The organism is Ectobacillus soli (genome assembly GCF_042610425.1).
Classification (GTDB): Bacteria; Bacillota; Bacilli; order Bacillales; family Bacillaceae_G; genus Ectobacillus.
In genome coordinates this window covers 1-57671 of sequence record NZ_JBGJZM010000006.1, presented here as the reverse complement: position 1 = coordinate 57671, position 57671 = coordinate 1, and the positions used below count along the sequence as shown (strand labels likewise).

72 protein-coding genes, 1 rRNA gene and 2 other annotated features are annotated in these 57671 nt (G+C 39.2%); of the genes, 2 read left to right on the top strand and 71 right to left on the bottom strand.

All coding sequences use genetic code 11. The features are described from left to right. Positions 1-193: 193 nt before the first annotated feature. Complete coding sequence (locus tag ACAN53_RS17435) at positions 194-409, bottom strand: hypothetical protein (protein WP_379971427.1); 216 nt, start codon at positions 407-409, stop codon at positions 194-196. Positions 410-602: 193 nt separating this feature from the next. On the opposite strand from ACAN53_RS17435, the gene pdaB reads away from it, so the two are divergent. After that, positions 603-1367: a polysaccharide deacetylase family sporulation protein PdaB gene (gene pdaB / locus ACAN53_RS17430; protein WP_379971426.1), complete on the top strand. Its 765-nt coding sequence runs from the start codon at positions 603-605 to the stop codon at positions 1365-1367. Positions 1368-1408: 41 nt separating this feature from the next. Here pdaB and ACAN53_RS17425 read toward each other — a convergent pair whose 3' ends face one another. After that, a complete protein-coding gene (locus tag ACAN53_RS17425; protein WP_379971425.1) occupies positions 1409-2026 on the bottom strand; it encodes a KinB-signaling pathway activation protein in 618 nt (205 codons plus the stop codon). 148 nt (positions 2027-2174) lie between these two features. On the opposite strand from ACAN53_RS17425, the gene gerD reads away from it, so the two are divergent. Continuing rightward, entirely contained in the window at positions 2175-2768 is a 594-nt protein-coding gene (gerD, locus tag ACAN53_RS17420) for a spore germination lipoprotein GerD (protein WP_379971424.1), read from the top strand. A gap of 158 nt (positions 2769-2926) precedes the next feature. Here the strand turns inward: gerD and ACAN53_RS17415 are convergent, their stop codons facing one another. From ACAN53_RS17415 to rrf, 69 genes are all read right to left on the bottom strand, one after another. Beyond that, positions 2927-3991, bottom strand: a complete 1065-nt coding sequence (locus ACAN53_RS17415; protein ID WP_379971423.1) for an Mrp/NBP35 family ATP-binding protein — start codon at positions 3989-3991, stop codon at positions 2927-2929. 122 nt (positions 3992-4113) lie between these two features. Further along, the gene (gene cwlD / locus ACAN53_RS17410) at positions 4114-4827 is read right to left on the bottom strand and encodes an N-acetylmuramoyl-L-alanine amidase CwlD (protein WP_379971422.1); all 714 of its coding nucleotides are present in this window, start codon (positions 4825-4827) and stop codon (positions 4114-4116) included. 62 nt (positions 4828-4889) lie between these two features. Then, a complete protein-coding gene (locus ACAN53_RS17405) occupies positions 4890-5312 on the bottom strand; it encodes a DUF2521 family protein (RefSeq protein ID WP_379971421.1) in 423 nt (140 codons plus the stop codon). Positions 5313-5544: 232 nt separating this feature from the next. Next, positions 5545-5937 (bottom strand): 30S ribosomal protein S9, encoded by a 393-nt coding sequence (rpsI, locus tag ACAN53_RS17400; RefSeq protein WP_379971420.1) that lies wholly within the window; start codon positions 5935-5937, stop codon positions 5545-5547. A gap of 22 nt (positions 5938-5959) precedes the next feature. Next, entirely contained in the window at positions 5960-6397 is a 438-nt protein-coding gene (rplM, locus tag ACAN53_RS17395; RefSeq protein ID WP_379971419.1) for a 50S ribosomal protein L13, read from the bottom strand. Between the two features lie 154 nt (positions 6398-6551). Further along, on the bottom strand, positions 6552-7295 hold the full coding sequence (truA, locus tag ACAN53_RS17390) for a tRNA pseudouridine(38-40) synthase TruA (RefSeq protein WP_379971418.1): 744 nt from the start codon (positions 7293-7295) through the stop codon (positions 6552-6554). Between the two features lie 6 nt (positions 7296-7301). Next, the gene (locus ACAN53_RS17385) at positions 7302-8096 is read right to left on the bottom strand and encodes an energy-coupling factor transporter transmembrane component T family protein (protein WP_379971417.1); all 795 of its coding nucleotides are present in this window, start codon (positions 8094-8096) and stop codon (positions 7302-7304) included. Between the two features lie 2 nt (positions 8097-8098). Continuing rightward, on the bottom strand, positions 8099-8965 hold the full coding sequence (locus ACAN53_RS17380; RefSeq protein ID WP_379971416.1) for an energy-coupling factor ABC transporter ATP-binding protein: 867 nt from the start codon (positions 8963-8965) through the stop codon (positions 8099-8101). Continuing rightward, entirely contained in the window at positions 8941-9783 is an 843-nt protein-coding gene (locus ACAN53_RS17375; RefSeq protein ID WP_379971415.1) for an energy-coupling factor ABC transporter ATP-binding protein, read from the bottom strand. Before ACAN53_RS17375 ends, ACAN53_RS17380 begins: the two co-directional genes overlap by 25 nt. Positions 9784-10036: 253 nt before the next feature. Next, on the bottom strand, positions 10037-10399 hold the full coding sequence (gene rplQ / locus ACAN53_RS17370; RefSeq protein WP_379971414.1) for a 50S ribosomal protein L17: 363 nt from the start codon (positions 10397-10399) through the stop codon (positions 10037-10039). 44 nt (positions 10400-10443) lie between these two features. Next, positions 10444-11388, bottom strand: coding sequence for a DNA-directed RNA polymerase subunit alpha (locus tag ACAN53_RS17365; protein ID WP_379971413.1), 945 nt, complete (start codon positions 11386-11388; stop codon positions 10444-10446). Positions 11389-11567: 179 nt separating this feature from the next. After that, positions 11568-11957 carry a 30S ribosomal protein S11 gene (rpsK, locus tag ACAN53_RS17360; RefSeq protein ID WP_379971412.1) on the bottom strand — a complete coding sequence of 130 codons (390 nt, stop codon included), beginning with the start codon at positions 11955-11957 and terminating at the stop codon, positions 11568-11570. 24 nt (positions 11958-11981) lie between these two features. Continuing rightward, on the bottom strand, positions 11982-12347 hold the full coding sequence (gene rpsM, locus ACAN53_RS17355) for a 30S ribosomal protein S13 (RefSeq protein WP_379971411.1): 366 nt from the start codon (positions 12345-12347) through the stop codon (positions 11982-11984). Positions 12348-12365: 18 nt separating this feature from the next. Further along, positions 12366-12479, bottom strand: a complete 114-nt coding sequence (rpmJ, locus tag ACAN53_RS17350) for a 50S ribosomal protein L36 (RefSeq protein WP_000868344.1) — start codon at positions 12477-12479, stop codon at positions 12366-12368. A 36-nt stretch (positions 12480-12515) separates the two neighbouring features. Beyond that, positions 12516-12734: a translation initiation factor IF-1 gene (gene infA, locus ACAN53_RS17345; protein WP_379971409.1), complete on the bottom strand. Its 219-nt coding sequence runs from the start codon at positions 12732-12734 to the stop codon at positions 12516-12518. A 384-nt stretch (positions 12735-13118) separates the two neighbouring features. Then, on the bottom strand, positions 13119-13769 hold the full coding sequence (locus tag ACAN53_RS17340) for an adenylate kinase (RefSeq protein ID WP_379971408.1): 651 nt from the start codon (positions 13767-13769) through the stop codon (positions 13119-13121). Positions 13770-13824: 55 nt separating this feature from the next. Continuing rightward, positions 13825-15123 (bottom strand): preprotein translocase subunit SecY, encoded by a 1299-nt coding sequence (secY, locus tag ACAN53_RS17335; RefSeq protein WP_379971407.1) that lies wholly within the window; start codon positions 15121-15123, stop codon positions 13825-13827. Further along, entirely contained in the window at positions 15123-15563 is a 441-nt protein-coding gene (gene rplO / locus ACAN53_RS17330; RefSeq protein ID WP_379971406.1) for a 50S ribosomal protein L15, read from the bottom strand. The genes secY and rplO overlap by 1 nt, the downstream gene beginning before the upstream one ends. Positions 15564-15595: 32 nt before the next feature. Next, on the bottom strand, positions 15596-15775 hold the full coding sequence (gene rpmD / locus ACAN53_RS17325; protein ID WP_379971405.1) for a 50S ribosomal protein L30: 180 nt from the start codon (positions 15773-15775) through the stop codon (positions 15596-15598). 19 nt (positions 15776-15794) lie between these two features. Next, complete coding sequence (gene rpsE / locus ACAN53_RS17320) at positions 15795-16295, bottom strand: 30S ribosomal protein S5 (RefSeq protein WP_379971404.1); 501 nt, start codon at positions 16293-16295, stop codon at positions 15795-15797. A 21-nt stretch (positions 16296-16316) separates the two neighbouring features. Then, positions 16317-16679 (bottom strand): 50S ribosomal protein L18, encoded by a 363-nt coding sequence (rplR, locus tag ACAN53_RS17315; RefSeq protein WP_379971403.1) that lies wholly within the window; start codon positions 16677-16679, stop codon positions 16317-16319. Between the two features lie 32 nt (positions 16680-16711). Continuing rightward, a complete protein-coding gene (gene rplF, locus ACAN53_RS17310; RefSeq protein ID WP_379971402.1) occupies positions 16712-17251 on the bottom strand; it encodes a 50S ribosomal protein L6 in 540 nt (179 codons plus the stop codon). A gap of 26 nt (positions 17252-17277) precedes the next feature. Beyond that, positions 17278-17676, bottom strand: coding sequence for a 30S ribosomal protein S8 (gene rpsH, locus ACAN53_RS17305; RefSeq protein ID WP_379971401.1), 399 nt, complete (start codon positions 17674-17676; stop codon positions 17278-17280). A gap of 29 nt (positions 17677-17705) precedes the next feature. Next, on the bottom strand, positions 17706-17891 hold the full coding sequence (gene rpsN, locus ACAN53_RS17300; RefSeq protein ID WP_066072337.1) for a 30S ribosomal protein S14: 186 nt from the start codon (positions 17889-17891) through the stop codon (positions 17706-17708). A 33-nt stretch (positions 17892-17924) separates the two neighbouring features. Further along, on the bottom strand, positions 17925-18464 hold the full coding sequence (gene rplE / locus ACAN53_RS17295; RefSeq protein ID WP_379971400.1) for a 50S ribosomal protein L5: 540 nt from the start codon (positions 18462-18464) through the stop codon (positions 17925-17927). A gap of 29 nt (positions 18465-18493) precedes the next feature. Then, positions 18494-18805: a 50S ribosomal protein L24 gene (gene rplX / locus ACAN53_RS17290; RefSeq protein WP_379971399.1), complete on the bottom strand. Its 312-nt coding sequence runs from the start codon at positions 18803-18805 to the stop codon at positions 18494-18496. A 37-nt stretch (positions 18806-18842) separates the two neighbouring features. Beyond that, positions 18843-19211, bottom strand: coding sequence for a 50S ribosomal protein L14 (gene rplN, locus ACAN53_RS17285; protein WP_379971398.1), 369 nt, complete (start codon positions 19209-19211; stop codon positions 18843-18845). A 44-nt stretch (positions 19212-19255) separates the two neighbouring features. After that, a complete protein-coding gene (gene rpsQ / locus ACAN53_RS17280; RefSeq protein ID WP_379971397.1) occupies positions 19256-19519 on the bottom strand; it encodes a 30S ribosomal protein S17 in 264 nt (87 codons plus the stop codon). Between the two features lie 22 nt (positions 19520-19541). Further along, entirely contained in the window at positions 19542-19742 is a 201-nt protein-coding gene (rpmC, locus tag ACAN53_RS17275; protein WP_379971396.1) for a 50S ribosomal protein L29, read from the bottom strand. Then, complete coding sequence (rplP, locus tag ACAN53_RS17270) at positions 19732-20166, bottom strand: 50S ribosomal protein L16 (protein WP_379971395.1); 435 nt, start codon at positions 20164-20166, stop codon at positions 19732-19734. The genes rpmC and rplP overlap by 11 nt, the downstream gene beginning before the upstream one ends. 2 nt (positions 20167-20168) lie before the next feature. Next, positions 20169-20828, bottom strand: coding sequence for a 30S ribosomal protein S3 (rpsC, locus tag ACAN53_RS17265; protein ID WP_379971394.1), 660 nt, complete (start codon positions 20826-20828; stop codon positions 20169-20171). A 3-nt stretch (positions 20829-20831) separates the two neighbouring features. After that, positions 20832-21173, bottom strand: coding sequence for a 50S ribosomal protein L22 (gene rplV, locus ACAN53_RS17260; RefSeq protein WP_379971393.1), 342 nt, complete (start codon positions 21171-21173; stop codon positions 20832-20834). 17 nt (positions 21174-21190) lie between these two features. Then, on the bottom strand, positions 21191-21469 hold the full coding sequence (gene rpsS, locus ACAN53_RS17255) for a 30S ribosomal protein S19 (RefSeq protein ID WP_379971392.1): 279 nt from the start codon (positions 21467-21469) through the stop codon (positions 21191-21193). Positions 21470-21526: 57 nt separating this feature from the next. After that, positions 21527-22357, bottom strand: a complete 831-nt coding sequence (gene rplB, locus ACAN53_RS17250; protein ID WP_379971391.1) for a 50S ribosomal protein L2 — start codon at positions 22355-22357, stop codon at positions 21527-21529. Between the two features lie 27 nt (positions 22358-22384). Further along, positions 22385-22675 carry a 50S ribosomal protein L23 gene (gene rplW / locus ACAN53_RS17245; protein ID WP_379971390.1) on the bottom strand — a complete coding sequence of 97 codons (291 nt, stop codon included), beginning with the start codon at positions 22673-22675 and terminating at the stop codon, positions 22385-22387. Then, the gene (gene rplD, locus ACAN53_RS17240) at positions 22675-23298 is read right to left on the bottom strand and encodes a 50S ribosomal protein L4 (RefSeq protein WP_379971389.1); all 624 of its coding nucleotides are present in this window, start codon (positions 23296-23298) and stop codon (positions 22675-22677) included. Before rplD ends, rplW begins: the two co-directional genes overlap by 1 nt. Positions 23299-23320: 22 nt before the next feature. Then, the gene (gene rplC, locus ACAN53_RS17235; RefSeq protein ID WP_379971388.1) at positions 23321-23953 is read right to left on the bottom strand and encodes a 50S ribosomal protein L3; all 633 of its coding nucleotides are present in this window, start codon (positions 23951-23953) and stop codon (positions 23321-23323) included. 38 nt (positions 23954-23991) lie between these two features. Beyond that, positions 23992-24300: a 30S ribosomal protein S10 gene (gene rpsJ / locus ACAN53_RS17230; RefSeq protein ID WP_379971387.1), complete on the bottom strand. Its 309-nt coding sequence runs from the start codon at positions 24298-24300 to the stop codon at positions 23992-23994. 395 nt (positions 24301-24695) lie between these two features. Next, positions 24696-25883: an elongation factor Tu gene (gene tuf / locus ACAN53_RS17225; protein WP_379971386.1), complete on the bottom strand. Its 1188-nt coding sequence runs from the start codon at positions 25881-25883 to the stop codon at positions 24696-24698. Between the two features lie 121 nt (positions 25884-26004). After that, complete coding sequence (fusA, locus tag ACAN53_RS17220; RefSeq protein ID WP_379971385.1) at positions 26005-28083, bottom strand: elongation factor G; 2079 nt, start codon at positions 28081-28083, stop codon at positions 26005-26007. Between the two features lie 201 nt (positions 28084-28284). Next, positions 28285-28755: a 30S ribosomal protein S7 gene (gene rpsG, locus ACAN53_RS17215; RefSeq protein ID WP_379971384.1), complete on the bottom strand. Its 471-nt coding sequence runs from the start codon at positions 28753-28755 to the stop codon at positions 28285-28287. 31 nt (positions 28756-28786) lie between these two features. Continuing rightward, positions 28787-29209 (bottom strand): 30S ribosomal protein S12, encoded by a 423-nt coding sequence (gene rpsL / locus ACAN53_RS17210; protein WP_379971383.1) that lies wholly within the window; start codon positions 29207-29209, stop codon positions 28787-28789. Between the two features lie 258 nt (positions 29210-29467). Next, on the bottom strand, positions 29468-33079 hold the full coding sequence (rpoC, locus tag ACAN53_RS17205) for a DNA-directed RNA polymerase subunit beta' (RefSeq protein ID WP_379971382.1): 3612 nt from the start codon (positions 33077-33079) through the stop codon (positions 29468-29470). Positions 33080-33117: 38 nt separating this feature from the next. Beyond that, positions 33118-36651 (bottom strand): DNA-directed RNA polymerase subunit beta, encoded by a 3534-nt coding sequence (gene rpoB / locus ACAN53_RS17200; RefSeq protein ID WP_379971381.1) that lies wholly within the window; start codon positions 36649-36651, stop codon positions 33118-33120. 256 nt (positions 36652-36907) lie between these two features. After that, entirely contained in the window at positions 36908-37507 is a 600-nt protein-coding gene (locus ACAN53_RS17195; protein ID WP_379971380.1) for a class I SAM-dependent methyltransferase, read from the bottom strand. Between the two features lie 118 nt (positions 37508-37625). Continuing rightward, a complete protein-coding gene (gene rplL / locus ACAN53_RS17190; RefSeq protein WP_379971379.1) occupies positions 37626-37988 on the bottom strand; it encodes a 50S ribosomal protein L7/L12 in 363 nt (120 codons plus the stop codon). 64 nt (positions 37989-38052) lie between these two features. Then, positions 38053-38553: a 50S ribosomal protein L10 gene (gene rplJ / locus ACAN53_RS17185; protein WP_379971378.1), complete on the bottom strand. Its 501-nt coding sequence runs from the start codon at positions 38551-38553 to the stop codon at positions 38053-38055. Between the two features lie 37 nt (positions 38554-38590). Then, positions 38591-38732, bottom strand: a sequence feature (ribosomal protein L10 leader region). A 47-nt stretch (positions 38733-38779) separates the two neighbouring features. Further along, on the bottom strand, positions 38780-39472 hold the full coding sequence (gene rplA / locus ACAN53_RS17180) for a 50S ribosomal protein L1 (RefSeq protein WP_379971377.1): 693 nt from the start codon (positions 39470-39472) through the stop codon (positions 38780-38782). Positions 39473-39635: 163 nt separating this feature from the next. Then, on the bottom strand, positions 39636-40061 hold the full coding sequence (gene rplK / locus ACAN53_RS17175) for a 50S ribosomal protein L11 (RefSeq protein WP_379971376.1): 426 nt from the start codon (positions 40059-40061) through the stop codon (positions 39636-39638). 166 nt (positions 40062-40227) lie between these two features. Then, on the bottom strand, positions 40228-40761 hold the full coding sequence (nusG, locus tag ACAN53_RS17170; RefSeq protein ID WP_379971375.1) for a transcription termination/antitermination protein NusG: 534 nt from the start codon (positions 40759-40761) through the stop codon (positions 40228-40230). A gap of 121 nt (positions 40762-40882) precedes the next feature. Beyond that, positions 40883-41062 (bottom strand): preprotein translocase subunit SecE, encoded by a 180-nt coding sequence (secE, locus tag ACAN53_RS17165; RefSeq protein ID WP_379971374.1) that lies wholly within the window; start codon positions 41060-41062, stop codon positions 40883-40885. A 31-nt stretch (positions 41063-41093) separates the two neighbouring features. Next, the gene (gene rpmG, locus ACAN53_RS17160; protein WP_379971373.1) at positions 41094-41240 is read right to left on the bottom strand and encodes a 50S ribosomal protein L33; all 147 of its coding nucleotides are present in this window, start codon (positions 41238-41240) and stop codon (positions 41094-41096) included. 164 nt (positions 41241-41404) lie between these two features. Further along, entirely contained in the window at positions 41405-42073 is a 669-nt protein-coding gene (locus ACAN53_RS17155) for an RNA polymerase factor sigma-70 (protein WP_379971372.1), read from the bottom strand. Between the two features lie 62 nt (positions 42074-42135). Next, positions 42136-42648, bottom strand: coding sequence for an NYN domain-containing protein (locus ACAN53_RS17150; protein ID WP_379971371.1), 513 nt, complete (start codon positions 42646-42648; stop codon positions 42136-42138). 2 nt (positions 42649-42650) lie between these two features. Next, entirely contained in the window at positions 42651-43493 is an 843-nt protein-coding gene (rlmB, locus tag ACAN53_RS17145) for a 23S rRNA (guanosine(2251)-2'-O)-methyltransferase RlmB (protein WP_379971370.1), read from the bottom strand. A 1-nt stretch (position 43494) separates the two neighbouring features. Next, positions 43495-43890, bottom strand: coding sequence for a Mini-ribonuclease 3 (locus ACAN53_RS17140; protein WP_379971369.1), 396 nt, complete (start codon positions 43888-43890; stop codon positions 43495-43497). Positions 43891-43892: 2 nt separating this feature from the next. Continuing rightward, positions 43893-45293, bottom strand: a complete 1401-nt coding sequence (gene cysS, locus ACAN53_RS17135; RefSeq protein WP_379971368.1) for a cysteine--tRNA ligase — start codon at positions 45291-45293, stop codon at positions 43893-43895. Continuing rightward, positions 45274-45939 carry a serine O-acetyltransferase gene (gene cysE / locus ACAN53_RS17130; protein WP_379971367.1) on the bottom strand — a complete coding sequence of 222 codons (666 nt, stop codon included), beginning with the start codon at positions 45937-45939 and terminating at the stop codon, positions 45274-45276. The genes cysS and cysE overlap by 20 nt, the downstream gene beginning before the upstream one ends. A 94-nt stretch (positions 45940-46033) precedes the next feature. Next, positions 46034-46249 (bottom strand) — a binding site (T-box leader). A 36-nt stretch (positions 46250-46285) separates the two neighbouring features. Beyond that, positions 46286-47743 carry a glutamate--tRNA ligase gene (gltX, locus tag ACAN53_RS17125; protein WP_379971366.1) on the bottom strand — a complete coding sequence of 486 codons (1458 nt, stop codon included), beginning with the start codon at positions 47741-47743 and terminating at the stop codon, positions 46286-46288. Positions 47744-47790: 47 nt separating this feature from the next. Next, on the bottom strand, positions 47791-48270 hold the full coding sequence (gene ispF / locus ACAN53_RS17120; protein WP_379971365.1) for a 2-C-methyl-D-erythritol 2,4-cyclodiphosphate synthase: 480 nt from the start codon (positions 48268-48270) through the stop codon (positions 47791-47793). A 12-nt stretch (positions 48271-48282) separates the two neighbouring features. After that, complete coding sequence (ispD, locus tag ACAN53_RS17115) at positions 48283-48966, bottom strand: 2-C-methyl-D-erythritol 4-phosphate cytidylyltransferase (RefSeq protein WP_379971364.1); 684 nt, start codon at positions 48964-48966, stop codon at positions 48283-48285. A 13-nt stretch (positions 48967-48979) separates the two neighbouring features. Beyond that, positions 48980-50077, bottom strand: coding sequence for a PIN/TRAM domain-containing protein (locus ACAN53_RS17110; RefSeq protein WP_379971363.1), 1098 nt, complete (start codon positions 50075-50077; stop codon positions 48980-48982). A 146-nt stretch (positions 50078-50223) separates the two neighbouring features. Continuing rightward, on the bottom strand, positions 50224-51297 hold the full coding sequence (gene disA, locus ACAN53_RS17105) for a DNA integrity scanning diadenylate cyclase DisA (RefSeq protein ID WP_379971362.1): 1074 nt from the start codon (positions 51295-51297) through the stop codon (positions 50224-50226). Then, positions 51297-52676: a DNA repair protein RadA gene (radA, locus tag ACAN53_RS17100; RefSeq protein WP_379971361.1), complete on the bottom strand. Its 1380-nt coding sequence runs from the start codon at positions 52674-52676 to the stop codon at positions 51297-51299. Before radA ends, disA begins: the two co-directional genes overlap by 1 nt. Positions 52677-52817: 141 nt before the next feature. Then, the gene (gene clpC / locus ACAN53_RS17095) at positions 52818-55253 is read right to left on the bottom strand and encodes an ATP-dependent protease ATP-binding subunit ClpC (RefSeq protein ID WP_379971360.1); all 2436 of its coding nucleotides are present in this window, start codon (positions 55251-55253) and stop codon (positions 52818-52820) included. A gap of 13 nt (positions 55254-55266) precedes the next feature. Continuing rightward, on the bottom strand, positions 55267-56298 hold the full coding sequence (locus tag ACAN53_RS17090; protein ID WP_379971428.1) for a protein arginine kinase: 1032 nt from the start codon (positions 56296-56298) through the stop codon (positions 55267-55269). Positions 56299-56344: 46 nt separating this feature from the next. After that, complete coding sequence (locus ACAN53_RS17085) at positions 56345-56890, bottom strand: UvrB/UvrC motif-containing protein (protein ID WP_379971359.1); 546 nt, start codon at positions 56888-56890, stop codon at positions 56345-56347. A gap of 21 nt (positions 56891-56911) precedes the next feature. Beyond that, positions 56912-57373: a CtsR family transcriptional regulator gene (locus ACAN53_RS17080; RefSeq protein ID WP_379971358.1), complete on the bottom strand. Its 462-nt coding sequence runs from the start codon at positions 57371-57373 to the stop codon at positions 56912-56914. Positions 57374-57577: 204 nt separating this feature from the next. Further along, positions 57578-57671 (bottom strand): 5S ribosomal RNA (rrf, locus tag ACAN53_RS17075); the annotation flags it as partial.

Sequence of the window (57671 nt, the reverse complement as noted above, 5' to 3'; positions counted from 1 at the left end):
ATAAAACTGACGTTTCATGTTTTGTTTAGTTTTCAAAGAACTCATTATCGCTTAGCAGCGACTCAAACAATATAACACTTTTAAAAAATGATGTCAATCATTTTTTGTTTTATCATTTTCGCATCGCTTTCATATCAGCGACGGTTAATAATTTAACACATTATTATATGTATAGTCAACACTAATTTTAAAATTAGTGTATTCGTTTTCTCGTATACCGCATACATTCTTCCGGAGATGTAATTCGCATAAACAATTGAAAGACAATCATATAACGTTCTTCCATTGCTCGTTTTACAATATAATCAATACGCTCGTCTTCAAAATCAAACAACATCTCATCCATTTCTCTTTTTAACATATATTCTAATTCTCTCAATTCTTTTTCATTTACGATAAACGCTAGCACACCAACACCTCTTTACCCGAATTATTAGGATAATTATTTCCTAAATTTACTTTTTTATCCTTCCACGGAATATTTCCTACAAAAAATCCATTTTTCCAATCTGTTAGAACGCTAGCTACATTCTTTCGTCATGTTCCTTACACCAATCGCATATATGTAAATGAAATAGAATGGACAAGGGAGAGGATGACCAATGTTTTTCTTCTTTGTAACAAGCAAAGGAAAACTAAAACAAATAATGCTAATTATTGTGCTTTCCCTATTTACTGCATGGATCGTTTTTCTTCAAACATATTCTCAGCAAAGTGTTTTTTCTACTGCAACCGGACCAAAGGCCATTTATAAAGGGGATACTAGCAAAAAACAAGTTGCTCTAACATTTGACATTAGTTGGGGGGATGAAAAAGCAATTCCTATTTTAGACACATTAAAGCAGCAAAATGTGAAAAGTGCGACCTTTTTCTTATCTGCCTCTTGGGCCGAACGTCATCCTGATATTGTAGAACGAATTATGAAGGATGGACATGAAATTGGAAGTATGGGCTACAACTTTAAGGACTACACAACAATGGAGCCTACCTCTATTAGACAGGATCTAGCAAAGGCACACGATGTATTTACGAAGCTAGGAGTGAAACAAATTCATTTACTTCGTCCGCCAGGTGGTAATTTCAATAAAACTACTCTCCAAATAGCACATGAACAAGGAGATACAATCATCCATTGGAGCAACAATTCAGATGATTGGAGAAACGAAGGCGTTGACGCCATTGTTGCAAAAGTAACGAAAAACTTGCATCCTGGGGATATTATTTTGCTACATGCATCAGATTCTGTCCTCCAAACCAATACAGCACTTCCTATTTTGCTACAAAAGCTGCAAGCAGATGGATATTCAAATGTATCTATATCTGAGTTAATCGCAAATACAAAAGCAAAAACCCAGAACATCGAATAGCTATTTCATCATTAAAGCAAAAAAGGTAATGTACAAGGAGACTATCCCTTATACATTACCTTTTCTTTCTGTATAATTCGGTGCAACATAAGCAATTGATACGCATTGCATACTAATAACGGCACAAGCATCATATACATCCAATCACGATCATTTACACGAAGCGCAGGTACCCATTCGACAATAGTAGCTACAATCATAAAAAATAGAGCAGGAATGAAAGCTTGCCTATTTGTTTCTTTACTTTTAACAATCGCAATTACTAAAGCACTGACTAGTAGAAAAAGCGCAAGGAAAACATTCGAAAGAAAGGCTGCGCTATTATTTAATAAGACGAGGGATCGCAAGTATACAAAGTCGCAAAGAACAAACACTATTACTACCACTTGAAAGCCGTTCCATAACCAAATGGAACGAAACATATGTAAACCAAAACGGTGTAATGTTAAATACGCAAAAAAACCCATTTGACTCACAACACTAAAAATAAAACCAACACCTAGAAGCCAAAGAGAAACAATAACAAATTCCTTTATTTGAAAATTCAAAAAAATAATTTCGTACGTATTCCATCGCAAGCAAAGCCCTATTATGATTGTACTTACTCCTCCAAGCAATAACGTTGAAAAGAAAAAGCGAATCCATGTCTTACTGGTCAATAAGTCCACCTCCACCATAATTATACAAATGATTTCTGGTATTAAAATTGTAACAACCTATTTTACAAAAAGCTAGACATGTTTATGCATAATTTTACGCTAATTATTTATATTAAAAAAGAAAACGACGCGAAAGGGGCTCCGGCATATGAAACGGATTCCGTTACTAATATTATCTGCTGCTCTTATCCTTCTAGCTGCATGTGCACAGCAACAGCCCGCTAAAGCAGATCAAGGCTATGATCAGACGAAAAAAATGATTGTAGACATTTTAAAAACAGACGATGGAAAGAAGGCAATACAATCTGCATTGGCAGATGATAAGGTCAAAAATGCCCTTGTATTAGACGAAGCAGTCGTAAAAAAAGCGATTGAGGATGAAATATTATCCGATAAAGGACAGCAGTTTTGGCAGAAGATGTTTAGTGACCCGCAGTTTGCAACATCCTTTGCAAAAAGTATGGAAAAAGAACAAACCAATCTCATGAAAACATTGCTAAAGGATCCAGATTATCAAGCAGGTATCACGGATATTATGAAAAATCCTGAAGTAGAGAAAATTATGCTTAACGTAATGAAAAGCACAGACTATCGTAAGTACGTTCAACAAGTCATCACCGAAGCATCTGATAGTCCACTCTTCCAAACAAAAATGATCGACATTCTGACAAAGGCAATGCAGAAAGGCTCTAGTTCTGGCAGTTCTTCTGGTGGCTCTACTCAAAGTAAAAGCGGACAATAATGTTCAAATCAAACTTACTCTAGGAAAGACTGCTAAAAAAGGTATCCTTCTCTTAATAAGAGAAGGATACCTTTTTTTCTTTGCTGGTCATCAAAGCATTTGTATCCATGCAAGGAGGACACTGCATGACTTTTTCAGTGTCCTCTCCTCAGATGAGATTATTTACTTGGAACAGATGTTGCTTCAATAACATTGCTTGCAATTTGATTATATATTTGTCCAATCTTATGTTTTTCATCATAAACAGACGGTGCAAAGTCTTCCTTATCCCAGTCTGGTTGTTCTAACGGAATTTGGCCGAGTAGCTTCGTTTGTAAATCTTCGGCTAATTTTTGTCCGCCGCCTTTACCAAACACGTATTCTTTCTCTCCCGTTAACTTACTTTCAAAATATGACATGTTTTCAACCACACCGATAATTTTATGCTCTGTACGAAGTGCCATTGCACCTGCACGTGCTGCAACAAAGGCTGCTGTTGGATGAGGAGTTGTGATGATAATTTCGTTACAAACCGGTAGCATAGAATGAATGTCTAATGCTACATCTCCTGTTCCTGGTGGTAAATCTAGAACAAGATAATCAAGATCTCCCCATTCAACCTCTGTAAAGAAGTGATTTAGCATTTTCCCAAGCATCGGTCCACGCCAAATAACAGGAGCATTATCTTCCACGAAGAATCCCATTGAAATGACCTTAACACCTAATCGATCCACTGGGATAATTCGTTCCCCTCGAACGACTGGTCGATTTGTAATTCCCATCATATCTGGAACACTGAAGCCATAAATATCAGCATCAATAATACCGACCTTTTTCCCAAGGCGCGCCAAAGCAATAGCAAGATTCACAGAAACGGTAGATTTCCCTACGCCGCCTTTTCCACTTGCAATTGCCAAAAACTTTGTTTTCGTATCTTTAGCTAATAAAGTACTCGGTTCTTGCTGTTGTGCTGTACCGAAAGCTTGTAATTCTTCTTCAGTAAACTCCGTAAAACGAAGCCCCACTGTTTCTACCCCTAATTCCTTTACCAAATTCACGATTTCTGCCTGTAATTGCATCTGTTCTGCAGTTCCCGTTTTGGCAATCGCAACCTTAACACTAACATGTGCTTTTTCTGGCTTCACGCTTATTTCTCGGATCGCATTCGTATCCTTTAACGTTTTATGTAAAAACGGATCAACCACTTTTTCTAGTACTTGTTCTACTTGTTCCTTCGTTATCATGCGTGATTCCACCACCTATTCAGTATTTAACGTATCGGTCTCTCCACGAGTACGATATTGCGTTTTCATTTTCAGTATACCAATTATTCTAGTCACTGACCATCGAAAACCCTCCCACGTGTTTACTCAGGAGGGTTTCCTTTTTCAGTGAAATACCGAAGAATTCCGCGATAAATGGCAGCCGCCACCTTTTGCTGGTATTTCTCAGAATTCAACAAGTAACGTTCATTCACATTAGATAAAAAGCCAGCCTCTACCAATGCACCCGGTGCCTTTGCATACTTAAGCAAATAAATGTTACTAATTGTTTTTGCACTACGCGTTGTATTCTCCAAACTTGTTCGCAATTCTGCCTGTATAAATTTAGCTACCCGTTCATTTTCAACTAATGAACGCGTGTAGAATGTTTGCGCCCCGGAGGAATTACTAACCGGGATAGCATTTAAATGGATACTTACAAACAAATCGGTTCCAGACTGATTTATTAGCTTGACTCGCTTTTGTAAATCCTCAGTCTTGCGTTTACTATACCCTTTCGTATCCTCATTCGCTAAATCTTCGTCTTCATCTCTCGTTAAAATAACAAGTGCGCCTTGCTCCTGTAAATAGTCTTGTACTTTTTTTGTAATTTCTAATGTTATGTTTTTCTCAATGATTTCATTTCCTCCAACTGCCCCGCCATCAGGTCCTCCATGTCCCGCATCCAATACAATGATTTTCCCCGTTAACGGCAAGTTCCATGACTTCCATGACTTTGTAATTTGAAATTCTTGCCGTAAGAGAAAAATAAAGAAAATACTTGCAATAATCAGGGACATGATTCTAATTTTTCTCATACTTTTCCCTCCTGCACGTCCTATACTTACTTATATGGGACAAGGTGCAGGATTATGAGTAGTTATGATAACCGAAGTTTATATCTTCGTTCTCCTTTGTCAAACCCTTCCTTCCACCAAGACGAAATATACGCTTGGCACAGATCATATAAAGCTTCCTGCTCCGAAATTTCATTCGGAACAATCATAAGAAAATCAAATAGCGAATCCGCTAAACACTGTTCATCATATGCAGAGCGTAGCTTTACATCTAGTAAGGATTCACCCTTATATCCAAATTTACTGTATCTTCCTCCCAGTAAATATGCTTCAATCGCTACCTCCATACAATACTCTTCAAACGCATGATAGCGCGGTATATGTGGAAAAAAAGAGATCCGTACTCGTTTTCGAATAATTGAAAGGGAGAGATCTCGAAGTAATCTTCTCTCAAACGTAAGCTGTTTTTCATTTTGACGTTTGTTAAAGGTAGTAATAACTGTCACGTATCCACCTCCCTATTCCATATTCTTGGCGAGTTTGTATAGAACATTCGAATCAAAATATTCCAATAGAATATTTAATCTGTGGTAGATGGTAAATCACTTTCATAGGAGTAGATAAGACAGGAACTAACATTGATGAAACATAACGAAGAAATTTTGAAATGAGAGCGGTATACAGATGAATTTTCCCAATAAAAATACCCTTTCTCGAAAGAAAGGGTATAAAACAATATTAACGTTTTGAGAATTGAGGTGCGCGACGAGCGCCTTTAAGACCGTATTTCTTACGTTCTTTCATACGTGCGTCACGAGTTAACAATCCAGCACGTTTTAGAGATAAACGGTATTCTGGATCTGCTTTTAATAATGCTCTTGAAATACCGTGACGAATTGCACCAGCTTGACCAGTGTATCCGCCGCCGTTTACGTTTACAAGAACATCATAGTTGCCAAGAGTTTCTGTCACAACTAGAGGTTGTTTTACAACTTCACGTAGTGCAGCAAATGGAATGTAATTTTCAAATTCACGACCGTTGATGATAACGCGTCCTTCACCAGGAACTAAGCGTACGCGTGCAACTGAACTCTTACGACGTCCAGTACCATAATATTGTACCTGTGCCAAAATAAGCCCTCCTTTAATTCTATTATCCGCGAAGTTCGTAAACTTCAGGTTTTTGTGCTTCGTGTTTATGCTCAGTACCAGCATACACTTTTAACTTTTTAATCATTTGGCTACCTAAGCTATTCTTTGGAAGCATGCCTCTTACAGCTCTTTCGATCATTTGTACTGGATAGTTAGTACGCATTTCTAGAGCCGTTCTTTGTTTTAATCCACCTGGATACATGCTGTGACGATAATAAATTTTACCGTTCAATTTGTTTCCTGTTAAATGTACTTTTTCTGCGTTGATAATAATTACGTGATCACCAGTGTCAACGTTTGGTGTAAAAGTTGGTTTGTTTTTTCCGCGCAAAATGGATGCAACTTCAGTTGCTAGACGTCCTAAAGTTTTACCTTCAGCATCTACTAGATACCATTTACGCTCAACTTCGCTAGCTTTTGCCATGAAAGTCGTACGCATATGTGATTCCCTCCTACTTGTTATTTATCGTAACTGCATTCATTGTTTATCTTAAACACGATTAATTTCCGGGGCTAATCGTGGTTTTAGAAACAATACCATATGTTATGATATCGTTAAGAGAAGTCAATGTCAAGCAAATGTTACACCAGGATTAGTTGTTATACGAAACTTGCCATAAATATAATCCGTGACCCGGTGCTGTCTTCCCTGCTAAGCTTCTATCTCGCATTTCTAGAATGTGTGATAGCTGCGTAGGCTCTATTTTCCCTTGTCCTACATCAAGTAAAGTACCTACGATAATTCGGACCATATTATAAAGAAATCCATCTCCGACAAAGCGAAATATGATTTCATCTTCCTCTATTGTCATCTCCAGTGTATAAATGGTTCTCACTTTATCCTCAATCTCTGTTTTTGCTGAACAAAATGAAGTGAAATCATGTGTACCAATAAAATAAGGAATCGCTTCCTCTATTTTATTTATACTAAGCTGATAGGGAACATGATAGGCATAGTGTCTTCGAAACACATCTCTACGGTTAGAAAGGAGAACTCGATAGCGATATTCTTTCCGAATAACCTGAAACCTAGCATGAAAGTCATCGCTCACCTTTTCCACACTCTGAATTGCCACATCCTTTGGAAGCTGCGAATTAAGAGCTGCGACCCAGCGTTCCTCTGTTAAACATAGCGGAGAATCAAAGTGAAACACTTGCCCTCTAGCATGAACCGTAGCATCCGTTCTACCTGATGCATAGATACGAACATTCGTTCCTTTGTGGATATTTTGCAATACTTCCTCTATAACAAGCTGAACCGTCCGCTTGTTGTTTTGAACTTGATACCCATGAAAATAAGTTCCATCATATGTTACTATGCATTTTAGTCGTTCCATTTTTTCTCACCATCGTGTTAAAAGTAAAAGTACCGTAAGAACAAGTAAACTTATAAGTGCAACTGTATCCTTGCCTTTCCAAAGAAGCTGACGAAATTTTGTCCGTCCTTCTCCACCGCGATACCCTCTAGCTTCCATTGCAATTGCTAAGTCCTCAGCACGTCTGAATGCGTTAATAAAAAGGGGAACTAGCAACGATACAACCGCCTTCAAGCGGTCAGAAATGGGTCCTCCTGCGAAATCGGTGCCACGCGAAGCCTGTGCCTTCATAATTTTCTCTGTTTCTTCCATTAAAGTTGGAATAAAGCGAAGGGAAATTGACATCATAAGTGCGATTTCATGAACAGGCAGTCCAAATCGTTTGAATGGACGCAACAATGCTTCCATTCCATCTGTAATTTCAATAGGCGTAGTTGTTAGTGTTAATAATGTAGTGATAATAATGATGATGAAGAACCGCAAGGATATAAAAATCCCTTGCTCCAGACCTTTTTGATATATGGAAACCCAGCCTACTTGGAACAAGACAGATCCTTCTTTTGTTGTAAAAACATGAAGGAGGAAAGTAAACAGAAAAATCCAAAGTACTGGCTTTAATCCGGTGGCTATATAGCGTATCGGTACACGAGATAATACAAGAGGAAGGATTGAGAATACGAGTAATAAACTATATGAAGCTACATTATTCGCTAAGAACACGATAAATACGTATAAGAAAACAATGGTTAGCTTTGCTCTTGGATCAAGCTGATGAACAAGAGATTGCCCTGGAATGTATTTGCCGATAATAAGCTGTTGCATGTTCAGGCTTCTCCTTTTTTCATAATATTTATTACTTCCTCTGCTAGATTGTCCATTGTAAGCGGAGAAGATGCTATTCTAACTCCCAATTTCTCTTCAATTATTTGTTTATATCGCAGTGTAATCGGAAGAGATACACCAATTTGTTCTAGTTGCTCTCCTTGTGAAAACACTTCTTCCGGTGTTCCCTTTAAAAAAACAGTTCCTTTTTCCATAACTACGATTTGATCTGCATAGGCTGCAGCATCCTCCATATTATGAGTAACAAGAACTACAGTAATGCCTTGCTCCTTATGAAGACGATAAAACATCTGCATCAGATCTTTTTGTCCTCTTGGATCTAATCCAGCAGTTGGTTCATCTAGTACAAGCACTTCAGGAGACATCGCGAGAACACCAGCAATCGCCACTCTTCGCATCTGTCCTCCGCTAAGTTCAAATGGGGATTTGGTTAGCAACTCAGTCGATAACCCTACCAATTTCAAAACTTCAGCTGCTTTTTCCTTGGCTTTCTTTTCACCTATACCAAAGTTTTTAGGGCCATAGCATATATCCTTTTCTACGGTTTCCTCAAAGAGCTGATGTTCAGGAAACTGGAAAACTACACCTACTCGTTTTCGAAGAGGTTTTAGTTTCTTTTCTTTTTTCTTTGAAGAAATGATGAAATCCCCTACTTGAACCATTCCATCCGTTGGCTGCAATAGACCATTTAAATGTTGGATGATCGTCGATTTCCCGGATCCAGTATGACCAATCACGGCGTAATATTTTCCGCTTTCAATAGAGATAGTAATGTCATAAATCGCCAATCGTTCAAACGGCGTATTACGTTGATAGCGATGCTCTACTTTTTCGAATGTAATGTCCAAAGCTCGTTCACCAAACTTTCCATTGTTAGATGCATATTCTTTACATCGATTCCATTTCGTTTTAATAAATCCGCAAATTTCACAGAAAAAGGAGCATCTAATCCTAGTTTCTGTAATTCATCTATATGCTGAAATACCTGTTTGGGAGTTCCTTCTTGCACCAAAACACCATTATTTAAAACGAAAATACGATCAGATTGTGCAGCCTCTTCTAGATCATGTGTAATCGATACGACTGTAATTCCCTTCGAACGAACTAAGTTACGAACCGTTTCTACTACCTCCCTGCGACCTTTTGGATCTAGCATGGAAGTTGCTTCATCTAAGATTAGGATAGATGGCTGAAGTGCCAATACACTAGCAATGGCAACACGTTGTTTCTGACCACCTGATAAAGAATGGGGTTCTTGCTCTACGAAATCATTCATACCCACCAATGATAGTGCATATTCCATCCGCTCTATCATTTTTTCACGGGGCATACCGAAATTTTCTAATCCAAATGCTATATCATCCTTTACCGTCGTTCCAACAAACTGATTGTCTGGATTTTGAAATACCATCCCAATTTGCTTTCGCACGTCCCAAATTGTTTCCTCTGTCAGTACAATTTCACCATCAGCAATAATACTACCGGAAGTCGGAAGCAGCAGACCATTTAAGAGCTTTGCTAACGTAGATTTCCCCGAACCATTTTGACCTATGATAGAAATCCATTCACCTTCCGTAATAGAGAGAGAAACGTCCTGCAGGGCATTGGACTCAGCACGTGGATATCGAAAGGATAATCGATCAATGCGAAGCTTTTCACGTTTCAAAATCACGACACCCTCTCGTATTATTTCCTAAGAAATATCAAAAAGCGACAATGAAAAGCGGAGCCGGCTCGCTTTGCTCCGGAGGTCAGAGGTTCTCTGGCCAGAGGAGCAAGCCGGCGAAGCATGACATCACCGAAATACGTAGCCGGCACACACTATTTCCATTTTGATAATAGGAAAGCTGTGTATACAAAAAAAGGGCTGTGACCAGTAACTTAAAAAAGCACTGTCCTGCCCTTTAATTATCTATCAATTAAACAAGTTCAATAATTACCATTGGAGCACCGTCGCCGCGACGAGGACCGATTTTAGCGATACGAGTGTATCCACCTTGACGGTCAGTATAGCGAGGAGCGATGTCTGCAAATAATTTTTGCAATGCATCTTGCTTTGTTTCAGCGTTTGCTACTTCGTTACGAACATAAGAAGCTGCTTGGCGACGGGAATGAAGATCTCCCTGTTTGCCTAAAGTAATCATTTTTTCTACTACTGAACGAAGCTCTTTTGCACGAGTTTCAGTCGTTTGTATACGTTCATTGATGATTAAGTCTGTAGTCAAATCACGTAGCATAGCTTTACGTTGCGCGCTTGTACGGCCTAATTTTCTGTATCCCATTCGTAGTTCCCTCCTTCGTTGGTTTATAACAAAACAAAGAAACCTTAGTCGTCTTTACGTAAACCTAAGCCTAATTCTTCAAGCTTATGCTTTACTTCTTCTAAGGATTTACGTCCTAAGTTGCGAACCTTCATCATATCTTCTTCTGTTTTGTTAGCAAGCTCTTGTACTGTATTGATACCAGCACGTTTTAAGCAGTTATAAGAACGAACAGAAAGATCTAATTCTTCAATTGTCATTTCTAGAACTTTCTCTTTTTGATCTTCTTCTTTTTCGACCATAATTTCAGCATTTTGTGCCTCGTCAGTTAATCCAACGAATATATTCAAATGCTCCGTTATGATTTTAGCTCCTAACGATATTGCTTCTTTCGGTCCGATGCTTCCATCCGTCCAAACATCGAGCGTCAATTTATCGTAATTTGCTACTTGACCAACACGAGTATTTTCAACCGTATACGTAACGCGAGAAATCGGTGTATAGATCGAATCAATAGGAATGACACCTATAGGTTGATCTTCTCCCTTATTTGCATCAGCTGGTGTATAACCACGACCGCGCTTTGCAGTTAGGCGCATGCGAAAATGCGTATCTTTTGCTAACGTTGCAATGTGTAAATCTGGATTTAAGATTTCTACATCACTATCGTGCGTAATATCCGCAGCTGTGACAACACCTTGCCCCTGAACATCAATCTCAAGTGTTTTTTCTTCTTCGGAGTAAATCTTAAGAGCTAATTTCTTAATATTTAAGATAATCATAGTGACATCTTCGACAACGCCCTCGATTGTTGAAAACTCATGTAATACTCCGTCAACTTGGATTGCTGTTACAGCAGCACCAGGGAGTGAGGATAATAAGATACGACGTAGGGAATTACCCAAAGTAGTACCATATCCACGCTCAAGTGGTTCGATAACGAATTTACCGTACTTAGCATCCTCGTTAATTTCAACCGTTTCGATTTTCGGTTTTTCAATTTCGATCATGTATTAAACCCTCCTTCAAAACGTCGAAACCCCGGCTAGACAACTTGATATTGTCTAACCGAAAGTCCCCCTTTGGCAGTTCGCGATTGTGCACAACAAGCGATGTTTCTGTAAACAATTTTCGAAAATATTGTATCATATCCCATTATAGACAAGGAAAGAAAATCTATACAGAAAAACTACACACGGCGACGTTTTGGCGGACGGCATCCGTTATGAGGTACTGGAGTAACGTCGCGAATTGCTGTTACTTCAAGACCTGCAGCTTGAAGCGCACGAATAGCAGCTTCACGACCAGCACCAGGGCCTTTAACAGTTACCTCTAAAGTTTTCAAACCATGTTCCATAGATGTTTTTGCAGCTGTTTCAGCAGCCATTTGCGCTGCAAATGGTGTAGACTTACGAGATCCACGGAATCCAAGTGCACCAGCACTGGACCAAGAAAGTGCGTTACCATGAACGTCTGTAATTGTTACAATTGTGTTATTGAAAGTAGAGCGAATATGCGCAATACCTGCTTCAATATTCTTTCTCACACGACGTTTACGAGTGTTTGTTTTGCGTGCCATTGATGTTCAACCTCCTTTACTTACTTATTTCTTCTTATTCGCTACTGTACGACGAGGACCTTTACGTGTACGTGCATTATTCTTCGTATTTTGACCACGAACTGGTAAACCACGGCGATGGCGTAAACCACGAAAAGAACCAATTTCCATTAGACGTTTAATGTTTAGGGAAACTTCACGACGAAGGTCACCTTCTACTTTAAGACGATCCACGATGTCACGAATCTTACCTAATTCTTCTTCTGTTAAATCACGAACTCGAGTATCAACTGATACGCCTGCTTCTTCCAAAATTTGTTCAGAAGTAGAGCGACCAATACCGTATACATATGTTAAAGAAATTACAACACGCTTGTCACGTGGAACATCTACACCTGCAATACGAGCCATTTAAAACACCTCCTTCAATTAACCTTGTTTTTGCTTGTGCTTAGGATTTTCACAGATAACCATTACTTTACCTCTTCTGCGAATAACTTTACATTTTTCACAGATCGGTTTGACAGATGGTCTTACTTTCATATCTCTAACCTCCTTAAAGATTACGGAGTGCTATAATTATTTAAAACGGTACGTAATACGTCCACGATTTAAGTCATAGGGTGATAATTCTACCGTAACTTTATCTCCTGGTAAAATACGAATAAAATTCATACGGATTTTTCCAGAAACGTGAGCCAGTATGATATGCCCGTTTTCTAGTTCCACTTTAAACATAGCATTTGGTAACGTTTCAACAACCTTGCCTTCAATCTCAATTACATCATCTTTAGCCATTCCATGTTCTCCCTTCTTCAAATCAGTAAGCGTCTAGACTGCCCTGAAATCTCGGAGAGGTAAGCTACTTAGGTTTGTCAAGACTTCGCATCCCCACTTTACGTGGTATGTGACGAGCTTCATGTAAGTGTTGCCCAATCCCAGTTCTGGCATACCCTTATAGATGTAAAACTATTTACGTCTAAATAGTCCTAACCGTGTAAGAAATGCCCGAAAGCTGTTCATAAGATTTTACATGCTCCAAACCAAGATACAACGATTTCTCTATAACATCAAGCAGCTTTTTGAACAGATTCCAAAATCTTTCCGATCCGGTACGTCCATACAGCGACTTCATAACAACTAATCCTACTAACATCATTATAGATGTTAGTTTAAAAGGGATTATACGAGTTTGCTGACAAGCTCACGAATGTCTGCAAATACCGTATCAATCTCTTGTTCACCGTTGATACTTCTTACATAACCAAGCTCTCCATAGAAGTCGAGTAAATACCCAGTTTGTTTCATATTTACTTCTAAACGATTTGCGACTGTTTCTTCATTATCATCAGAGCGTTGATAAAGCTCTCCACCACATTTATCACAAACTCCCTCTGCATGAGGAGGATTGAAGACCAAATGATAAGTAGAGCCACAGCTCTTACAAATTCGTCTACCTGTAAGCCGTTTAAGCAACAGATCAGGATTGACTTGAATATTTAAAACATAGTCAATTTTCTTGCCAAGATCTTGCATAATTTCTTCAAGAGCAGAAGCTTGTGCTACAGTTCTTGGAAAACCATCAAGCAAAAATCCTTTTTTACAATCGTCTTTGCTTAACCGTTCACGAACTATACCAATTGTGACTTCATCTGGAACTAGACCGCCTTTATCCATGAAGGACTTTGCCTGCAATCCAAGTTCAGTTCCATCCTTAATTGCTGCACGAAACATGTCACCTGTAGAAATATGTGGGATCTTATACTCAGCAACAATCCGTTCAGCTTGTGTACCTTTCCCAGCACCAGGTAGCCCCATTAAAATAAGATTCATCTTAATTCCCCCTATAGGCTAATGAGCGTCAAAGGAAGAAAAACTTCCCAATAGCTCATTCTTTAATAAAACCTTTGTAATGGCGCTTTACTAATTGACTTTCAAGCTGTTTCATCGTTTCTAACGCAACCCCAATGACAATCAGTAAACTAGTTCCACCGATTTGTGCAGATGATGGGAGATTGGCTATTTGAATGAATATAACAGGCAAAATTGCAATTGCTGCAAGAAAGATTGCACCTACAAACGTTAACCGGTACAAGGTTTTAGTTAAGTATTGTTCCGTATTCTTACCCGGGCGAATACCAGGAACATACCCACCTTGTTTATTTAGATTTTCAGCCATCTGTTCAGGATTGACTTGAACGAATGCATAGAAATAAGTAAAGGCGATAATTAAAGCAACATATACAATCATTCCCACAGGATGAGAATAGTTAAAGTTTTGAATAATCCATTGCGATACATTACTTTGCGGAAAAAACTGAGCAATTGTTGGTGGTGTGATCAAGAAAGAAACAGCGAAAATAACTGGAATGACACCTGCACTATTTACTTTTAACGGTAAATGCGTGCTTTGTACATTTCCATAAGAGCTACTTCCTGCTGTACTCTTAGCGTACTGAATCGGAATTTTCCGAGTAGCTTGTTGAATGTAGATAACACCAACAATAACTGCTAATACAGCTATTAGGATCAATACGATTTTCAAAACACTTAGAAATAGTTGATCTCCAGCATTTTGAAACTGCTGAATATAAACTTGGTTCACAATATTTGGAATTGCTGCGGCGATACCAGCAAAAATGATAATAGAAATACCATTACCAACGCCATTTGCTGTGATCTGCTCACCAAGCCACATTAAAAATGCCGTTCCTGCTGTTAAAACCGTCGCAATATACAAATAGGTTGCCCAACCTGGATTTACTATCAATTGTCCGTTTGCTAGATTATTAAATCCGATTGACATCGCAATGGCTTGGATAAACGCTAAGACGATAGTTAGGTAACGGGTAAATTGAGTTAACTTACGACGTCCCATCTCACCTTGGTTTTTCCATTCCGTAAACTTCGGAACTACATCCATTTGCAATAGCTGTACAATAATGGATGATGTAATGTATGGCATAATTCCCATCGCGAAGATAGAGAAATTCTTTAAGGCTCCTCCACCAAACGTGTTTAAAATGCCTAGTGCATTTAACGAGTCTTGCGCTTTTAGTACATCCGCGTTGACGTTTGGCACCGGAATAAAAGTCCCGATGCGAAAAACGACCAACATTGCAAGGGTGAACAAAATCTTACGTCTTATCTCAGCAACGCGCATAAAGTTGGAGATTGTGCGAAACATTAAATCACCTCAGTTTTGCCACCAGCAGCTTCAATTGCTTCTACGGCAGTTGAAGAAAACTTGTGAGCTTTAACAGTAAGTTTCTTTTCTAACTTACCACTTGCAAGAATTTTAACACCATTATTTACTTTGCTAATAACTCTCGTTTCAAGCAATAATTCAGGTGTTACTTCTGTACCATCTTCAAAGCGATTTAATGCAGAAAGGTTAACGATTACGAATTCCTTGCGGTTGATATTCGTAAATCCACGTTTTGGTAAACGACGGAACAATGGTGTTTGACCACCTTCGAATCCAAGACGAACGCCTCCACCAGAACGAGCGTTTTGTCCTTTATGACCTTTACCAGCAGTTTTACCGTTACCAGAACCGATACCGCGACCGACACGGTTACGAACTTTACGAGAACCTTCAGCAGGCTTTAATTCATGAAGTTTCATTCTTAAGCACCTCCTTATAGTAAAATTGATTATTAAGCTTCTTTAACCGTTACAAGGTGAGAAACTTTTGTGATCATGCCGCGAATCGCAGGAGATTCTTCTTTGACTACAGTTTGTTGAAGCTTACGTAAGCCAAGAGCTTCTACTGTTGCACGTTGATCTTGCGGACGACCAATTACACTACGAGTGAGGGTGATTTCTAACTTTGCCATTTCATTTCCCTCCTTATTTTTAGCCTAGTAGCTCTTCTACAGATTTGCCACGCAATTTTGCTACTACATCAGCACTTTTTAGATTACTTAAACCACTAATAGTGGCACGAATCATATTTACAGGTGTGTTAGATCCTAAAGATTTAGAAAGAATATCTTGAACACCAGCTAATTCAAGCACTGCACGAACTGGGCCACCAGCGATAACGCCAGTACCTTCTGCGGCAGGTTTCAAGAATACTGATCCAGCTCCGAACTGACCAAGTATTACGTGAGGAATAGTTGTGCCAACAAGTGGTACAGTAATTAAGTTTTTCTTAGCATCTTCGATAGCTTTACGGATAGCATCTGGAACTTCTTGTGCTTTTCCAGTACCGAAACCTACATGGCCGTTCTTATCTCCAACAACAACCAATGCAGCAAAACGAAAACGACGTCCGCCCTTTACAACCTTAGCGACACGGTTAATCGTAACTACGCGTTCTTCAAGTTCTAATTTGCTTGGGTCAATGCGATTCATGTATTTTCCCTCCTTTGACCATTAAAATTGTAATCCAGCTTCGCGTGCAGCATCAGCTAACGCTTTAACACGACCGTGGTATATATATCCGCCGCGATCAAATACTACTTCTTTAATACCTTTTTCAATAGCACGTTTTGCAACTACTTCTCCGACTGTTGTAGCTGCAGTAGTATTGCTAGTACCTTCGAAAGAAAGTTCTTTATCAAGAGTAGATGCACTTGCAATCGTAACACGATTAACATCATCAATTACTTGTGCATAAATGTGTTGATTAGAACGAAATACATTCAAACGTGGACGCTCAGCAGTACCTGTTAGCTTCGTACGTACACGTGCGTGTCTTTTTCTACGAATGGCATTTTTATCAGGCTTCGTGATCATTTATGTCACTCCTTTCCTATCACATAACGAAATTACTTAGCTGTTTTACCTTCTTTACGACGAACAAATTCGCCTTCATAACGAATACCTTTACCTTTGTAAGGTTCAGGAGCACGAACCGCACGAATGTTAGCAGCTACTTCACCAACACGTTGCTTGTCGATACCTTTAATGATGATTTTTGTATTAGCAGGAACTTCGATTTCAATTCCTTCTTCTGGATCAAATTCAACTGGATGAGAGTATCCAACGCTTAGTACCAGTTTTTTACCTTGCTTTTGAGCACGGTATCCAACCCCGATCAATTCAAGACTACGTTGAAAGCCGTTTGTAACACCTTCCACCATGTTCCCGATTAAAGAACGAGTCGTACCGTGAAGAGCGCGATGCGCTTTATCATCAGAAGGACGTTCTACTGCTAGAACGTTATCTTCGATTTTAATAATCATATCAGCATGAAAAACACGAGTAAGTTCACCTTTAGGACCTTTAACTGTTACAGAGTTATGTTCGTCAACTGTAATTGTTACGCCTGCAGGAATTTCAAGAATCTTTTTCCCAATACGAGACATTTGTCACACCTCCGTTCGTTTCAAAATTACCAAACGTATGCTACGATTTCTCCACCTGTTTGTGCTTGACGAGCTTGTTTGTCCGTCATAACACCTTGAGATGTAGAAACAATTGCAATACCTAATCCGTTAAGTACACGTGGTACTTCGTCAGCCTTTGCGTATACGCGAAGACCTGGTTTACTAATACGCTTTAATCCAGTGATTACGCGTTCGCTATTTGGACCGTATTTCAAGAAAATACGAAGAACACCTTGCTTGTTGTCCTCAATGTATTCTACATCGCGAACGAAACCTTCACGTTTCAAGATTTCTGCAATTTCCTTCTTAACATTAGAAGCAGGAACTTCTAATTTATCGTGACGTACCATGTTCGCATTACGGATGCGAGTAAGCATATCTGCAATAGGGTCTGTCATCACCATTTGTGTTACCTCCTTCCCATTTTCGGGTTTTACCAACTTGCTTTTTTAATGCCAGGAATTTGTCCTTTATATGCTAATTCACGGAAACAAATACGGCAAAGTTTGAATTTACGGTATACAGAGTGTGGACGACCACAACGTTCGCAGCGTGTATACTCTTGAACCTTAAACTTTGGAGTACGTTTTTGCTTCGCAATCATTGATTTTTTAGCCACGTTTTCGCCTCCTCTACTTAGCGCTTGCTTCCATTATTTTTGGAAAGGCATACCGAATTGAGTTAACAATTCGCGACCTTCTTCATCAGTATTTGCAGTCGTTACAATAACGATGTCCATACCGCGTACTTTACTTACTTTATCATAATCAATTTCAGGGAAGATCAACTGTTCTCTAATACCTAGAGTATAGTTGCCACGACCATCAAAAGATTTTTTAGAAATACCATGGAAGTCACGTACACGTGGTAATGAAACTGAGATTAATTTATCAAAAAACTCATACATTTTTTCTCCACGTAATGTAACTTTTGCACCAATCGGCATTCCTTCACGAAGGCGAAAACCTGCGATTGATTTCTTTGCACGTGTTATAACTGGTTTTTGGCCAGCGATCATTGTCAATTCTTCAACTGCGTTATCTAACGCTTTTGAATTGGATACTGCATCGCCAACACCCATGTTTATAACGATTTTGTCAAGCTTTGGTACCTGCATTACTGATTTATAACTGAACTTGCTCATTAGAGCAGATGAGATTTCTTTTTGGTACTTTTCTTTAAGGCGATTCAATGAAGGGACCTCCTTTCGAAAAAAATTTATTATTTATCTAATGATTCACCGGATTTAACCGCTACGCGAACCTTTTGACCGTCCACTTCTTTATAACCTACGCGAGTAGGCTCACCAGTTTTTGGATCTAATGGCATTACATTAGATACATGGATTGGCGCTTCCTTAGTTTGAATTCCACCTTGTGGATTCATTTGAGATGGCTTAGAGTGTTTCTTTACGATGTTAACACCCTCAACAATGACACGGTTTTGCTTAGGAAAAGCAGCTAAAATTACGCCTTGTTTTCCTTTGTCTTTACCAGTGATTACTTGTACTTTGTCACCTTTTTTTACATGCATCTTACTTGTGCACCTCCTTAGAAAGGCAATACTTAAATTATAAAACTTCTGGAGCTAGTGAAACAATTTTCATGAAATTGCTTTCGCGCAATTCACGAGCAACTGGTCCGAAGATACGAGTACCACGAGGGCTCTTATCATCTTTAATAATAACTGCTGCATTTTCGTCAAAACGGATGTATGATCCGTCATTACGGCGTGCACCACTTTTTGTACGAACGATAACGGCCTTAACAACTTCACCCTTTTTAACAACGCCACCTGGTGTTGCTTGTTTAACACTAGCGACGATGATATCACCGATGTTAGCAAACTTACGACCAGAACCGCCAAGTACTTTAATTGTTAATAATTCACGTGCACCTGAGTTATCGGCAACTTTCAAACGAGTTTCTTGTTGGATCATGCTATGAAACCTCCCTTCGGATTTCTCATTATCCGAGTCGTCTATTAAATAATTACTGCTTCTTCAACGATTTCTACTAAACGGAAACGCTTTGTTGCTGATAGCGGACGAGTTTCCATAATCTTGACGATATCGCCAATCTTAGCTTGATTTTGCTCGTCATGCGCTTTGTACTTTTTAGAGTATTTCACGCGTTTTCCGTATAAAGTATGAGTCTTGTAAGTTTCAACTAAAACAGTGATCGTTTTGTCCATTTTGTCAGAAACAACACGTCCAGTATAAACTTTGCGTTGGTTGCGTTCGCTCACAAGGCAAACCTCCCCTCAAATTTTATCCGTTAATTCCAATTTCTCTTTGACGAACTACAGTTTTCATACGAGCAATCGCTTTGCGTACTTCACGAATGCGAGCTGTATTTTCTAGTTGACCTGTAGCAAGTTGGAAGCGAAGGTTAAATAATTCTTCCTTTAACGCTTTAACTTTTTGTTCAATCTCGGCAGTGGTTAATTCACGAATTTCATTACTTTTCATTTGCTTCACCACCATTTTCTATACGTTTTACAATTTTCGTTCTGATTGGAAGCTTGTGACTAGCTAAACGTAATGCTTCACGAGCGACTTCTTCAGATACGCCAGCGATTTCAAACATTACCTTACCAGGCTTAACTACTGCTACCCAGCCTTCAGGTGCCCCTTTACCGGAACCCATCCGTACTTCTAATGGCTTTGCAGTGTAAGGCTTAGAAGGGAAAATTTTGATCCAAACTTGACCGCCACGTTTCATGTAACGAACCATTACACGACGAGCAGCTTCTATTTGACGGTTAGTAATCCAGTGTGCTTCAAGTGCTTGAAGACCGAATTCACCGAAATGAACTTCAGTGCCGCCTTTCGCTTTACCTTGCATTCTACCACGATGTTCTTTACGATATTTAACGCGTTTAGGCATCAACATGATTATTTTCCTCCTTCCTCAGAAGCTTTCTTTTTTGTAGGAAGGACTTCTCCACGGTAGATCCATACTTTTACGCCAAGCTTACCATATGTTGTATCTGCTTCTGCAGTAGCATAGTCAATGTCTGCGCGAAGAGTATGAAGTGGAACAGTACCTTCACTATAAGATTCAGAACGAGCAATATCAGCTCCGCCAAGACGACCAGAAACTTGAGTTTTAATACCTTTTGCTCCTGAACGAACCGTACGTTGAATTGCTTGTTTTTGAGCACGACGGAATGATACACGGTTTTCTAATTGACGAGCGATGTTTTCAGCAACTAGCTTTGCATCAAGATCTGCTCTTTTGATTTCTAAAATGTTAATGTGTACTCTCTTGCTAGTTAATTGGTTAAGAGCTTTACGAAGTGCTTCTACTTCCGTACCACCTTTACCAATTACCATACCAGGTTTCGCAGTATGAATAGTTACGTTTATACGATTAGCAGCACGTTCAATTTCAACTTTAGAAACAGCAGCATCCGCTAAACGAGCAGTAATGTATTCGCGAACCTTAATGTCTTCATGCAAAAGATCAGCAAAGTCTTTTTCAGCATACCATCTTGACTCCCAATCGCGAATGATGCCGACGCGAAGACCGACCGGATTAACTTTTTGACCCATCGATTATCCCTCCTTCTTTTCTGATACCACGATTGTAATGTGGCTAGTACGTTTGTTGATTTGGCTTGCACGTCCCATAGCACGTGGACGGAAACGTTTCAAAGTTGGACCTTCATCAACGAAAGTTGCGCTAACAATCAAATTGTTAGGATCCATGTCATAGTTATGTTCTGCGTTTGCAATTGCAGAATTTAAAACTTTTTCTACAACTGGAGATGCAGTTTTTGGTGTATGGCGAAGGATTGCGATCGCTTCCCCTACTTGCTTTCCTCGAATTAAATCTACTACAAGACGAACTTTACGAGGAGCAATACGAACTGTTCTCGCTACTGCTTTAGCTTGCATTTAAGTTCCTCCTCTCTTTATCTTTTCGTTTTCTTATCGTCGGCATCATGGCCTTTGTACATACGTGTAGGCGCAAATTCACCTAATTTATGACCTACCATGTCTTCTGTTACGAAAACAGGCACATGCTTACGTCCGTCATAAACAGCGATTGTGTGACCGATAAATTGTGGGAAAATAGTGGAACGACGTGACCAAGTTTTAACAACTTGTTTACCGGTATTTCCGTCTAATTGTTCGATTTTCTTCATTAAATGATCATCGACAAATGGTCCCTTTTTTAAGCTGCGAGCCATTTTTGTACCTCCCTTCGCAATTGCTGTACGGTTCTAATGAACCGTACTTCAATCCCGTTATTTTTTACGACGACGAACAATGAATTTGTCTGAAGCCTTATTTTTCTTACGAGTTTTGAATCCAAGAGTAGGTTTACCCCATGGACTCATTGGAGATTTACGTCCGATAGGAGCACGACCTTCACCACCACCGTGTGGGTGATCGTTAGGGTTCATTACAGAACCACGAACTGTAGGGCGTTTGCCTAACCAACGAGAACGACCAGCTTTACCGATTTTAATAAGTTCATGTTGTTCGTTTCCAACTTGACCTACTGTAGCACGGCATGTTGATAAAACTAAACGTACTTCACCAGAAGTTAAACGTACTAATACGTATTTTCCTTCTTTACCAAGCACTTGTGCAGATGAACCAGCAGAACGTACTAGTTGGCCACCTTTACCAGGCTTAAGTTCGATGTTGTGAATAATTGTACCTACAGGCATATTAACAAGAGGTAGTGCGTTACCTACTTTAATGTCAGCATCAACGCCAGACATAATTTCCATACCTACTTCTAGGTTTTTTGGAGCAATAATGTAACGTTTTTCTCCGTCAATATAATGAATTAGAGCGATGTTAGCTGAGCGATTTGGATCATACTCAATTGTAGCAACGCGTCCTAGAATTCCATCTTTATCGCGTTTAAAGTCAATCACACGATATTGACGCTTATGTCCGCCACCTTGGTGACGTACAGTAATTCTACCTAAGTTGTTACGTCCTGCTTTATTATATAAAGGTCTTAGTAATGATTTCTCTGGAGTACTAGTAGTAATTTCAGCGAAATCGCTAGCAGTCATATTACGACGACCGTTAGAGGTTGGTTTATACTTCTTAATTGCCATCTCGGTTTCCCTCCTTCTCTATTAGAATTAAACGCCTTCGAAGATTTCGATTTCTTTGCTGTCGGCAGTTAATTTCACGATAGCCTTTCTACGACGGTTTGTTAAACCAGAGTAGCGACCAACTCGTTTAAATTTAGGTTTGTAGTTCATGATGTTAACTTTTTCAACCTTCACGCCGAAGATTTCTTCAATAGCTTGTTTTACTTCCGTTTTGTTCGCTTTCACGTCAACATCGAAAGTGTATTTTTTTTCAGCTGTAACTTCCATAGAACGTTCAGTAATAACTGGGCGCTTAATAATATCACGAGGATCTTTCATTATGCAAGCACCTCCTCTACTTTTTCCACTGCTGCTTTCGTCATGATTAATTTGTCATGATAAAGAACATCTAACACGTTCACGCTATTAGCAGTAATAACTGTAACACCAGGAATGTTGCGAGCAGATAATGCAACCGCTTCGTTACTATCGTCAGTAACGATTAGTGCTTTCTTCTCTACAGACAAGCCTTTAAGTACGGATGACATTTCTTTTGTTTTAGGTGCATCAAATGCTAAGCTATCAAGAACAATAATGTTGTTTTCAAGTACCTTAGTAGACAATGCAGATTTAACAGCTAAGCGGCGAACTTTTTTAGGCAATTTGTATGCGTATGATCTTGGAGTTGGTCCAAATACGATACCACCACCACGCCATTGTGGAGAACGAATTGAACCTTGACGAGCGCGTCCAGTTCCTTTTTGTTTCCATGGTTTACGACCACCACCGCGCACTTCAGAGCGGCCTTTTACTTTATGTGTACCTTGACGAAGTGATGCACGTTGCATAACTAAAGCGTCAAAAAGTACAGATTCATTTGGTTCAATTCCGAAAATAGCTTCTGCTAATTCGATTTCACCAACTTGTGAACCTGCTTGATTAAATAACGTTACTTTTGGCATTGGATGTCCTCCTTTCTATTTTTTATTTTCCAGCCTTAACAGTGCTTGAAATCACTACAAATGACTTCTTAGCGCCTGGTACGTTACCTTTAATTAATAGTAGGTTGCGAGCTGCATCTACTCTTACGATTTCTAGGTTTTGTACAGTAACTTGTACCCCGCCCATGCGTCCAGCAAGTTTTTTACCTTTAAATACACGGTTTGGAGCAACAGGTCCCATTGAACCTGGACGACGATGGTAACGAGAACCATGGGCCATAGGTCCACGTGATTGTCCGTGACGCTTGATAGGTCCTTGGAATCCTTTACCTTTTGATGTACCGATTACATCAACTGCATCGCCTTGCGCAAAAATTTCTACGTTAACCTCTTGACCAACTTCGTACTCTTCAACGTTAGCATCGCGTAATTCGCGAATGAAGCGCTTAGGAGTAGTATTTGCTTTTGCTGTATGTCCTGCTTCAGGTTTGTTAGCAAGCTTTTCACGTTTGTCATCAACGCCTAATTGGATTGCATTGTAGCCATCTGTTGCAGTCGTTTTCTTTTGTAGGACAACGTTGGGAGCAGCTTCAACAACTGTTACTGGAACTAATTCGCCATTTTCAGCAAACACTTGAGTCATACCGATCTTTCTTCCTAAGATTCCTTTGGTCATGAGTCACACCTCCTGCAATAATTTGTGTTTTATTTCATTTATAGCTTTATTTCGATATCTACGCCAGACGGTAGATCTAAACGCATAAGTGAATCTACGGTTTGTGGAGTAGGGTTCACGATGTCGATTAAGCGTTTATGTGTGCGCATTTCAAACTGCTCACGAGAATCTTTGTACTTATGCACAGCACGAAGAATTGTGTATATAGTTTTTTCAGTTGGTAACGGAATCGGACCTGAAACCGTAGCACCAGAACGTTTTGCAGTTTCCACAATTTTCTCTGCTGAACGATCAAGAATACGATGATCGTAAGCTTTTAAACGGATGCGAATCTTTTCTTTTGCCATTATTTTCCCTCCTTCTTCGCCTATTTTTAAAATAGACATTCTCCATGGAAATTTTCCGCACACGCGCCATGGCAAAGCGGCCGGGTGTGTCGGTAACCTTCCACTTCAACGCAGTCAAAGACCAACATTTAAATTATACACTGTATTACCCAAAGATGCAACTATAACATAGGCACTTTTTTGAACACTTTAAACATTATACATGGAGCAAAAAAAATTTTCAACAATATATATAATTTACGATTAATCTTTTCCTATAATCCAGATTTTGATAGCACTATCATACTTTCCTAGATAAGACCGGAAGAAAGATAAATAGCTTCCAAGCTTTTAATTCTTACGCAAAAAGAGCTTAGAACAAATTGTTCTAAGCTCTTTTATATTGTTTTTATAAATTATTCAATGATTTTTGCTACTGAACCAGCGCCTACAGTACGTCCGCCTTCACGGATAGAGAACTTTGTACCTTCTTCAACAGCGATTGGAGCAATAAGTTCAACTGTCATTTCAGTGTTATCGCCAGGCATAACCATTTCAACGCCTTCTGGTAAATGAACGATGCCAGTTACGTCAGTTGTACGGAAATAGAATTGTGGACGATAGTTTGTGAAGAATGGAGTGTGACGTCCACCTTCTTCTTTAGAAAGAACATAAACTTGTGCTGTAAATTTAGAGTGAGCCTTAACAGAACCTGGCTTAGCAAGGATTTGTCCACGTTGGATATCTTCACGAGCTACCCCACGAAGAAGAGCTCCGATGTTGTCACCAGCTTGTGCTTGGTCAAGAAGCTTACGGAACATTTCTACGCCTGTTACAGTAGTAGATTTGTTTTCTTCAGCAAGACCAATGATTTCTACAACATCCCCAACTTTAACAGTTCCACGTTCTACACGACCTGTAGCAACTGTTCCACGACCAGTGATTGAGAATACATCTTCAATTGGAAGTAAGAAAGGTTTGTCAGTTTCACGAACTGGAGTTGGGATATAAGAATCAACTTCAGCCATTAATTCATGAATCTTCTCTTCCCATTCAGGTACGCCTTCTAAAGCTTTAAGAGCAGAACCTTTAACTACAGGAACATCGTCGCCAGGGAAGTCGTATTCTGATAATAGATCACGAATTTCCATTTCAACTAGTTCTAGTAATTCTTCATCGTCTACCATGTCACATTTGTTCATGAATACTACGATGTAAGGAACACCTACTTGACCTGAAAGAAGGATATGTTCACGAGTTTGTGGCATTGGACCATCAGCAGCAGATACTACTAGGATCGCGCCATCCATTTGAGCAGCACCAGTGATCATGTTTTTAACATAGTCAGCATGTCCTGGGCAGTCAACGTGTGCATAGTGACGAGTTTCAGTTTCATATTCAACGTGTGCAGTAGAGATTGTGATACCACGTTCTCTTTCTTCTGGTGCACCATCGATTTGATCGTAAGCACGAGCTTCTGCTCCACCAGTTTTAGCAAGTACAGTTGTAATTGCAGCAGTTAAAGTTGTTTTACCATGGTCAACGTGTCCGATTGTTCCGATGTTAACATGGGGTTTAGAGCGGTCATATTTAGCTTTAGCCATTGTTTATATCCTCCTTAATATATACCTGTTTTTTATATAGGATAGAAAACGGAGAAGCGGTTGCCGCTCCGCTTTCTAGGCTTACAGTAGTATTTATACTGGAACAATTGATAAAAATCAATTATTCACCCTTATTTTTCTTAATGATTTCTTCAGCAATGCTGCGTGGAACTTCTTCATAGTGGTCAAAAACCATTGAGAATGTTCCGCGTCCTTGCGTATTAGAACGTAGAGCTGTTGCATATCCAAACATTTCTGAAAGTGGTACCATTGCACGAACTACTTGTGCGTTACCACGAGCATCCATTCCTTCAACACGACCACGACGAGATGTAATATCACCCATAATGTCACCAAGGTACTCATCTGGAATGATTACTTCAACTTTCATCGTAGGTTCAAGAAGAGCTGGGTTACATTTAGATGCAGCAGCCTTAAGAGCCATAGAAGCAGCGATCTTAAATGCCATTTCTGATGAATCGACATCATGGTAAGAACCGTCTACTAATGCAGCTTTAACGTCTACTAGTGGATATCCAGCGATAACACCATTTTTCAATGCATCTTCTAGACCTGATTGAACAGCAGGAATATATTCACGAGGAACTACCCCACCGACGATTTTGTTAGCAAATTCGAAACCTTTACCTTCTTCGTTTGGTTCGAATTCAATCCAAACGTGACCGAACTGTCCACGACCACCTGATTGACGTGCAAACTTACCTTCAACACGAGCAGGAGAACGGAATGTTTCACGGTAAGCAACTTGTGGTGCACCTACGTTTGCTTCTACTTTGAATTCGCGACGCATACGGTCAACGATGATATCAAGGTGAAGTTCGCCCATTCCAGCAATAATGGTTTGGCCAGTTTCTTGGTCAGTCCAAGCGCGGAATGTAGGATCTTCTTCAGCAAGTTTTACTAGTGCTGTACCCATCTTATCTTGGTCAGCTTTAGATTTAGGTTCGATAGCTACGTTAATAACTGGTTCTGGGAACGTCATAGATTCAAGAATTACTTGATTCTTTTCGTCGCACAATGTATCACCAGTCGTAGTATCTTTCAATCCTACAGCAGCAGCAATGTCACCTGAGTAACATACAGAAATTTCTTTACGGGCATTCGCATGCATTTGTAGAATACGACCTAAACGTTCACGCTTACCTTTAGTAGAGTTAATAACGTAAGAACCAGCTTCCGCTTTACCAGAGTATACACGGAAGAATGTTAGCTTACCTACATAAGGGTCTGTCATGATTTTGAAAGCAAGTGCAGAGAATGGACCGTCATCAACAGCAGGACGTGTTACTTCTTCATCACTATCAGGAAGTGTTCCTTTAATTGCAGGTACATCTAATGGTGATGGCAAGTAATCGATTACTGAATCCAACATAAGTTGAACCCCTTTGTTTTTGAAGGCAGATCCACATACTACTGGGAAGAATTCTACACTTAGTGTAGCTTTACGAATCGCAGCTTTTAGTTCCTCAGCTGTGATTTCTTCCCCGTCAAGATATTTCATCATTAACTCTTCATCGTAGTCAGCAAGTGCTTCGACTAATGAGCCATGAAGTTCTTCAGCCTTTTCACGATATTCTTCAGGGATTTCTCTCTCTTGAATATCAGTACCTAAATCATTTGTATAGAAATGAGCTTTCATTTCTACTAAGTCAATGATTGCTTGGAATTGGTCTTCCGCACCAATTGGGAATTGGATTGGATGAGCATTTGCTTGTAGACGATCATGCAAAGTACCTACAGAGTATAGGAAATCTGCACCGATCTTGTCCATTTTGTTAACGAACACGATACGAGGTACGCCATATGTTGTTGCTTGACGCCAAACGGTTTCTGTTTGTGGTTCAACACCAGATTGCGCATCAAGTACAGCAACTGCACCATCAAGTACACGTAAAGAACGTTCAACTTCTACAGTGAAGTCTACGTGTCCTGGTGTATCAATGATATTAACACGATGGCCTTTCCATTGAGCTGTTGTAGCAGCAGACGTGATTGTAATACCACGTTCTTGTTCCTGCTCCATCCAGTCCATTGTTGCAGCCCCTTCGTGAACCTCACCGATCTTATGTACACGGCCAGTGTAGAACAAAATACGTTCTGTCGTAGTCGTTTTACCAGCATCGATGTGGGCCATAATACCAATGTTACGAGTGTTGTCTAAGGAGAACTCTCTAGTCATATAGTATTATTTCTCCTTCCTATTAGTGGATTGGATTATTTAATTACAAGCATAAAAGCTGCCTCTCTCATTACACATCGTAAGTATATCAAAAAACATCTTCATTATGTAAGACGTTCATTGAAGAGTGAAAAATTTCTTTTCACTCTACCTGGATGAACGAGAAGCGACAGCTTTATATGGACAAGTATTAGTGTATTCTTACCAACGATAATGAGCAAATGCTTTATTTGCTTCTGCCATTTTATGAGTATCTTCGCGTTTCTTCACTGATGCACCAGTGTTGTTAGCAGCATCAAGAATTTCGTTAGCAAGACGTTCTTCCATAGTCTTTTCACCACGAAGTCTTGCATAGTTTACTAACCAACGAAGTCCTAGAGTAGTACGACGTTCTGGACGAACTTCTACAGGAACTTGGTAGTTAGCACCCCCAACACGACGAGCGCGTACTTCAAGTACTGGCATGATGTTTTTAAGAGCTTGTTCGAATACTTCCATAGGATCTTTACCTGAACGATCACGAACGATGTCAAATGAACTATATAGAATCGCTTGAGAAGTACCTTTTTTTCCGTCAATCATCATTTTATTGATAAGACGAGTAACAAGCTTAGAATTGTAAAGCGGGTCTGGTAAAACGTCTCTTTTAGAGACAGGTCCTTTACGAGGCATGTATATTTCCTCCTTTCAACATGAAATTGTATTATTTCTTAGCAGCTTTAGGTTTCTTAGTACCGTATTTAGAACGTGATTGACCACGGTTTGTAACACCAGCTGTATCAAGCGCACCACGTACGATATGGTAACGTACCCCTGGTAAATCCTTTACACGACCGCCACGAATAAGTACAACACTATGTTCTTGTAAGTTATGGCCGATACCTGGGATATAAGCTGTTACTTCAATACCATTTGTTAAACGAACACGAGCATATTTACGAAGCGCTGAGTTCGGTTTCTTTGGAGTCATAGTACCAACACGAGTACATACACCGCGTTTTTGTGGTGCAGCCAAGTCAGTTGCTTCTTTCTTCAAAGAGTTAAATCCTTTGTTTAACGCTGGTGATTTGGATTTCCATACTTTATCAGTACGACCTTTTCTAACTAGTTGGTTAATAGTAGGCATGGGTTATCCTCCCTTCACATCTTTGTATGACCACACATCCAGGTGGTTCATTAATAGTTCAAAACAAAGTTTTTGCAAGGAGGAGGTAAGATCCTCTTCCTCACAAAAACAGTTTTAAATGATTATAAATTGCATCGAAGCGCTTTGCTCCTATATCAGTAAAATACCTTTTAAGAGCAACCTTGCTAATAGTACCATTTTGATTTACAAAATGTCAACTACTGCAGAGAAAATTTGTTTGATTTTATTTAAAAGCAATTAACTTTCCACGTAAACTTCATCACTTTGTGCACTTACTTCTTCAGGAGTTTTCTTAGTAAGAGAGATTTTGCGATAACGGCTCATGCCAGTACCAGCAGGAACAAGCTTACCAATAATAACATTTTCCTTAAGTCCAAGAAGTTCATCGCGTTTTCCTTTAATTGCTGCATCAGTAAGAACACGTGTTGTTTCTTGGAAAGAAGCGGCAGACAAGAACGAATCTGTTTCAAGCGATGCTTTCGTAATACCTAAAAGGATTGGACGAGCTGTAGCAGGTTGTTTTCCTTCTAGTAATACTTTTTCATTGGCATCTGTAAATTGGTGAATATCAAGCAATGTACCTGGTAATACATCTGTTTCGCCAGCATCCATAACGCGAACCTTACGAAGCATTTGACGTACCATTACTTCAACGTGCTTATCACCAATTTCTACCCCTTGCATACGATATACTTTTTGTACTTCATGCAACAAGTATTCTTGAACAGCTGTAATATCTGATACCTTTAACAATTCTTTCGGATCAATCGAACCTTCAGTAAGTTCGTGTCCGTGCAAGACAGTTTGACCTTCCGTAACCTTCATGCGAGCTCCATAAGGAACCGTATAAGTACGAGTTTCTACTGCACCTTGTACGACTACTTCTAGACGATCCTTCACTTCATTGATAGCCGCTACTGTACCATCAATTTCTGTAATGACCGCTTGCCCTTTCGGATTACGCGCTTCAAATATTTCTTGAATACGTGGTAAACCTTGCGTAATATCGTCTCCGGCAACGCCGCCTGTATGGAATGTACGCATTGTCAATTGGGTTCCTGGTTCACCGATTGATTGAGCAGCGATAATACCAACCGCTTCCCCTACTTCTACATCTGTACCTGTAGCCAAGTTACGTCCGTAACATTTCTTACAAACCCCATGGCGTGTATTACATGTGAAAGCAGAACGGATGAACATATTTTGAATGCCTGCTTCTTCAATTCTAGTTGCAATATCTTCAGTGATTAACTCATTTTCACGTACAAGAACTTCCTTCGTTTCTGGATGTTTTACTGTTCTTCTAGCAAAACGTCCTACGAGACGATCGTACAGTGATTCAATAATTTCATTTCCTTCTTTAATAGCATGAACAAGTAACCCTTTATCTGTACCACAATCATCCTCACGAACAATAACATCCTGTGCTACGTCTACTAGACGACGTGTTAGATAACCAGAGTCTGCTGTTTTAAGAGCTGTATCGGCAAGTCCTTTACGAGCACCATGTGTAGAAATGAAGTATTCGAGTACTGTTAATCCTTCACGGAAACTTGACTTGATTGGAAGTTCGATAATACGTCCAGATGGGTTAGCCATCAAACCACGCATACCAGCAAGTTGCGTAAAGTTGGATGCATTACCACGGGCACCAGAGTCACTCATCATGAAAATTGGATTCCGTTTGTTCAAGGATTTCATTAGTTTACCTTGAATAACATCTTTCGCATTACTCCAAATGGATACAACACGATCATAACGTTCTTCTTCAGTAATTAGACCGCGGCGGAACTGCTTCGTAACCGTATCAACCTTAACCTGAGCTTCATGTAGAATTTGTTCCTTTTCACCCAATACGACGATATCAGCCACACCAACTGTAATACCAGCTTTTGTGGAATATTTAAACCCAAGATTCTTCATGCGGTCAAGCATACGAGACGTTTCAGTAATTTTGAAACGCTTGAACACTTCAGCGATGATATTTCCTAAGATTTTCTTCTTAAACGGTGTTACTTCTTCTCGCTCTGCAATAATCGCTTTTACATCTGCACCCTTTGGAACGAAATACTTAACAGGTGTTTCTTTTTCTAAGTTTAATTTCGTAGGTTCATTAATGTAAGGGAACGACTTCGGTAAAATTTCATTGAATATAAGTTTACCTACAGTTGTTAACAATAACATTCCATTTTGCTCTTCTGTAAATGTTTCATTATTTACAGAGCTAGCAGCAACAGCAACACGAGAATGGAAATGTGCGTATCCGTTATGATAAGCAAGCAATGCTTCATTTACATCTTTAAATACCATACCTTCGCCAATTGCCCCGGCGCGTTCCATCGTTAAGTAATAGTTACCTAATACCATATCTTGAGACGGCGTAACAACTGGTTTTCCGTCTTTCGGATTTAAGATGTTTTGCGCAGCAAGCATGAGCATACGTGCTTCTGCTTGCGCTTCAGAAGAAAGCGGAACGTGACAAGCCATTTGGTCACCATCAAAGTCGGCATTGTACGCTGTACATACAAGCGGGTGAAGACGAATTGCACGGCCCTCTACAAGCGTTGGTTCAAATGCTTGAATACCAAGACGATGAAGAGTCGGTGCACGGTTTAATAGAACTGGATGCTCTTTAATAACCGATTCTAGAACGTCCCAAATATCAGGAGACAATCGTTCAATTTTACGTTTAGCACTCTTAATGTTATGCGCTAAACCTTTCGCTACAAGCTCTTTCATTACAAAAGGCTTAAATAGCTCAATCGCCATTTCCTTCGGTAGACCACATTGGTACATGCGAAGACTAGGTCCTACAACGATTACAGAACGACCAGAATAGTCAACACGTTTACCAAGTAAGTTTTGACGGAAACGTCCTTGCTTCCCTTTCAACATATGTGAAAGAGATTTTAATGGACGGTTACCAGGTCCTGTTACAGGACGTCCACGACGACCGTTATCAATTAAAGCGTCTACTGCTTCTTGCAGCATACGTTTTTCATTTTGAACGATGATGCCAGGTGCGCCAAGATCAAGTAGACGTTTTAAACGATTGTTACGATTAATAACACGACGATACAAATCATTTAAATCGGAAGTAGCAAAACGTCCACCATCCAGTTGAACCATCGGACGAAGTTCCGGTGGAATAACAGGTAGTACATCTAGAATCATCCAAGATGGTTCATTACCTGAACCACGGAATGCTTCTATTACTTCCAGTCTCTTAATCGCACGAGTACGACGTTGACCTTGAGCTGTTTTTAATTCTTCTTTTAAAAAGTCAGCTTCTTTTTCTAAATCGATATCTTTAAGTAACTTTTTAATCGCTTCCGCACCCATTGAGGCTTGGAATGTATTTCCGTATCTTTCACGATATGCACGGTATTCCTTCTCAGACAAGAGTTGTTTCTTCTCTAAAGGAGTGTCTCCCGTGTCAGTTACTACATAAGATGCAAAATAGATAATTTCCTCAAGCGCACGAGGAGACATATCTAACACAAGACCCATACGACTTGGAATCCCTTTAAAGTACCAAATGTGTGATACAGGAGCTGCAAGTTCAATGTGACCCATACGTTCACGGCGAACTTTCGCACGTGTAACTTCTACTCCGCATCGATCACATACAACACCTTTATAACGGACACGTTTATATTTTCCACAATGACATTCCCAGTCCTTTGTAGGGCCGAAAATGCGTTCACAAAACAAACCGTCTTTTTCAGGTTTTAACGTACGATAATTAATTGTTTCTGGCTTTTTAACTTCACCATGTGACCAAGAACGAATCTTGTCAGGTGATGCAAGTCCAATCTTCATATAGTCAAAGTTGTTTACGTCTATCAAGGGGCCTACCTCCCTTTTAATCTACAGGTTATACCCAATTATTCTTTCGTTGTTTCAACTTCGATATTTAGCTTATCAGCAGATTGATGATCGTCATCTTCGTCGATGTCACGCATTTCAATCTCTTTATCATCACTGGACATCATTTTAACATCCATACCTAAACTTTGAAGTTCTTTAATTAGTACTTTAAATGATTCTGGAACGCCTGGCTCTGGTACATTTTCACCTTTAACAATGCTTTCGTATGTTTTCACACGACCGACTACATCATCTGATTTCACAGTCAAAATTTCCTGAAGCGTATACGCTGCTCCGTATGCTTCAAGAGCCCAAACTTCCATTTCCCCAAAACGTTGTCCGCCAAATTGAGCTTTACCTCCAAGAGGTTGTTGTGTTACGAGTGAATATGGTCCAGTAGAACGAGCATGCAATTTATCATCAACCATGTGAGCAAGCTTGATCATGTACATAATACCTACAGACACACGATTATCGAATGCTTCACCTGACCGGCCATCATAAAGAATGGTTTTTGCATCACGAGCCATACCGGCTTCTTCAATAGTTGACCAAACATCTTCTTCACGAGCACCATCAAATACTGGAGTTGCTACATGAAGACCAAGACGACGAGCAGCCATACCTAAGTGTAATTCTAGTACTTGCCCGATATTCATACGAGAAGGTACGCCTAGTGGATTTAACATGATATCAATCGGTGTACCATCTGGAAGAAACGGCATATCTTCTTCTGGTAAAATACGAGAAATAACCCCTTTGTTACCATGTCGACCGGCCATTTTATCACCGGCTGAGATTTTACGTTTTTGAACAATATATACACGAACGAGTTGATTTACTCCTGGTGGAAGCTCATCGCCGTCTTCACGGTTGAATACCTTCACATCCAGAATAATACCTCCGCCGCCGTGCGGTACACGTAAAGACGTGTCACGAACTTCGCGTGCTTTTTCACCGAAGATTGCATGTAAAAGACGTTCTTCAGCAGTCAATTCTGTTACACCTTTTGGCGTTACTTTCCCAACAAGAAGATCTCCATCCTTAACTTCTGCTCCGATGCGGATAATACCACGTTCATCTAAATGACGAAGTGCATCTTCCCCTACGTTCGGAATATCACGTGTGATTTCTTCAGGTCCTAGCTTTGTGTCACGTGCTTCTGATTCATATTCTTCGATATGAACAGATGTGTACACATCATCTTTGACAAGACGTTCACTCATGATAATCGCATCTTCATAGTTATAGCCATCCCATGTCATGAAGCCTACAAGGACATTACGACCAAGCGCAAGCTCACCCTTTTCCATGGAAGGACCATCAGCAAGGATTTCACCTTTCACAACACGATCTCCAACACTAACAATTGGGCGTTGATTATAGCAAGTTCCTTGGTTAGAACGAATAAATTTAAGCATTCTATAACGATCTAAATCGCCTTTGACCATTTGACCGTCTACCTCTTCATAGCGACGAACCCAAACTTCCTTTGCTTCAACACGTTCCACAATACCAGGATGCTTACAAATTACGGCAGCCCCTGAGTCTTTTGCTGATACGTATTCCATCCCTGTACCTACAATAGGTGCTTCTGGATTTAGCAAAGGTACCGCTTGACGTTGCATGTTCGCTCCCATCAAGGCACGGTTAGAGTCATCGTTTTCTAAGAATGGTATACAAGCCGTAGCGGCAGATACTACTTGTTTAGGTGATACATCCATGTAATCAATTCGTTCACGAGTTGTTACGATATTTTCACCACGGAAACGTGCGATAATATCATCATCAAGGAACTCTCCATCATCTGAAAGGAGCATGTTCGCTTGCGCAACAACATAGTTATCTTCTTCATCTGCAGTCAAGTAATCAACATGACCAGTAACGCGTCCCGTTTCTGGGTCAACACGGCGATAAGGAGTTTCAATAAACCCAAACTCATTTACCTTTGCAAAAGAAGATAATGAGTTAATCAACCCGATGTTTGGACCTTCCGGCGTTTCAATCGGACACATACGACCATAGTGAGAATAGTGAACGTCACGTACTTCAAAGCCTGCACGCTCACGAGTCAAACCACCAGGTCCTAGTGCAGAAAGACGACGTTTATGCGTTAATTCAGCAAGTGGATTCGTTTGGTCCATGAATTGAGAAAGCTGCGAACTTCCGAAGAATTCCTTAATAGATGCAATAACAGGACGAATATTAATTAAAGCTTGCGGTGTAATTGCATTCGTATCTTGGATTGACATTCTTTCACGAACAACACGTTCCATACGAGAAAGCCCAATACGGAATTGGTTTTGCAAAAGTTCCCCAACAGAGCGAAGACGACGATTTCCTAGATGGTCGATATCATCCGTGTCCCCTACTTTGTAAAGTAAATTAAAGAAATAACTAATAGATGCAATAATATCAGCAGGTGTAATATGCTTAATACTACGATCAATATTGGCATTTCCAATTACATTAAGTATTTGTTGCTCTTCTGCATCTGGTGCAAAAATCTTAATGGATTGCATATTTACTTCATCTTCAACAACTCCACCATTAGGTCTAGCTGTTTTGAATCCGATATTTTTTTCTAGCGCTGGTAAAATACGATCTAATGTACGACGATCAAGTATAGTTCCTTCTGTCGCTAGAATTTCACCCGTTTCAGGATCTACGAGTGTTTCTGCAAGCGTTTGGTTAAATAGTCTATTTTTTATGTGTAACTTTTTATTAATCTTGTAACGTCCTACATTCGCTAAATCATAACGTTTCGGATCGAAGAAGCGAGAAACAAGCAAACTCTTTGCGTTATCCACTGTAGGAGGCTCACCTGGACGTAAGCGCTCATAAATTTCAAGCAATGCTTTATCCGCTGTATCTGTGTTGTCCTTTTCTAGTGTATTGCGCAAATATTCATTTTCGCCCAAAAGATCCACGATTTCTTGATCAGATCCGAATCCAAGAGCACGTAATAACACAGTTACTGGTAATTTACGTGTACGATCAATCCGTACGTAAACTACATCCTTTGCATCTGTTTCATATTCAAGCCATGCACCACGGTTTGGAATAACAGTGGCAGTAAAGCCATGTTTTCCGTTTTTATCAATTTTTCCGTTAAAGTATACACTAGGAGAACGAACAAGTTGAGAAACGATTACACGTTCTGCTCCGTTAATCATGAATGTTCCTGTTTCTGTCATTAACGGGAAGTCACCCATAAACACGTCTTGTTCCTTCACTTCACCAGTTTCTTTATTGATAAGACGCACCTTCACCCGAAGTGGTGCAGCGTAAGTCACATCACGTTCTTTACACTCTGGCACAGAGTACTTCGGTTCTCCTAAGCTATAGTCGATAAATTCAAGAGAAAGATTTCCTGTGAAGTCCTCAATAGGGGAGATGTCTTGGAACATTTCTCGCAAACCTACATCAAGAAACCATTGATAGGAAGAGGTTTGAATTTCAATAAGATTTGGTAACTCTAATACTTCATTAATACGGGCATAACTTCTTCGTTGGCGGTGGCGTCCGTATTGAACTAGTTGACCTGTCAACTGCTTCACCCCTCAAATCATGAGTATTATATAAATGCACAAATGTGCAAAAAACACGAACTAAAGTATTCACATCGCTATGTGAATTTCATATCGTGCAAAAAAGAAAAATGGCTTCTTAAAAGAAAACCATTAATTTTGTTTCTGACTGTACCGATTTTACTATCTTTTCCGATAAATGGGAAAATATACATGAGTAAAACCTGGAAAAATACATATTGGCATTTTATGATTTTATCACATGCAAAAAAAACCGTCAATATTTTTTTGATTTTATGATATAATATCCTTTTTTCTTTACAACTACCTCAACAGATGCAAATACTTCATTCAACTTTTCAAGTGCTGACGGAGCACCTTGTTTTTTTTGAATGACAATCCACAACTCTCCGCCCGGAACCAAATAGTCATGTGCCTCTACCAAAATTTGATGGACGGTTTTCTTGCCTGCACGAATAGGCGGGTTCGATAAAATCGCTGCATACTTACCTTCCACATGTTCATACAGATTACTTGCAAAAACATGTACGTTTTCTACTGAATTCAAAGTCGCATTTTCCTTTGAAAGTTGCAAGGCACGTTCATTCACATCAATCATATCTACATGCCTATTCGCAAAATCCTTTGCGATAGATAATCCAATTGGACCATATCCGCAACCAACATCTAAAAATGCACCTTCCACTTCAGGAGCTTGAAATGCTTCAATCAACAACCTAGAGCCAAAATCAACCTCACGCTTCGAAAATACTCCATGATCCGAAAAAAAAGTGAATACATGACCACGTAGAGAAAAATCCCATTTATGACGATCACTCTTGCTCGTCGGCTGATTAGAATAATAATGTTCAGACACACTATCACTTCCTTTACAAGAAAAGTGGATCTGGTCAAACCCAAATCATTTCAAATTTTCTTACTGTATAAAAAAAGCTCGCATAAGAGCGAGCTTTTTTAATCAGGCACCAATGAAATTATTTAACTTCAACAGATGCTCCAACTTCTTCAAGTTTAGCTTTGATTTCTTCAGCTTCTTCTTTAGATACAGCTTCTTTAACAGGTTTTGGAGTTTCGTCAACAAGACCTTTTGCTTCTTTCAAGCCAAGACCAGTGATTTCACGAACTACTTTGATAACCTTGATTTTTTGTCCGCCTGCAGCAGTAAGAATTACATCGAATTCAGTTTGTTCAGCAGCTTCAGCAGCTCCGCCACCAGCTACAGCAGCTACTGGTGCAGCTGCAGTTACGCCAAATTCCTCTTCGATTGCTTTTACTAGGTCGTTTAATTCTAATACAGTCATGTTTTTAACCGCTTCAATGATTTGTTCTTTAGTCATTTTAAATATCCTCCCTTATTTGCGTATAATTTACATACATTCATATCTTAAACGAGATTGAAACTTAAGCGCCTTGTTCTTCTTTTTGTTCAGCAACAGCTTTTGTAGCAAGTGCAAGGTTACGGATTGGAGCTTGAAGAACGCTAAGCAACATAGAAAGTAAACCTTCGCGAGATGGTAGTTCAGCGATTGCTTTCACGTCTTCTGCAGTCGTGATTTTGCCTTCGATGACACCCGCTTTGATTTCTAACTTGTCATGCGTTTTTGCAAAAGCATTTAATACTTTCGCAGGTGCAACTACGTCTTCGTTACTGAATGCAATTGCGTTAGGACCAGTTAAGAATTCGTTCAATCCTTCTACTTTTGCTTCTTCAGCAGCGCGACGAGTTAATGAGTTTTTGTAAACTTTAAATTCAACTCCTGCTTCACGTAATTGCTTACGTAATTCAGTTACTTCTGCAACAGTTAAACCACGATAATCTACAACTATCGTTGATTTGCTGCCTTGTAGCTTCGCAGTGATTTCAGATACAAGTGATTGCTTTGCTTCTTTTACTTTGTTCATCGTTACACCTCCTGTAGGACTGGATTGTACCGATACCGTGCGTATAGAAAAACCCCCATGCGCATAATAGACATGGAGGTTTCGTAGTCACAGATAAGATCCTGCTTCTATTCTAACACCTCGGTAGGAAATTAAGCCTCGTTGGCCCCTACTGTCTACGGTACAGATATTAAATTACAACATTCAATATTATATTAAAACTTCGCAATGAAGTCAACTTTAATTATTAAGCAAAAGTAGAAACGTCTACTTTAACACCAGGTCCCATTGTAGATGCTACACTAACGTTTTTAATGTACGTACCTTTAGCAGCAGATGGTTTCACTTTCATCATCGTATCAAACATAGTTTGTAGGTTTTCTACAAGCTTAGCATCTTCGAAAGAAACCTTACCAATTGGAACACTAATGTTACCAGCTTTATCAATGCGGTATTCTACTTTACCAGCTTTGATTTCGTTTACTGCTTTTGTAACATCAAATGTAACTGTACCTGTTTTAGGGTTTGGCATTAAACCTTTAGGTCCAAGAACACGGCCCAATTTACCAACTTCACCCATCATATCAGGTGTTGCTACTACAACATCAAAGTCGAACCAGCCTTGTTGAATTTTCGCAATAAATTCTGAATCTCCAACGTAGTCAGCACCAGCTGCTTCTGCTTCTTTCAATTTTTCACCTTTAGCGAAAACTAACACACGTTGTGTTTTACCTGTTCCATTTGGAAGCACGACAGCACCACGGATTTGTTGGTCAGCTTTCTTAGGGTCAACCCCTAAACGAAATGCAACTTCTACACTCGCATCAAATGAAGCAACATTTGTTTTCTTAACGAGTTCAATCGCTTCAGTTACAGCGTAAGCAGCTGTACGATCTACAAGCTTAGCAGCTTCTAGATACTTTTTACCTCTTTTAGCCATTTGTAGTTCCTCCTTATTGTGGTTTTAGCGGAATAACCTCCCACGTATGCGTCTCTAGTTTAGGATCAGACGCGAATCCTTCCTAATTAAATCAGGATTTACGATAATAAAGGTTGCGAATTGATAAGACTCGCAACCTTCTTTTTAGTTCAAGACAAACGAATTAATCCTCAACAACAATACCCATGCTACGTGCAGTACCTTCAACCATACGCATAGCTGATTCTACACTAGCAGCATTTAAATCAGGCATTTTTTGTTCAGCAATTTCGCGTACTTTGTCGCGTTTAATCGTTGCCACTTTTTTCTTGTTCGGTTCACCAGAACCAGATTGAATTCCTGTAGCTACTTTAAGAAGAACAGCAGCTGGCGGAGTTTTCGTAATAAAAGTGAAAGAACGATCTTCAAAAACTGAGATCTCAACAGGGATAATTAAACCAGCTTGGTCAGCTGTACGAGCATTGAACTCTTTACAGAAGCCCATGATGTTAACACCCGCTTGTCCTAGTGCCGGACCAACCGGTGGAGCTGGATTTGCTTTACCTGCAGGAATTTGTAATTTTACAACTTTGATTACCTTTTTAGCCACGAGACACACCTCCTTAAGTCCGTGATGTGGTAAATGGGCGTTAGCCCTCCCACTTACCTTTTATCTTTTTAAAAGATAAAAGTATTATTGCGTCTACCGTATCTAATTTAAAACAGTCTGACTAGCAAATAATATCATTATTTTCTTGCCATTACAAGTTATTATTTCACAATTTTGCAATTTGAGCAAAATCCAGTTCAACCGGTGTTTCACGACCAAACATATCTACTAATACGGTAACCTTTTTCTTCTCTTTATCTACTTCTTCAATAATACCTGTATAGTTAGCAAACGGTCCTTCTGTCACGCGAATGGTTTCTTTCATTTCAAAATCGAAATCTACTTTATCGCTCTCTACATCCATATGTTTAAGGATGCCCACAACTTCTTCGTCTAAAAGCGGTGTCGGCTTAGATCCAGACCCTGCTGAACCAACGAATCCGGTTACACCTGGAGTATTACGTACGACATACCAAGAATCATCCGTCATAATAATCTCTACAAGCACATAACCTGGGAATACTTTTCTCTTGATTAACTTTTCTTTCCCATTCTTCTTTTCTACTTCTACTTCTTCTGGCACAACAACGCGGAAAATTTTATCTTGCATATTCATAGTTTCAACACGTTTTTCAAGATTCATTTTCACTTTATTCTCATAACCAGAATAAGTATGTACAACATACCAATTTTTTTCCATTCCGTTAGGACTACTGTCCTTCCCTCCCTGATACTACCATTTTTTCTCAAATGAAAAAACCCGTTATCCGGGTTTTTCATACTGTACATATACGATTCATTATATCATGTACGCGACCATTTTATTCAAGTATTAAACGAATTAAAGAAGAAATTCCTGTATCTAAGAGGGCAAAGAATACAGCAAAGAACACTACAGTTACAACAACTGTAACAGTATAGCGAACAAGTTCTTTTCTTTTTGGCCAGCTTACCTTCTTCATTTCGCGACCTACATTGCCAAAAAAGTCAGTCAAATGCATCTATGGGACCTCCAATATGAATAGCAATTAGTTATTTTGTTTCTTTGTGGACGGTTTGAATATTGCATACTTTACAAAACTTTTTCATTTCTAGACGTTCAGTGGATCCTGCATTCTTCATTGTGGAGTAATTTCTGCTATTACATTGTGTACACGAAAGCATAATCTTCTTACGCATAAAACTAACACCAACCTCATAATACCGTGTACATAAAAATGTAACATAGATTGAAAGTTTATGTCAATTATACAATAAAACAATAGTAATCCTAATGAATAAGGACCGAGGAGCCCTTTATCATTGCAGCTACTCGGTCCTTATTCTTATTATATTGCTACACTTTAAAGCGCGTGCAACGCTGCACTTTCACGCATTTCCACATAACGTTCTAACTTGCGTTTGACACGCTGCAAAGCATTATCGATTGATTTCACATGACGATTCAATTGTTCTGAAATTTCTTGGTACGAGCGGCCGTCTAGATATAAGGATAGAACCTTTCTTTCCAAATCGCTCAATAATTCAGATATTTTGAGTTCTATATCAATATATTCTTCTTGACTTATAATCATTTCTTCTGGGTCTGTCCCTTTCGTCTCCGAAATGACATCTAATAATGTGCGATCAGATTCCTCATCATAGATTGGCTTGTCCAATGACACGTAGGAGTTTAACGGGATATGCTTTTGCCTAGTTGCCGTTTTAATAGCAGTGATAATTTGGCGTGTAATACATAATTCAGCAAATGCTTTAAAAGAAGATAGCTTGTCCTCTTTATAGTCACGAATGGCTTTAAATAAACCAATCATACCTTCTTGGACAATATCCTCTCGATCCGCCCCTACTAAAAAGTAGGATCTTGACTTAGCACGTACGAAGTTTTTGTATTTATGAATTAGGTACTCTAGCGCGTTATCGTCACCTTTTCTCACAACTTCTACTATCTCTTCATCTTCTAACTCCAGAAACTGTGAATTGCTATCACGTAACAAATCTAATTCCACATTCATCCCTCCGCCCCCAAGTTAGATAGAAATATTATACAGTAGACGATTTAGAAGCGTCAATAACCTTAACGTTTCCCACGTCGCAATTTTTCTAACTTTTCTGTCACTTCTTTACTATACCTTGGTTCAAAAGCACCTGTTGTAATTGGTTTTTCCTTAATCTTATTTCGAACCTGCTGCTCAATCGATTGAACTTCAATTTCCAATTCTCGTGCCGATTTTCGAAGGGCTCCTTGTCCAAAAATTGCCCATTGTTCTGTGAAATCAGATGTTGCAACATGTATACGCGTATCAATTTTTCTAAGATGGATGGCTAGCTGCTCGATTTTTTGATCTGCTGTTTGGTTTTTACGTGTGAAAATAACTTCTACTTTTGCTTGCTTCATTTTTTTTTCAATGCCTTGTACGATATAAGCATCAAAAATAATCATAACTCTTACTCCCGTAAACGCCTGATAATCTGCCATCTTATCGATGAGAAGATCCCTGGCTCCCTGCAAATCGTTATCTCGTAACAATCGCAAAGATTCCCAGGCACCAATTATGTTATATCCATCTACGAGTAAAATTTCTTTCATAATTAAACACCAATAGGATGTCGCTTTCGAAATACCTCATACATTAAAAGGCTTGCAGCAACGGAAGCATTTAACGATGTTACCTTTCCAACCATGGGTAATTGTACAAGAAAATCGCATTTCTCCGTTACGAGACGGCTCATTCCTTTTCCTTCACTTCCGATTACGACACATAATGGCATAGTACCATCTAGATTACGAAAGTCATCCGTTCCTTTCGCATCTGTCCCTGCAACCCATATACCGCGATCCTTAAGTTCATCTAGCGTTCGTGCCATGTTTGTTACGCGAACAACTGGTATATACTCTATAGCGCCCGTTGATGCCTTAGCAACCGTTGCAGTTAGACCTACCGCCCTGCGTTTTGGAATAATGATTCCATGTGCACCTACAGCATCCGCTGTTCTCATAATACTTCCCAAATTGTGCGGATCCTCAATCTCATCAAGGAGTAAAAAGAATGGTTCCTCATCTCGCTCTTTTGCAAGTGCAAACAAATCATCTAATTCGCTGTACGCATAAGCAGCAACTTGAGCAATTACACCTTGATGATTTCCTTCTACCATCTGATCTAACTTCTTTTTAGGAGACTGTTGTATAATAATACCATTTTCTTTGGCTAATTGTAATACAATTTGAATTTGCCCTTTGACCGCGCCTTCTGCAACCCAAATCTTATTAATGTCACGGCCTNGTATAATAATACCATTTTCTTTGGCTAATTGTAATACAATTTGAATTTGCCCTTTGACCGCGCCTTCTGCAACCCAAATCTTATTAATGTCACGGCCTGACTTAATCGCCTCAATAATTGTATTTCTACCCATAATGTATTCTTCCGACACCTTATATGCCCCCTTTCTCTATAATAGCAATGCTTTGTTTTACAAGTTCTTCAACTCGGGCCTTATTTTCTAACAAATAATGATAGCCAATTAGAGCTTCAAATGCCGTACTATAACGATAAGTCACGACGTCTGTATTTTTTGGTACGGACCCAGACTTTGCATTTCTTCCTCGTTTTACTACAGCCATTTCCTCCTCACTTAATTGTTCCTTGTCTATTAATGTTAGAATTATGCTTGCTTGCGCCTTTGCAGACACATATTTCGTTGCTGTGCGATGAAGCTGGTTGGGTCTAATTGCTCCTTGCATAAGAAGATGATGTCGAATATATTGTTCATATACTCCATCACCCATATAGGCTAAAGCTAAACTATTTAACTGTTTTGCATCAAACATGCTTATCCTCTTTTCCATCTAGGGCCTTGCGGCGTATCTTCCAGTATAATGTTACGTGCTTTTAACTCATCACGAATTTCATCTGCACGAGCGAAATTACGATTTTTACGCGCATCGATCCGTTCTTGAATTAACGAGTCAATTTCTTCGTCTAGTAAATCTTCTTGCTTATCAAGGGACAGTCCAATAATATCAAATAAATCGTTTAACTCTTTTATTAATGCTTCAATAACTTGTTTCGATGTATGTTGCTCTAACAAATATTGATTTGCGAAATTTGCCAAATTGTACAGTACGGTTACTGCATTAGCTGTATTAAAATCATCATCCATTGCTTCTTCGAACTGCTGTCGAAATTGTGAAAGCTCCTTTAACCACATGTCATCATTGCCAGCTAAATTGCTGCTGCTTTGTAAACGATGCTTTAAATTTAAATAGGAGGTTTGAATTCGTTCCAATCCATTTTGCGTACTTTGTAGCAATTCTTCATTAAAATTAATTGGATGACGATATTGTACAGACAGCATGAAGAATCGAATTAATCTTGCTTCATATTGCTGAATAATATCATGAACAAGGATAAAATTCCCGAGTGATTTTGACATTTTTTCGTTATTTATATTGATATAGCCATTGTGTAACCAATATTTTGAGAATGTTTTCCCAGTTAAAGCTTCAGATTGTGCGATTTCGTTTTCATGGTGCGGGAAAGATAGATCTTGCCCACCAGCATGAATATCAATGGTGTCTCCTAAATATTTACGGGCCATAGCAGAGCATTCAATATGCCAACCCGGACGCCCTTTTCCCCATGGACTATCCCAAGAGATTTCTCCTACCTTCGCTGCTTTCCATAATGCGAAATCAAGCGGGTCCTGCTTCTTTTCCCCTACTTCAATCCTTGCACCATGACGCAGTTCTGAAATGGACTGATGAGATAACTTTCCGTACTCTTCGAATTCTTTTGTTTTATAATACACATCACCTTCAGACTCATAGGCAAATCCTTTGTTCACTAGTTCCTGAATAAATTGAATAATCGTATCCATATTTTCAGTCACCCGCGGATGCACATCGGCATGACGGCATCCTAGTGCCTCTACATCTTCAAAATACGCATTAATAAAACGATTTGCGATAGTTGGTACATCCTCAGCTAGCTCTTTCGCAGCACGGATTAACTTATCATCTACATCGGTAAAGTTTGAAACATATTTTACTTCGTACCCTTTGTATTCTAAATAACGTCTTACAGTATCAAATACGATAGCAGGACGTGCATTCCCAATATGAATGTAATTGTAAACCGTAGGACCGCATACATACATTTTTACCTTTCCTGCTTCTAAGGGAACAAACTCTTCCTTCGCACGTGTTAACGTATTATAAAGATAGATAGTCATCGGATTCCTTCCCTTCCTTCATAGCTTCTAGGTGCTGTTTTAACTGTTGAATTTCTTGTTCCATCGTCCGCAATTTATCTGCAATTGGATCAGGTAAATCACTATGATTTAAATCCCGCTTTATTTTTACTCCATCTTGAATAACTACTCTTCCTGGGATACCTACTACTGTGGAATTCGGCGGTACCTCTTTAAGCACTACGGAACCCGCACCGATTTTTGAATTTTCTCCGACTGTTATTGATCCTAACACTTTTGCTCCTGTTGCAATTAATACATTATCTTGAATTGTCGGATGCCGCTTTCCTTTTTCTTTCCCAGTACCACCCAATGTAACCCCTTGAAACACACTCACATTATCTCCAATTTCACACGTTTCTCCAATAACAACTCCCATACCATGGTCAATAAAAAAGCGGCGTCCAATTTTTGCTCCAGGATGAATTTCAATACCCGTAAAAAAGCGACTCATTTGAGAGGTTAACCTAGCCAGAAAGAAAAAACGTCGTTTATATAAAGCATGGGCGATTCGATGTGACCAAATCGCATGTAAGCCTGAATATGTCAATATGACCTCTATATAACTTCTTGCTGCCGGATCTTGTTCAAAGATTACTTCTACATCCTCACGAAGCCTCTTAAACATCATCTCTCCTCCTTTTTTAAACCCAAATAGTGTATTGGAATACAAACGCTAAATATTATCATTTTTGAAGCAAAAAAAAAGACACCTCTGCATACACAGAGGCGCCTATAGCGCGGTTCCACTCTGTTTAAGTCAAAACGTTGACTTAACTCAAATGAGATAACGGCTTTTGGCCGCTTCTGCCTACTCCATTCAACAGAAGACTCAAAGGCGCACTTCAGAAAAACAATTCTTAAACCATTTTCAGCCTATCGATGGTTCTCTCTGAAAAGAATATGTTTTCCTTACTCTTCCTTCTCCTAGCTTTACGATATACATTCATTATATTTCAAAATAGATACAATTGTTAATGAATCAATTTGTTAATTCGATTGATTACTTTTTCCTTGCCAAGCAACTTAATGACATTTGGAAGTTCAGGTCCATGTTCTTCACCAGTTGCTGCAACGCGAATTGGCATAAAGAGCTTTTTCCCTTTGTTTCCTGTTTTCTTTTGTACTGCTTTAATCGCAGCTTTAATATTTTCAGGCGTAAATTCTTCCAAGGCCGCAAGTTCTTCGCCAAAAGCAGCAAGTACGACAGGTACTTGTTCTTCTCCTAATATAGCTTGTCCAGCTTCGTCATACGTCACATCATCACGGAAAAACATATCAGATAGTTCGACGATTTCAGCGCCATAGCTCATTTGATCGTGATATAACGCAATCAAATCTGTAATCCAAGCCTTTTCTTGCTCACTCATATTTTCACTTACGCGACCTGCCTTTACAAGGTGTGGTACGCTAAGCTCTACTACGCTCTCAAGTGATTGTTGTTTCACATATTGATTGTTCATCCATTTTAGTTTTTGTGTGTCAAAAACTGCAGGTGATTTAGACAAACGAGCCGCATCAAACATTTCAACAAATTGTTCTATTGTAAAGATTTCATCTTCTCCAACTGGAGACCAACCTAATAGTCCAATGAAATTTAATAATGCATCTGGTAAATATCCAAGCTCTGCATATTGTGAAATAAATTGAAGAACCGATTCGTCACGCTTACTCAATTTCTTTCTATTTTCATTTACGATTAATGTCATATGACCAAATTCAGGTGCTCTCCAGCCAAATGCTTCGAAAATCATCATTTGCTTCGGTGTATTTGATAAATGCTCTTCTCCGCGAAGCACGTGGGAAATTTCCATCAAATGATCATCTACTGCAACAGCAAAGTTATAAGTTGGAATACCATCCTTCTTCACGATAACAAAATCGCCAAATTCATCAGAATTAAAAGTAACATCACCTTTGACAAGATCATGGAATGTATACTCTTTATGGTCTGGAACGCGGAAACGAATACTAGGCACACGTCCCTCTGCTTCAAATTCTTTTCTTTGCTCTTCTGTTAAATTTCGGTGCGTACCTGTATAGCGAGGAGTTTCACCTGCAGCAATTTGTGCTTCCCGCTCAGCTTCCAACTCTTCCTCTGTTACATAGCATTTATATGCTAAGCCACGTTCTAACAGTTGTTCATACAATTCTTTATAAATATCTAAACGTTCTGTTTGACGATACGGACCATAGGGGCCTCCGATATCTGGACCTTCATCCCAGCCTATCCCAAGCCATTTTAAATTACTGAGTTGACTTTCTTCTCCGCCTTCAACATTTCGCTTTAAATCTGTATCTTCAATTCGAATCACAAAGTCTCCGCCATGGTGCTTAGCGAATAAATAGTTAAATAGGGCTGTTCTCGTATTACCAATATGCAAATGTCCCGTTGGACTTGGTGCATATCTCAATCTTACTTTATTTGACATGTGTGGACACCTTCCGTCTTTAATTCATACTTATAAAGTGTATAGGGTTATTGCTTTTTTTTCAACAGTACAACTGCTTGAGATGCAATTCCTTCCTCACGTCCTGTAAATCCTAGTTTTTCCGTTGTAGTTGCTTTAACATTTATATTCTCAGTAGATGTTACTAAAATACTGCTAATGCGACTTCTCATTTCTTCTATATGAGGGGCCATCTTCGGTTTTTGCGCAATAATCGTACAATCAAGATTGGCTAGTTCATAGCCTTTTTCTTGTATAAACCCCCACACTTTCTCCAGTAGTACTGCAGAGTCTGCATCTTTAAAGGCAACATCCGTATCGGGAAAATGCTTGCCAATATCTCCGGCAGCAATTGCTCCTAAGCAAGCATCAGCAATTGCATGGAGCAATACGTCTGCATCTGAATGACCAACTAATCCGAGTTCATACGGTATGGTTACTCCTCCGATAATAAGGGGTCTACCTTCTGCAAACGCGTGTACATCAAAACCTTGTCCAATTCGAAACATCGTACATCCTCCCTACATATCCTTTCGTGTAAGAAAACTTTCTGCTACAACGAGATCGTCAGGTGTTGTAATTTTTATATTGTAGTAGCTGCCCTGTACAACGCCTACTTCTTTATGTATATATTCTACGAGACTCGCATCATCCGTACCAAAGAACGCATCTTTCTTAGCCACTACATGTGCTTCAGAAAGAATCGACGTTTTAAATCCTTGAGGCGTTTGAACTGCCCAGAGACTTGAACGTTCAACTGTTTCTACAACAGACAATTCCTGTACACGCTTAATTGTATCCTTTACGGGAACAGCACAAATAGATGCTCCCTTTCTTACCGCCATCTGAAGTACGTCATCTATAATGGCTTGTGTAACGAACGGACGGGCCCCGTCATGGACGAGTACATAGTCTGAACCAATTGCCTTCAAGACACCATTGTAGACACTATCCTGACGTTCTTCTCCGCCTTCCACATACATAATCTCTTTTTTTATATCATACTTTGCAATGAGTTGCTCAAACAATTTATAATCGTCTTCATGAATGGCTAGTATGATACGTTCACATTTAGGATCCTCGTCAAATACGCGTAACGTATGAATAATAAGAGGAACAGATGATACTGACAAAAACAATTTGTTTTTGCCTGCTCCCATCCGTTTCCCCCTTCCTGCAGCTGGAATGATTAATGTATATTTCATAAGTAGCTCCTGATTATTGTGCTTTTTCAAGTAACTTTCTCTTGGCAAAAATCATACGACCGGCTGATGTTTGAAGTACACTTGTTACAAGAACCACAATCTGCGTACCAATGAACTCTCTACCATCTTCAACTACAATCATCGTACCATCATCTAAATAGGCTACACCTTGATTATGCTCTTTTCCATCTTTTACAACATATACATGTAACTCTTCTCCAGGAAGCACAACAGGCTTGATTGCATTTGCTAGGTCATTAATATTAAGTACTTTAACTCCTTGTAGTTCGCAAACTTTATTTAGATTAAAGTCGTTCGTTACAACAACCCCATTTAATAATTTTGCTAGCTTTACTAACTTACTATCTACTTCTTGAATATCTTCAAAATCACCGTCATAGATTTCTACCTTTATATCTAGTTCTTTCTGAATTTTGTTCAGAATATCCAAACCACGGCGTCCCCGATTACGCTTTAATGTGTCGGAGGAATCTGCTATATGTTGTAGCTCCTCAAGAACGAAATGAGGAATTAATATTGTTCCTTCGAAAAAGCCAGTTTGACAAATATCAGCAATACGGCCATCAATAATGACACTTGTGTCTAATAACTTAAAATTGCTTGGAGAATCTTCTTCCGTATCTTCTCCTGCCGCACCCTTTTTCTTGCTTCCTCGTTGCGGAAGTGAGAACAATGCAACAAGCTCATTGCGTTTCTTAAATCCAACTTGGAATCCCAAATAACCCAGAAGTAATGTAATAAATATTTGCAATACGGTACTAATCATTTGAATCGTAATCGATTTAATAGGTAAAAGAATTAAGTAAGCTACTATAAGTCCAGAAATAAGTCCTAAACTACCGAATAAAACATCAGTAACCGGTGCTTTTACCAACGCTTCTTCTACCGCCTTAATGAAATGGACAATGTAATCAACGACCCAAAACGTAGCGATAAATAAAACAATGGCACCAACGATTGCTCGTACGTATGATTCTGCTAACCAACTTACAGAACCGACATTTAATACATCTATGATTTGGGGAATAAGAAAAATTCCTAATGCTCCTCCAATTACAATAAAGAAAAGCTGTACAATTCGTTTTATCATGAAACCACCTCCTACACATTATAGACATTCTTGCTCTATTAGAAACATACAATAACAAAGCATTTGAATAGTTTGCTTACCAATATATCATACCATATTTAAAAAAGGTTTGAATCTTCCGAAATTGTCACAGATATGTAACAATATTAGTTGTGGCGACTCATGTATAAATGCTCTTGAATTCGTTTTAATCCGTCGCGTATTTTCTTTGCACGTACTTCCCCAATTCCTTCTACTTCATCTAATTCAGATAAGGTTGCACGGCATACCCCATGCAAATTTTTAAAGCGATTAATTAAATTTTCAATAATAAGGGGAGGCAAGCGAGAAATTTTCCCAAGAATACGATATGCCCGTGGCGTAATACTTTCTTCCATGTTTACCTGCGCAGAAAAACCTAATAGCTTTAACATATCACTGTCTTCTAGTAAAGATGTGTTCGAGAGCTCCTGCAACTTTTTCAGCACTTGCTTATAATCTTGTGTTTTCCCTTGATAATAATCTTTAATTAGCAGTGCAGCTTCTTCTTCTAAATCTGCGATTAATTCTGTTAGCTGTAGACGAATAAGTCTTCCTTCAGATCCAAGCTCATGAATGTAATTATATATTTCATTCTTTATACGAAGTACCATCTCTACACTATGTAAAACGTGAACAACTTCAGAAATTGTCACTGCTTCCTCAAATTCGAGTACACCTAAATTCGTAATACCTTCTAACCATACAGCCTTATATTTTTCCAAGGTTTGTATCGCTTGATTTGCTTTCGTTAAGATTACACCAATATCCTTTAATGTATACCGTAAATGTCCTTGATATAACGTGATAACATTTCTTCTTTGCGAAATCGCAATGACAAGATTTCCTGTTTGCTTTGCAACACGTTCTGCTGTTCGATGTCTCATTCCCGTTTCTATCGACCCAATGTGTGCTTCGGGTGTAAGCTGCGCATTGGCAAGTATAATCTTCGTACCCGTTTCATTTAAGATAAGGGCTCCGTCCATCTTCGCAAGCTCATATAAATTAGAAGGAGAAAAAGAACAATTGATATGAAATCCTCCATCTACAATTCCTTTAATTTGATCATTGTAGCCAAGTACAATAAGTCCCCCCGTTTGCGCACGGAGTACATTTTCAATTCCTTCCCGTAAAGGTGTTCCGGGTGCAATTAATTGCAATATGGAAATGATGCTTTTTGATTTTGGTTTTGTTTCATCCATTATGATCCTCCTAGTGTGCACTGAAGAGCCTCTCCTATATTGGATACACCGACTACTTCAATTCCTTCTGGGATGGTCCAACCGCCTATATTTTTCTTTGGAATAATTGCTCGTTTAAAACCAAGCTTTGCCGCCTCTTGTACCCGTTGATCGATTCGTGATACTCTTCGAATTTCACCTGTTAATCCTACTTCTCCAATTACTGCATCTGTTGGGGACGTCGCCTTATCACGAAAACTAGATGCAATACTCAGTGCAACTGCTAAATCAATAGCTGGTTCATCTAGCTTCAGTCCACCTGCAACTTTTAAATAGGCATCTTGATTTTGAAGTAGCATACCTGCTCGCTTTTCTAATACCGCCATAATAAGAGACACACGATTATGATCCATCCCTGTCGCCATACGTCTAGGATTTCCAAAACTTGTTGGGGATATTAACGCTTGAATTTCAACAAGAACAGGACGCGTTCCTTCCATCGAAGCAACAACAATTGAACCTGCAACACCTACGGGCCGCTCTTCTAGAAAAATTTCGGATGGATTAAGAACTTCTTGTAAGCCTAGTTCCTTCATTTCAAAAATCCCAATTTCATTTGTTGAACCAAATCGGTTTTTGACTGCTCGCAAAATGCGATATGTATGGTGTCTTTCTCCTTCAAAATACAACACTGCATCCACCATATGCTCTAGCATACGGGGTCCTGCAATATTGCCTTCCTTTGTAACATGACCAACAATGAATATAGGAATCCCTTTAATTTTTGCTAATTTCATTAGCTCTGCTGTACATTCACGAACTTGTGACACACTTCCAGGTGCGGATGTTACCTCTGGTAAATAAATCGTTTGAATGGAATCAATGACCACAAAGGAAGGACCCATTTCCTCCACATGCTGGACGATACGCTGTAAATCTGTTTCCGAATACACATATAAGTTATCACTGCTAACTTGTAGTCGATCGGCCCTAAGCTTTATTTGCTTCTGCGATTCTTCCCCTGAAATATATAATACTTGGTAAGAACTTTCAGCGAGTTGAGAGGATACTTGAAGAAGTAACGTGGACTTTCCAATTCCGGGATCTCCGCCAATTAATACAAGTGAGCCATCTACGATTCCGCCGCCTAATACGCGATTTAGCTCTTGAAATTTCGTCGTTATGCGTGCTTCATTGATTGTTTCTACATTGGTAATTGGCCGAGGCTTGGCTACTTCAGATTGCATTCCTGTTGCAAAAACAACCCGACGTGAAGACACTGGTGCTTCCATTTCCTCTACAAGTGTATTCCATGCCCCGCATCCTGGACATTTCCCCATCCATTTCGGTGACTCATAGCCACAATCCTGGCAAACAAACTTTGTTTTCTTTTTCGCCATAGTTTTCCTCCTTACTATCTCTGTTAGGACCCCGTTCTTTGATGATATAAGATAAACCTTTACAGAGTTATATCGTAAAGCGGAGCAATATATTCTTATACAAGAAAAAGGGCTACTTTCTAGCCCTTTTTTCTTGTACTCTTATTTTACCTTTTCTACACTGCGAATGACAAACGATTCTCCCTCTACATCTAGTACAACTTTCTGTCCTTTTTCTATTGTTCCCTTTAATAGTTCCTCAGACAAGCGATCTTCGACATGCTTTTGGATAGAGCGTCGTAACGGACGTGCTCCGTACTCAGCATCAAAGCCTTTATCTGCTACTAAATCTAAGGCAGGCTCTGTTAGCTCGAGATCAATTTCTTGTTCATGGAGACGATTTTTTAATTGTTGAACCATAAGCGTTACAATTTGTCTAATATGTTTCTTCTCTAACGGATGGAACACAATAATTTCATCAATCCGATTTAAAAATTCCGGACGAAACGCTTGTTTCAAATCCTTCATTACTTTTTCTTTCATATCTGAAAATTCTCTGCCCTCATCCTGAACATTAAATCCAAGATGTTGTGTTTGTTTTAATGTGGATGCTCCCACGTTGGATGTCATAATAACAATGGTATTACGAAAATCAACTGTACGTCCTTTGGAATCAGTCAATCTACCATCCTCTAACACTTGAAGCAAAATATTAAATACGTCTGGATGTGCTTTTTCAACTTCATCCAGTAGAACTACGGAATAAGGTTTTCTGCGAACCTTTTCTGTGAGTTGACCACCTTCATCATATCCAACATATCCTGGAGGAGAACCGACAAGACGAGAAGTAGAATGTTTCTCCATGTACTCTGACATATCGATACGAATCATGGCATCCTCATCGCCAAACATAGATTCCGCTAAAGCACGAGCAAGTTCTGTTTTTCCTACCCCAGTTGGTCCTAGGAAAATGAAGGATCCAATCGGACGTTTTGGATCTTTTAATCCAGCTCTGGCACGACGTACGGCCTTCGCTACTGCAATAACCGCTTCATCTTGACCAATTAAACGACCATGCAATACACTTTCTAGATTTAACAGTTTATCTGTTTCGGTTTGGGCAAGCTTTGATACTGGAATACGAGTCCAAGTCGATACAACACTTGCAATGTCTTCAACCGTAACTTCAGAGTTTTCTTTTCCTTGTTTTTCTTTCCATTGTTGCTTTGTATCTTCTAATTGTTCACGCAAGCGTTGTTCATTATCACGTAATGATGCGGCTTTTTCAAATTCTTGACTTTGCACTGCTGCATCTTTCTCTTTTCTAACTTCCTCTAACTTTTGTTCACATTCCTTTAGATTTGGTGGTGCTGTATAAGAACGTAAGCGAACTTTCGATGCAGCCTCATCAATTAAATCAATTGCTTTATCAGGTAAGAAACGATCAGTAATATAGCGATCTGACAATTTTACTGCAGCTTCAATGGATTCATCTGTAATGGATACGCGATGATGTGCTTCGTAGCGATCTCGCAATCCTTTTAAAATTTGCACAGATTCTGTAACACTTGGTTCATCTACTTGAATTGGTTGGAACCGACGTTCTAACGCTGCATCCTTTTCAATATATTTACGGTACTCGTCAATCGTTGTAGCACCGATACATTGCAATTCACCGCGAGCAAGTGATGGTTTTAGAATGTTAGATGCATCGATTGCACCTTCTGCTCCACCAGCTCCTATTAATGTATGAAGCTCATCAATAAAAAGTATGATATTCCCAGCTTGACGAATTTCATCCATTACTTTTTTCAAACGATCTTCAAATTCACCACGGTATTTCGTTCCAGCAACTACCGTTCCCATATCCAATGTCATAACGCGTTTGTCACGTAACGTTTCTGGTACTTCATTGTGAATAATTTGTTGTGCTAAACCTTCTGCAATTGCTGTTTTCCCTACCCCTGGCTCACCGATTAGTACTGGATTATTCTTCGTTCTTCTGCTCAGTACCTCAATAACACGTTGAATTTCCTTGCTTCTTCCGATAACTGGGTCAAGGCGTCCTTCACGTGCAATAGCAGTTAAGTCTCTAGCTAGGCTATCAAGCGTTGGTGTGTTTGCATTTGATGTATTACCCGCTTGATTTCCTGGAGTTGCCTCATTGCTTCCTAATAATTGAAGAACTTGCTGTCTTGCCTTATTTAAGCTAACGCCAAGATTGTTTAACACACGAGCTGCCACGCCTTCTCCTTCTCGTATCAATCCAAGAAGAATATGCTCCGTACCAACATAAGAATGACCGAGCTTTCTTGCTTCATCCATAGAAAGCTCAATGACTTTCTTAGCTCTTGGTGTGTAGTGAACGGTTTGTGTGACTTCCGTTCCACGACCAATCAATGCCTCTACTTCTTTTTGAATTTTTTCTGGACTTAATCCAAGAGCAAGAAGTGCTTTTGCAGCAATCCCTTCTCCTTCGCGAACTAGCCCTAACAAAATGTGCTCTGTACCAATATTATTATGACCAATACGAATCGCTTCTTCTTGGGACAACGCTAATACTTTTTGTGCACGTTCTGTAAATCTTCCAAACATCATATGAACTCGCCTCCTATTTATTTTTATTCTGTTCTAACAGCAACCGTTCTCGAATGAGAGAAGCCCTACGAAAATCTCGGTCTTCTGGTCGCAAGGGACCTCCTGCGTATTGCTGCAATACCCCCGGCTGAGTTAGAATCATCAGCTCCGTCAGAATATTATGAGAAATATTTTGAATATACCCCAAATCGATACCTAATCGAACATCCGATAAACAACTTGCTGCTTCACTTGATTCTATTAATCGGCTATTTGCAAGAACACCATACGAGCGAAATACTTTATCTTCAAGCTGAATACCCGATGTATTCAGTAATGCTTTTCTTGCAACTCGCTCCTGCTGTATTAATTGCGCCACAACACTTTTTAAATCTTCAATAATATCTCCCTCAGATTTTCCAAGTGTAATTTGATTGGAAACTTGAAAAATGTTTCCGAGTGCTTCGCTGCCCTCTCCGTATATACCACGTACAACTAAGCCCAATTGATTAATAGCAGTTGCTATACGATTCATTTGCTGCGTTAAAACCAGTGCAGGCAAGTGCATCATAACGGAAGCACGTAGTCCTGTTCCTACATTTGTAGGGCAACTCGTTAAATAGCCAAGATGTTCATCAAACGCATACTCAATATGCTTCTCCAACCAATCATCTACTGTATTCGCAAGTTGCAAGGATTCTGATAATTGAAAGCCCGGAAATAAACATTGTATACGAATATGATCCTCTTCATTGACCATAATACTGATTTGCTCATTTTCTGATAGTAGGCAAGAACCTGAAGATGAATTTCCTGCCAAATCAGGGCTAATTAAATGTTTTTCCATGAGTACACGCCTTTGGATAGGCTGTAAATCAATCATTTTCAAAAATTCCATTTTTCCAAAGCTAGTCGAATCATCTTGTATAATGTGCTCCAGTATTTCATTAATTTTCTGGACTTGCTCATTCGTTAATAACGTTGGAAACAAAAAATCACGTAAGTTTCTCGCTAACCGAATACGACTACTTAACACAATGTCAGAATCAGGACCACTTTCCTTCATCCAAGGACTAATCGCATCATTCATAATGTGATCGAGTGACATAGAATTATTCCTCCTTTCTATGCTCACTAAGTTGTTGTTCAATCATACGAATACGGTCACGATTCTTAGCTGCTTCTTCAAATTCTTCTTTTTGAATATGTTGCTGTAACATATGTTTTAACTCTTCTAATTCTTTTTGTAAGTGAAGATTTCCTCCTATACGTTTTGGTATTTTACCATGATGCTCAATATTTCCACTATGAAGACGGCGAAGCACTGGGTTTAAATAATCCTGAAACGCTTCATAACAATGTGCGCATCCAAACCTACCAATCTGTGTAAAGTGTTGATATGTCATATGGCACTCTGGGCAATATGGTTCCTGTTGTTCAAACGCATCTTCTGTTTTGCCATCTTCCGTCTGTTGCATATTTAGCAGACCAGCCAGAAGATTATTGAAAGAAAAATCATGATTTTGTGATGAAAAGAAAGTAGAATACCCTTTCTCATTTGAACACTGTTCACAAATATGAGTTTCTGTTTTTTGTCCATTCACAATTTTTGTAAAGTGCATCGTAGCTGGTCTCGTTTGGCATTCCTGACAAAGCATCGTACATCCCCACCTTTAGAGCTACTTATATTTGAGCGCGGTTAACATAGCTTCCATAATTCGAGCCCGTAATTCATCTCTGTATGGTAAATCTATTTGCAATACAGCACGGTCCATTACACTTAACATCAGTTTAGCTTCTCTTTGCGATACAATTTTTTCCTCCGATAGTCGTTGAATGATGTTTTCAGCACCAGTTTGCGAAATACTAGTACCTGCTAGTTGTAACATTTGATCAATTATATCTATTTCATCGAGAAGCTTCACTTTAATAATGCGAATGTAACCTCCCCCGCCTCTTTTGCTTTCTACTATAAACCCGTGCTCTAACGTAAAACGAGTATTGATCACATAATTAATTTGAGAAGGAACACAATCAAATTTGTCTGCAACTTCACTTCGCTTAATTTCAATATGGTTATTTTCACTTAAGTCAATAACTCGCTTCAAGTATTGTTCGATGATATCTGATATATTCTTCATTCACCTTCCACCTTTATTGACTTTGACTATCTTTGACTTTAATTATATAGATACCAAAAAATTTTGCAACTGTTTTGCATTCAACTCTATCTTCACCAAAACAAATTGTCTTTAACCTTATATGTAATCTAACGCTTAAAAATATTTTATTTATATAAAAGTCCAAAAAAAAAGAACCAGTCATATTGACTGATTCTTTTTTTTGCCTAGCGACGTCCTACTCTCACAGGGACAAAGTCCCAACTACCATCGGCGCAAAAGAGCTTAACTTCCGTGTTCGGTATGGGAACGGGTGTGA

Coding starts and splice junctions, on each gene's coding strand:
- pdaB (WP_379971426.1), top strand. CDS start 603: ATGTTTTTCTTCTTTGTAACAAGCAAAGGAAAACTAAAACAAATAATG.
- gerD (WP_379971424.1), top strand. CDS start 2,175: ATGAAACGGATTCCGTTACTAATATTATCTGCTGCTCTTATCCTTCTA.
- ACAN53_RS17415 (WP_379971423.1), bottom strand. CDS start 3,991: ATGATAACGAAGGAACAAGTAGAACAAGTACTAGAAAAAGTGGTTGAT.
- cwlD (WP_379971422.1), bottom strand. CDS start 4,827: ATGAGAAAAATTAGAATCATGTCCCTGATTATTGCAAGTATTTTCTTT.
- rplM (WP_379971419.1), bottom strand. CDS start 6,397: ATGCGTACGACTTTCATGGCAAAAGCTAGCGAAGTTGAGCGTAAATGG.
- truA (WP_379971418.1), bottom strand. CDS start 7,295: ATGGAACGACTAAAATGCATAGTAACATATGATGGAACTTATTTTCAT.
- ACAN53_RS17385 (WP_379971417.1), bottom strand. CDS start 8,096: ATGCAACAGCTTATTATCGGCAAATACATTCCAGGGCAATCTCTTGTT.
- rplQ (WP_379971414.1), bottom strand. CDS start 10,399: ATGGGATACAGAAAATTAGGCCGTACAAGCGCGCAACGTAAAGCTATG.
- ACAN53_RS17365 (WP_379971413.1), bottom strand. CDS start 11,388: ATGATCGAAATTGAAAAACCGAAAATCGAAACGGTTGAAATTAACGAG.
- rpsK (WP_379971412.1), bottom strand. CDS start 11,957: ATGGCACGCAAAACAAACACTCGTAAACGTCGTGTGAGAAAGAATATT.
- rpsM (WP_379971411.1), bottom strand. CDS start 12,347: ATGGCTCGTATTGCAGGTGTAGATGTTCCACGTGACAAGCGTGTTGTA.
- rpmJ (WP_000868344.1), bottom strand. CDS start 12,479: ATGAAAGTAAGACCATCTGTCAAACCGATCTGTGAAAAATGTAAAGTT.
- infA (WP_379971409.1), bottom strand. CDS start 12,734: ATGGCTAAAGATGATGTAATTGAGATTGAAGGCAAGGTTGTTGAAACG.
- ACAN53_RS17340 (WP_379971408.1), bottom strand. CDS start 13,769: ATGAATCTTATTTTAATGGGGCTACCTGGTGCTGGGAAAGGTACACAA.
- secY (WP_379971407.1), bottom strand. CDS start 15,123: ATGTTTCGCACAATCTCCAACTTTATGCGCGTTGCTGAGATAAGACGT.
- rplO (WP_379971406.1), bottom strand. CDS start 15,563: ATGAAACTTCATGAATTAAAGCCTGCTGAAGGTTCTCGTAAAGTTCGT.
- rpmD (WP_379971405.1), bottom strand. CDS start 15,775: ATGGCAAAGTTAGAAATCACCCTCACTCGTAGTGTAATTGGTCGTCCG.
- rpsE (WP_379971404.1), bottom strand. CDS start 16,295: ATGAATCGCATTGACCCAAGCAAATTAGAACTTGAAGAACGCGTAGTT.
- rplR (WP_379971403.1), bottom strand. CDS start 16,679: ATGATCACGAAGCCTGATAAAAATGCCATTCGTAGAAAAAGACACGCA.
- rplF (WP_379971402.1), bottom strand. CDS start 17,251: ATGTCTCGTATTGGGAAAAAGATTCTTGAAATTCCTGCAGGCGTAACA.
- rpsH (WP_379971401.1), bottom strand. CDS start 17,676: ATGGTGATGACAGACCCTATTGCAGATATGCTTACTCGCATCCGTAAT.
- rplX (WP_379971399.1), bottom strand. CDS start 18,805: ATGCATGTAAAAAAAGGTGACAAAGTACAAGTAATCACTGGTAAAGAC.
- rplN (WP_379971398.1), bottom strand. CDS start 19,211: ATGATCCAACAAGAAACTCGTTTGAAAGTTGCCGATAACTCAGGTGCA.
- rpmC (WP_379971396.1), bottom strand. CDS start 19,742: ATGAAAAGTAATGAAATTCGTGAATTAACCACTGCCGAGATTGAACAA.
- rplP (WP_379971395.1), bottom strand. CDS start 20,166: ATGTTGATGCCTAAACGCGTTAAATATCGTAAAGAACATCGTGGTAGA.
- rpsC (WP_379971394.1), bottom strand. CDS start 20,828: ATGGGTCAAAAAGTTAATCCGGTCGGTCTTCGCGTCGGCATCATTCGC.
- rplV (WP_379971393.1), bottom strand. CDS start 21,173: ATGCAAGCTAAAGCAGTAGCGAGAACAGTTCGTATTGCTCCTCGTAAA.
- rpsS (WP_379971392.1), bottom strand. CDS start 21,469: ATGGCTCGCAGCTTAAAAAAGGGACCATTTGTCGATGATCATTTAATG.
- rplB (WP_379971391.1), bottom strand. CDS start 22,357: ATGGCAATTAAGAAGTATAAACCAACCTCTAACGGTCGTCGTAATATG.
- rplW (WP_379971390.1), bottom strand. CDS start 22,675: ATGAAAGATCCTCGTGATATTATTAAGCGCCCAGTTATTACTGAACGT.
- rplD (WP_379971389.1), bottom strand. CDS start 23,298: ATGCCAAAAGTAACGTTATTTAATCAAGCAGGTTCACAAGTTGGTGAA.
- rplC (WP_379971388.1), bottom strand. CDS start 23,953: ATGACCAAAGGAATCTTAGGAAGAAAGATCGGTATGACTCAAGTGTTT.
- rpsJ (WP_379971387.1), bottom strand. CDS start 24,300: ATGGCAAAAGAAAAGATTCGCATCCGTTTAAAAGCTTACGATCATCGT.
- tuf (WP_379971386.1), bottom strand. CDS start 25,883: ATGGCTAAAGCTAAATATGACCGCTCTAAACCCCATGTTAACATCGGA.
- fusA (WP_379971385.1), bottom strand. CDS start 28,083: ATGACTAGAGAGTTCTCCTTAGACAACACTCGTAACATTGGTATTATG.
- rpsG (WP_379971384.1), bottom strand. CDS start 28,755: ATGCCTCGTAAAGGACCTGTCTCTAAAAGAGACGTTTTACCAGACCCG.
- rpsL (WP_379971383.1), bottom strand. CDS start 29,209: ATGCCTACTATTAACCAACTAGTTAGAAAAGGTCGTACTGATAAAGTA.
- rplL (WP_379971379.1), bottom strand. CDS start 37,988: ATGACTAAAGAACAAATCATTGAAGCGGTTAAAAACATGACTGTATTA.
- rplJ (WP_379971378.1), bottom strand. CDS start 38,553: ATGAACAAAGTAAAAGAAGCAAAGCAATCACTTGTATCTGAAATCACT.
- rplA (WP_379971377.1), bottom strand. CDS start 39,472: ATGGCTAAAAGAGGTAAAAAGTATCTAGAAGCTGCTAAGCTTGTAGAT.
- nusG (WP_379971375.1), bottom strand. CDS start 40,761: ATGGAAAAAAATTGGTATGTTGTACATACTTATTCTGGTTATGAGAAT.
- secE (WP_379971374.1), bottom strand. CDS start 41,062: ATGCATTTGACTGACTTTTTTGGCAATGTAGGTCGCGAAATGAAGAAG.
- rpmG (WP_379971373.1), bottom strand. CDS start 41,240: ATGCGTAAGAAGATTATGCTTTCGTGTACACAATGTAATAGCAGAAAT.
- ACAN53_RS17155 (WP_379971372.1), bottom strand. CDS start 42,073: ATGAATGTGGAATTAGATTTGTTACGTGATAGCAATTCACAGTTTCTG.
- ACAN53_RS17150 (WP_379971371.1), bottom strand. CDS start 42,648: ATGAAAGAAATTTTACTCGTAGATGGATATAACATAATTGGTGCCTGG.
- ACAN53_RS17140 (WP_379971369.1), bottom strand. CDS start 43,890: ATGTTTGATGCAAAACAGTTAAATAGTTTAGCTTTAGCCTATATGGGT.
- cysS (WP_379971368.1), bottom strand. CDS start 45,293: ATGACTATCTATCTTTATAATACGTTAACACGTGCGAAGGAAGAGTTT.
- cysE (WP_379971367.1), bottom strand. CDS start 45,939: ATGTTTAAGAGGCTTCGTGAGGATGTAGAAGTAATCTTTGAACAAGAT.
- gltX (WP_379971366.1), bottom strand. CDS start 47,743: ATGTCAAATAAAGTAAGATTGAGATATGCACCAAGTCCAACGGGACAT.
- ispF (WP_379971365.1), bottom strand. CDS start 48,270: ATGTTTCGAATTGGACAAGGTTTTGATGTACACGCGTTTGCAGAAGGT.
- ispD (WP_379971364.1), bottom strand. CDS start 48,966: ATGAAATATACATTAATCATTCCAGCTGCAGGAAGGGGGAAACGGATG.
- ACAN53_RS17110 (WP_379971363.1), bottom strand. CDS start 50,077: ATGATAAAACGAATTGTACAGCTTTTCTTTATTGTAATTGGAGGAGCA.
- disA (WP_379971362.1), bottom strand. CDS start 51,297: ATGGATGAAACAAAACCAAAATCAAAAAGCATCATTTCCATATTGCAA.
- radA (WP_379971361.1), bottom strand. CDS start 52,676: ATGGCGAAAAAGAAAACAAAGTTTGTTTGCCAGGATTGTGGCTATGAG.
- clpC (WP_379971360.1), bottom strand. CDS start 55,253: ATGATGTTTGGAAGATTTACAGAACGTGCACAAAAAGTATTAGCGTTG.
- ACAN53_RS17090 (WP_379971428.1), bottom strand. CDS start 56,298: ATGAAGGAAAGTGGTCCTGATTCTGACATTGTGTTAAGTAGTCGTATT.
- ACAN53_RS17085 (WP_379971359.1), bottom strand. CDS start 56,890: ATGCTTTGTCAGGAATGCCAAACGAGACCAGCTACGATGCACTTTACA.
- ACAN53_RS17080 (WP_379971358.1), bottom strand. CDS start 57,373: ATGAAGAATATATCAGATATCATCGAACAATACTTGAAGCGAGTTATT.